This is a genomic window from Actinosynnema sp. NPDC037264 (genome assembly GCF_055603705.1).
Genome location: NZ_JBVJVK010000064.1, coordinates 1 through 42,569, shown reverse-complemented (window position 1 = coordinate 42,569; position 42,569 = coordinate 1). Strand labels below are relative to the sequence as shown.

Annotated in this window: 35 protein-coding genes, 2 pseudogenes and 1 riboswitch; of the genes and pseudogenes, 14 read left to right on the top strand and 23 right to left on the bottom strand. The window is 72.4% G+C overall.

Going from position 1 to position 42,569, the window contains the following annotated elements; genetic code table 11:
- Nucleotides 1-152: 152 nt before the first annotated feature.
- The 3 genes from ACZ7GX_RS38625 to ACZ7GX_RS38615 all read right to left on the bottom strand — a co-directional run bounded on the left by ACZ7GX_RS38625 (nt 153) and on the right by ACZ7GX_RS38615 (nt 2,991).
- A complete protein-coding gene (locus ACZ7GX_RS38625; protein WP_498784484.1) occupies nt 153-1,643 on the bottom strand; it encodes an FAD-dependent monooxygenase in 1,491 nt (496 codons plus the stop codon).
- A gap of 85 nt (nt 1,644-1,728) precedes the next feature.
- Nucleotides 1,729-2,331: a TetR/AcrR family transcriptional regulator gene (locus tag ACZ7GX_RS38620; protein ID WP_498784482.1), complete on the bottom strand. Its 603-nt coding sequence runs from the start codon at nt 2,329-2,331 to the stop codon at nt 1,729-1,731.
- Between the two features lie 75 nt (nt 2,332-2,406).
- The gene (locus ACZ7GX_RS38615; protein ID WP_498784490.1) at nt 2,407-2,991 is read right to left on the bottom strand and encodes a TetR/AcrR family transcriptional regulator; all 585 of its coding nucleotides are present in this window, start codon (nt 2,989-2,991) and stop codon (nt 2,407-2,409) included.
- Between the two features lie 85 nt (nt 2,992-3,076).
- On the opposite strand from ACZ7GX_RS38615, the gene ACZ7GX_RS38610 reads away from it, so the two are divergent.
- Complete coding sequence (locus tag ACZ7GX_RS38610) at nt 3,077-3,403, top strand: rhodanese-like domain-containing protein (protein WP_498784480.1); 327 nt, start codon at nt 3,077-3,079, stop codon at nt 3,401-3,403.
- A 57-nt stretch (nt 3,404-3,460) separates the two neighbouring features.
- On the opposite strand, the gene ACZ7GX_RS38605 is transcribed toward ACZ7GX_RS38610, so the two are convergent.
- The 6 genes from ACZ7GX_RS38605 to ald all read right to left on the bottom strand — a co-directional run bounded on the left by ACZ7GX_RS38605 (nt 3,461) and on the right by ald (nt 11,458).
- Entirely contained in the window at nt 3,461-7,222 is a 3,762-nt protein-coding gene (locus tag ACZ7GX_RS38605) for an ABC transporter ATP-binding protein (RefSeq protein ID WP_498784478.1), read from the bottom strand.
- 94 nt (nt 7,223-7,316) lie between these two features.
- Entirely contained in the window at nt 7,317-8,189 is an 873-nt protein-coding gene (locus ACZ7GX_RS38600; protein ID WP_498784476.1) for an ABC-2 transporter permease, read from the bottom strand.
- The gene (locus ACZ7GX_RS38595) at nt 8,189-9,397 is read right to left on the bottom strand and encodes an ABC transporter ATP-binding protein (protein WP_498784474.1); all 1,209 of its coding nucleotides are present in this window, start codon (nt 9,395-9,397) and stop codon (nt 8,189-8,191) included. Before ACZ7GX_RS38595 ends, ACZ7GX_RS38600 begins: the two co-directional genes overlap by 1 nt.
- Nucleotides 9,398-9,445: 48 nt before the next feature.
- The gene (locus tag ACZ7GX_RS38590; protein WP_498784472.1) at nt 9,446-9,820 is read right to left on the bottom strand and encodes a hypothetical protein; all 375 of its coding nucleotides are present in this window, start codon (nt 9,818-9,820) and stop codon (nt 9,446-9,448) included.
- Nucleotides 9,821-9,825: 5 nt separating this feature from the next.
- The gene (locus ACZ7GX_RS38585) at nt 9,826-10,008 is read right to left on the bottom strand and encodes a hypothetical protein (RefSeq protein ID WP_123745591.1); all 183 of its coding nucleotides are present in this window, start codon (nt 10,006-10,008) and stop codon (nt 9,826-9,828) included.
- Nucleotides 10,009-10,351: 343 nt separating this feature from the next.
- Nucleotides 10,352-11,458, bottom strand: coding sequence for an alanine dehydrogenase (ald, locus tag ACZ7GX_RS38580; protein WP_498784470.1), 1,107 nt, complete (start codon nt 11,456-11,458; stop codon nt 10,352-10,354).
- A 195-nt stretch (nt 11,459-11,653) separates the two neighbouring features.
- Nucleotides 11,654-11,748: riboswitch (glycine riboswitch) on the top strand.
- Between the two features lie 125 nt (nt 11,749-11,873).
- Here ald and gcvH point away from each other — a divergent pair.
- Nucleotides 11,874-12,254: a glycine cleavage system protein GcvH gene (gene gcvH / locus ACZ7GX_RS38575; protein WP_498784468.1), complete on the top strand. Its 381-nt coding sequence runs from the start codon at nt 11,874-11,876 to the stop codon at nt 12,252-12,254.
- A gap of 4 nt (nt 12,255-12,258) precedes the next feature.
- Nucleotides 12,259-13,623 (top strand): L-serine ammonia-lyase, encoded by a 1,365-nt coding sequence (locus ACZ7GX_RS38570; protein ID WP_498784466.1) that lies wholly within the window; start codon nt 12,259-12,261, stop codon nt 13,621-13,623.
- A 365-nt stretch (nt 13,624-13,988) separates the two neighbouring features.
- Here ACZ7GX_RS38570 and ACZ7GX_RS38565 read toward each other — a convergent pair whose 3' ends face one another.
- The 6 genes from ACZ7GX_RS38565 to ACZ7GX_RS38540 form a co-directional block, all read right to left on the bottom strand.
- Nucleotides 13,989-14,420: a hypothetical protein gene (locus ACZ7GX_RS38565; RefSeq protein ID WP_498784464.1), complete on the bottom strand. Its 432-nt coding sequence runs from the start codon at nt 14,418-14,420 to the stop codon at nt 13,989-13,991.
- Entirely contained in the window at nt 14,417-14,902 is a 486-nt protein-coding gene (locus ACZ7GX_RS38560) for a glutathione peroxidase (protein ID WP_498784462.1), read from the bottom strand. The genes ACZ7GX_RS38565 and ACZ7GX_RS38560 overlap by 4 nt, the downstream gene beginning before the upstream one ends.
- Nucleotides 14,899-15,213 carry a transcriptional regulator gene (locus tag ACZ7GX_RS38555; protein WP_498784460.1) on the bottom strand — a complete coding sequence of 105 codons (315 nt, stop codon included), beginning with the start codon at nt 15,211-15,213 and terminating at the stop codon, nt 14,899-14,901. Before ACZ7GX_RS38555 ends, ACZ7GX_RS38560 begins: the two co-directional genes overlap by 4 nt.
- Nucleotides 15,206-15,967, bottom strand: coding sequence for a hypothetical protein (locus ACZ7GX_RS38550; RefSeq protein ID WP_498784458.1), 762 nt, complete (start codon nt 15,965-15,967; stop codon nt 15,206-15,208). Before ACZ7GX_RS38550 ends, ACZ7GX_RS38555 begins: the two co-directional genes overlap by 8 nt.
- Before the next feature lie 31 nt (nt 15,968-15,998).
- The gene (locus ACZ7GX_RS38545) at nt 15,999-17,912 is read right to left on the bottom strand and encodes an ABC1 kinase family protein (protein WP_498784456.1); all 1,914 of its coding nucleotides are present in this window, start codon (nt 17,910-17,912) and stop codon (nt 15,999-16,001) included.
- Nucleotides 17,913-18,203: 291 nt separating this feature from the next.
- Entirely contained in the window at nt 18,204-18,557 is a 354-nt protein-coding gene (locus ACZ7GX_RS38540; protein WP_498784454.1) for an SSI family serine proteinase inhibitor, read from the bottom strand.
- 180 nt (nt 18,558-18,737) lie between these two features.
- On the opposite strand from ACZ7GX_RS38540, the gene ACZ7GX_RS38535 reads away from it, so the two are divergent.
- Nucleotides 18,738-20,009, top strand: coding sequence for an MFS transporter (locus ACZ7GX_RS38535; protein WP_498784452.1), 1,272 nt, complete (start codon nt 18,738-18,740; stop codon nt 20,007-20,009).
- A 56-nt stretch (nt 20,010-20,065) separates the two neighbouring features.
- On the opposite strand, the gene rdmE is transcribed toward ACZ7GX_RS38535, so the two are convergent.
- The 4 genes from rdmE to ACZ7GX_RS38515 form a co-directional block, all read right to left on the bottom strand.
- Nucleotides 20,066-21,607, bottom strand: a complete 1,542-nt coding sequence (rdmE, locus tag ACZ7GX_RS38530) for an aklavinone 12-hydroxylase RdmE (RefSeq protein WP_498784450.1) — start codon at nt 21,605-21,607, stop codon at nt 20,066-20,068.
- A 43-nt stretch (nt 21,608-21,650) separates the two neighbouring features.
- Nucleotides 21,651-22,667 (bottom strand): Gfo/Idh/MocA family protein, encoded by a 1,017-nt coding sequence (locus ACZ7GX_RS38525; protein ID WP_498784448.1) that lies wholly within the window; start codon nt 22,665-22,667, stop codon nt 21,651-21,653.
- A 202-nt stretch (nt 22,668-22,869) separates the two neighbouring features.
- The gene (locus tag ACZ7GX_RS38520; protein ID WP_498784446.1) at nt 22,870-24,429 is read right to left on the bottom strand and encodes a cellulose binding domain-containing protein; all 1,560 of its coding nucleotides are present in this window, start codon (nt 24,427-24,429) and stop codon (nt 22,870-22,872) included.
- 131 nt (nt 24,430-24,560) lie between these two features.
- Nucleotides 24,561-25,061, bottom strand: a complete 501-nt coding sequence (locus ACZ7GX_RS38515) for a hypothetical protein (protein WP_498784444.1) — start codon at nt 25,059-25,061, stop codon at nt 24,561-24,563.
- Nucleotides 25,062-25,289: 228 nt separating this feature from the next.
- On the opposite strand from ACZ7GX_RS38515, the gene ACZ7GX_RS38510 reads away from it, so the two are divergent.
- From ACZ7GX_RS38510 to ACZ7GX_RS38495, 4 genes and pseudogenes are all read left to right on the top strand, one after another.
- Nucleotides 25,290-26,405: a sensor histidine kinase gene (locus ACZ7GX_RS38510; protein WP_498784442.1), complete on the top strand. Its 1,116-nt coding sequence runs from the start codon at nt 25,290-25,292 to the stop codon at nt 26,403-26,405.
- Nucleotides 26,402-27,049: a response regulator transcription factor gene (locus ACZ7GX_RS38505; protein ID WP_498784440.1), complete on the top strand. Its 648-nt coding sequence runs from the start codon at nt 26,402-26,404 to the stop codon at nt 27,047-27,049. The genes ACZ7GX_RS38510 and ACZ7GX_RS38505 overlap by 4 nt, the downstream gene beginning before the upstream one ends.
- A gap of 63 nt (nt 27,050-27,112) precedes the next feature.
- A complete protein-coding gene (locus ACZ7GX_RS38500; RefSeq protein ID WP_498784438.1) occupies nt 27,113-27,787 on the top strand; it encodes an alpha/beta hydrolase in 675 nt (224 codons plus the stop codon).
- Nucleotides 27,784-28,632: pseudogene (locus tag ACZ7GX_RS38495) on the top strand (acyltransferase family protein); the annotation flags it as partial. The gene ACZ7GX_RS38500 and the pseudogene ACZ7GX_RS38495, both read left to right, overlap by 4 nt.
- 15 nt (nt 28,633-28,647) lie before the next feature.
- On the opposite strand, the gene ACZ7GX_RS38490 reads toward ACZ7GX_RS38495, so the two are convergent.
- Together ACZ7GX_RS38490 and ACZ7GX_RS38485 are read right to left on the bottom strand one after the other, a co-directional pair.
- Nucleotides 28,648-30,798, bottom strand: coding sequence for a phospholipase A2 (locus tag ACZ7GX_RS38490; protein WP_498784436.1), 2,151 nt, complete (start codon nt 30,796-30,798; stop codon nt 28,648-28,650).
- Nucleotides 30,799-30,950: 152 nt separating this feature from the next.
- On the bottom strand, nt 30,951-31,535 hold the full coding sequence (locus ACZ7GX_RS38485) for an SACE_7040 family transcriptional regulator (RefSeq protein WP_498784434.1): 585 nt from the start codon (nt 31,533-31,535) through the stop codon (nt 30,951-30,953).
- A gap of 191 nt (nt 31,536-31,726) precedes the next feature.
- On the opposite strand from ACZ7GX_RS38485, the gene ACZ7GX_RS38480 reads away from it, so the two are divergent.
- The 4 genes from ACZ7GX_RS38480 (at nt 31,727) to ACZ7GX_RS38465 (ending at nt 37,341) form a co-directional block, all read left to right on the top strand.
- A complete protein-coding gene (locus tag ACZ7GX_RS38480; RefSeq protein WP_498784432.1) occupies nt 31,727-32,515 on the top strand; it encodes an SGNH/GDSL hydrolase family protein in 789 nt (262 codons plus the stop codon).
- Nucleotides 32,516-32,632: 117 nt separating this feature from the next.
- Complete coding sequence (locus ACZ7GX_RS38475) at nt 32,633-34,237, top strand: carboxyl transferase domain-containing protein (protein ID WP_498784430.1); 1,605 nt, start codon at nt 32,633-32,635, stop codon at nt 34,235-34,237.
- A gap of 20 nt (nt 34,238-34,257) precedes the next feature.
- Complete coding sequence (locus tag ACZ7GX_RS38470) at nt 34,258-36,174, top strand: acetyl/propionyl/methylcrotonyl-CoA carboxylase subunit alpha (RefSeq protein ID WP_498784488.1); 1,917 nt, start codon at nt 34,258-34,260, stop codon at nt 36,172-36,174.
- 3 nt (nt 36,175-36,177) lie between these two features.
- A complete protein-coding gene (locus ACZ7GX_RS38465) occupies nt 36,178-37,341 on the top strand; it encodes an acyl-CoA dehydrogenase family protein (protein WP_498784428.1) in 1,164 nt (387 codons plus the stop codon).
- A 61-nt stretch (nt 37,342-37,402) separates the two neighbouring features.
- Here the strand turns inward: ACZ7GX_RS38465 and ACZ7GX_RS38460 are convergent, their stop codons facing one another.
- Both ACZ7GX_RS38460 and ACZ7GX_RS38455 read right to left on the bottom strand, forming a co-directional pair.
- A complete protein-coding gene (locus ACZ7GX_RS38460; protein WP_498784426.1) occupies nt 37,403-38,158 on the bottom strand; it encodes a crotonase/enoyl-CoA hydratase family protein in 756 nt (251 codons plus the stop codon).
- Complete coding sequence (locus ACZ7GX_RS38455) at nt 38,155-39,747, bottom strand: acyl-CoA dehydrogenase family protein (protein WP_498784423.1); 1,593 nt, start codon at nt 39,745-39,747, stop codon at nt 38,155-38,157. Before ACZ7GX_RS38455 ends, ACZ7GX_RS38460 begins: the two co-directional genes overlap by 4 nt.
- 88 nt (nt 39,748-39,835) lie before the next feature.
- Between ACZ7GX_RS38455 and ACZ7GX_RS38450 the strand changes: the two are divergent.
- Together ACZ7GX_RS38450 and ACZ7GX_RS38445 are read left to right on the top strand one after the other, a co-directional pair.
- Nucleotides 39,836-41,215, top strand: a pseudogene (locus ACZ7GX_RS38450) (FAD-binding oxidoreductase); the annotation flags it as partial.
- Nucleotides 41,216-41,233: 18 nt separating this feature from the next.
- Nucleotides 41,234-42,469, top strand: coding sequence for a class I SAM-dependent methyltransferase (locus ACZ7GX_RS38445; RefSeq protein WP_498784486.1), 1,236 nt, complete (start codon nt 41,234-41,236; stop codon nt 42,467-42,469).
- Nucleotides 42,470-42,569 lie beyond the last annotated feature (100 nt).

The following is a 42,569-nucleotide window of genomic DNA, read 5'->3' as shown; positions in this document are numbered from 1 at the left end:
AGCCATCCAACGGCAGAGGACTGATTGCCACACCCCACCAACCCGGGCGTCCGGAACATCGTGTCCCGGACGATCAAGAGCTTATGGAGGGCTGAGCGACCGCTCTTCGCCCCGCAGGCCGCACGGGCTGCGGGGCGGCCTCGTGCCCGCGGTCAGCCGAACCAGCGCGCGGCGACCTGCCGGAGCTCGTCCTGGTCCGGGTGTGCGTCGTCCGACGCCCACGCCACGTAGGAGTCGGGGCGGAGCAGCAGGGCGGTGACGTCGGTGTCCGCCTCGGCGCGGACGACCTCGACGCCGTCGGCGCGCAGGTCGCCGTTCCCCGTGAGGTCGATCAGCAGCGGCCGCGCCGTCCTGACCAGCTCGGCGAGCCGCACCGTGCCGGCCGACGTGCGCAGGTCCAGGTCGGGGGCGGGCAGGCCGGCCAGCGGGTGGGCGTCCTCGCCGACCGGGTAGCGGACGTCCGCGCCGGCGACCAGGTCGGCCACCACCCGCACGACACCCGGCTGGGCGAGCAGCTCGCCGAACAGCCGGCGCAGCCCGGTCACGTCCTCGCCCGGTGACAGCAGGGCGGACTGCGCCTGCGAGTAGGTGATGGTCCGGTCGGCGACCGGTCGGCGCTCGGCCTCGTAGGTGTCGAGGACGTCGGCGGCGCCGTTGACCGCCGCGGCGAGCTTCCAGCCCAGGTTCACCGCGTCCTGGAGGCCGACGTTGAGGCCGGTGCCGCCGGCGGCGAACACGTGGGCGGCGTCGCCGACCAGGAACACCCGACCGTCGCGGTACCGCTCGGCGACCCTGGTGTTGCCGCCGTTGAGCCTGCGCAGCACGTGCGGGCCGGCGCCGGGCGGTGCGCCGAGCGGCACGTCGACGCCCAGCACGCGGGCGACGCTGGCGCGCATCTCGTCCAAGCTCATCGGAGCGGTCGCTGCCGGCTCGTCCCACTCCGTGGTGGCGACGAGCGGTGGGCGGCCGGGCAGCGGCGCGTAGGAGAAGCCGCCGCGGGCGGTCCGGACGGGCAGGAACGGCAGGACGGGGCCGTGGCCGGGCACGTCCAGCGCGCCGGTCGCGGGGTCGAGCCGGTCCGGCGGCACGGTCACGTGCGCGGTGCGGGTGGTGGACCGGTCGTAGGTGACGCCCGGGAAACCGATGCCGGCGGCCTTGCGGACCGGGCTGTGCGCGCTGTCGGCGCCGACGACGTACCGGGTGCGCAGCTCGTAGGGCCCGTCCGGGCCGTCGACGGTGAGCGTGACGCCGTCGGCGTCCTGGACGAGCCCGGTGAACTCGTGGCCGCGGCGGAGCTCGACGCCCAGCTCGGTCGCGCGTTCTTCGAGGACCCGGACGGTGGCCGCCTCGGGCACCGGGAGGTTGTAGATCGGGCTGTCGGCGAGGAGGCCGAGGTCGAGCGGCATCGCGGCGAACATGAAGTAGCTGCCGTTGGGCGCCGGCGGGCCGGGCTGCCCGCTGAGCCGCTCGACCAGGCCGCGGCGGTCGACCAGGCGGACGACCTGGCCGACCAGGCCGTTCGACCGGGGTTCCGCGGCGGGTTCGAGGAGGCGTTCCAGCACGACCGGCCGGACGCCTCCCAGGGCGAGCTCGCACGCGAGCATGAGCCCGTTCGGGCCACCGCCGACGATGACCACGTCCATGGCGTCACTCCTCTGCTTCGGGTGTTTTCGGGCATGCCGGGGGAGCCCGTCGGGCGGGCGTCGGTCTGCGGGGCGGACGGCGAGGTCAGCGCGGGGCGGGCAACCCGGCGCGGATCTGGTCGAAGACCTCGCGCAGCAGTGGTGCGATCGACCCGGTGGGGTTCCGGGTCCACCGGGTGAGCGCGGCGCCCAGACCCGCGCTGACCACGGCGGCCACGATCCCCGGGTACAGGTCGCCGGGGTCGGTGCCGGTGCGGTCGGCGATGGCGGCGGTCAGCTCGTCCTGCGCGGCGGTGTGGGCGCGGAACACCTCGTACTGCACGGCCGGCTCGGCGAGCAGCTGCTGCAGCGCGTCGGGGTAACCGGACGGCGCCGGGGCGCTGCCCGGCGGTGGCTCGAACTGCCCGGCGACGGCGTCGACGAGCGCGTCCCAGAGCGGTTCGTCGGCCGGGCGGTCGCGGAGGGCCTCGGCGATGCGCCGGCCCCGCTCGACGTGGGTGGCGACGATCGCCTCGGCCTTGTTGGCGAAGTAGTTGCGGAAGGTCCGCTCGGACACGTTCGCCGCGGCGGCGATGTCCTCCACCGAGACGTTGTCCCACCCGCGTTCCAGGGTGAGCCGGATGGCGGCCTGGCTCAACGCGAACCGCGTCTCCCGCTTCTTGCGCTCACGCAGCCCTTCCGTCGCCATGCGGATCAGCCTAGCGAAACTTTCCGGATCTGCAAACTTGCCGATCCGGAAAGTTTTGTCGGTGAGGCTCGGGTCTCACGAACCGTCGGGTCGCATCGCCGAGCGGGCGAGGCGGGCGAGGCCGGCGCGCATCCGCCGTTCGCCGAGTTCGGGCAGGAGCGAGGCCACGTGTTCCGCGGCCAGTGCGGCGAGCAGGGCGTGGGCGGTGTGGTCGGGGTCGGGTGTGGTGTCGAGCAGGATCGCCGCGTGGCGGTGCCAGAACCGGTAGGCCCCGATCCGGTACCGGGCGCCGGGCACCGCGGTCTCCGACATCCGGACCAGGGCCAGGTGTTCCAGCAGGTAGTCGAGGTAGGCGTCGATGAACGCGACGAGGCGTTCGACGGGCGGCGCGCCGGGGCCGAGCGGCGGTGGTCCGTGCAGGATCGCCTCTTGGAGCACGCGTTCCCGGGTGTCCAGCAGGGCGGCGGCCAGTCCGGACTTGTCGCCGAAGCGGCGGAACAGGGTGCCCTTGCCGACGCCGGCGGCGGTCGCCACCTGGTCCATGGACACCGCTTCGACGCCGTGCTCGGCGAAGAGCCGGGCGGCGGCCTCCAGGACGGCGACGCGGTTGCGCGCCGCGTCCGTTCGCTCCTTGGGTGGCGGGGTGCGCAGCAGTTCCAGGGGGATTGCAGAACCGGACTGCGGTCCGCTATCGTCGTGAGGCACAAGCGGACTATAGTCCGATTCTCTTCCGGAAGGCAGTGGGATGACCGCACTCATCACCCGCGACGAGCTGAAGGCAGCGATCGACGCGGGCACCGTGACCGTCCTCGACGCGCTGGGCGGCGACTACTACGCCAAGCAGCACCTGCCCGGCGCGCTCGCGCTGGTCCTGGCCGACGTCGACACCCTGGCGCCGGCCCTGCTCCCCGACCGCGACGCCGCGATCGTCACCTACTGCTCGAACCCGGCGTGCCCCAACAGCGGGCAGGTCGCCGACCGGCTGACCGCGCTCGGCTACACCGACGTCCGCAAGTACCGCGAGGGCATCGAGGACTGGACGGAGGCCGGCCTGCCCACCGAATCCGCCTGAGGGTCCACGCGGACGAGGACTCCGGGGGCCGTGGTCCGGCCGCGGCGCCCGGACGGGTCAGTGGCTCGGGGTGAGCTCGCCGGCGTCCGGCGCGACGTCGGCGCCGTGGGACCAGAGCCGGGCGTAGTGGCCGTTGGCCTCGAGCAGCTCGGCGTGGGTGCCCTGCTCCACGATCCGGCCCTCGGACAGGACCACGATCCGGTCGGCGCGGGCGGCGGTGGCCAGGCGGTGGGCGACGACGAACGTGGTCCGGGCCCCGGCCAGGTGGTCGCTGGCTTCCAGGACCGCGGACTCGGTGGCGGGGTCGAGGGCTGCGGTGGCCTCGTCCAGCAGCAGGATCGTCGGCTGGACCAGCTCGGCGCGGGCCAGCGCGACCAGTTGGCGCTGGCCGGCGGACAGGCCCTGGCCGCGCTCGCCCACCTGCTGGTGGAACGCGTTGGGCAGGGCGGCCACCACGGGCATGGCGCCGACGGCCCGGACCGCCGCCTCGATCTCGGCCCTGGTCGCGTCGGGCTTGCCGTAGGCGACGTTCTCCGCGATGTCGCCGCCGAACAGGTGCGCCTCCTGCGGGACGATGCCGAGCCGTTGGCGCAGCGCCGCCAGGTCGTAGGAGCGCAGGTCCACGCCGTCGACCAGCACCGCGCCCTCGGTGGCGTCGTAGAACCTCGCCACCAGCTTGACCAGGGTCGACTTGCCCGCACCGGTCGCGCCCACGAAGGCGACGGTCTCGCCCGGCGAGACGTGCAGCGAGATGTCCTCCACCGCGGGACGGGTGGTGCCCTGGTAGGCGAACGTGACGTTGCGCAGCTCCACCTCGCCGCGCAGGTGGGGCACCGGCACGGGGTCGTCGGCCGGCGGGACGGTGGTCGGGGTGCGCAGCAGGTCGCCGATGCGGCTCAGGCCCACCCTGGCCTGCTGGTAGCCGTCGAACACGCCCGAGAGCTGGTACAGCGGCGAGAAGAACAGGCCCAGGTACAGCACGAACGCCAGGAGCACGCCGGGGGACAGGGTGCCCTCCGCCACGCGGTACGAGCCGACCACGAGGATCCCCGCCTGCGCGACGCCGGAGAGCAGCGACAGGAACGGGAAGTAGGTGGCGATGTACCGCTGCGCCCGGATGCGGGAGCGGCGGTAGGCGTCGCTGCGCTCGGCGAACGCCTCGGCCGACCGCGCCTCCCGCGTGTACGCCTGCGACACGCGCAGCCCCGAGACGTTCTCCTGGAGGTCGGCGTTGACCGCGCTGACGCGTTCGCGCGCCTCCGCGTAGGCCGCCGACGAGAGGCGCTGGAAGACCACCGTCGCGATCAGCAGGATCGGCAGCACGCTCAGCGCCACCAGCGCCAGGCCCGGATCGGTGACGACCAGGGCCACCGCGATGCCCACGACGGTCAGCACGCTGATCACGAACGTGGTCAGGCCGGTCTGCAGGAAGCTGGACAGGGCGTCCACGTCGGTGGTCATCCGGGTCATGATCCGGCCGGCCATCTCGCGCTCGTAGTAGTCCAGCCCGAGTCGTTGCAGGTGGGCGTAGCTGCGCACGCGCAACAGGTACAGCAGGCGCTCGCCGAGCCGGGAGGTCACGACGGTGCCCGCCGCCGCCGACACCCAGCCCAGCACGACCAGCGTGAAGCTGATCGCGGCGGCGGTCCAGAGCCAGCCGACCTGGCCGCCGACGACGCCCTTGTCGATGCCCAGGCGCACCAGGTTCGGCGAGGCGACGGCCAGCGCGGTGTCGATCAGGAGGAGACCGCCCACGCCCAGCATCGTCCAGCGGACGGGCCGCAGCAGGGTGCGCAGGCGGAAGCCCGGGTCGGGGGCGCGCGGGTCCTCGCCGTTCAGGGTCGGCACGTCGTCGGCGGGCGGCAGGGAGTGGACGCGGGCCATCAGCTCCGGGGTGGGCGGGGTGCCGCCCAGCAGCGCCGACGTGCCACCGCCGCCCCGGGAGACCTTGGCCGCGCCGACGGCCCGGTTCGCCGCGCGCACGGCCAGGTCGTCGTCGTCGTCGTCGCTCTCGGGCCAGAGGTCCGGGGTCGTGCCGTCCGGGCCCGGTTCCAGCCTGGCGTCGGCACGGGGGTCGACGTGCTCGATCGCCTCGCCCGGTCCGGCGAGGAGCTCGCGGTAGAGGCGGCAGCGCTCCCGCAGCTCGGCGTCGGTGCCGACGTCGACCACCCGGCCCGCGTCCAGCACGGCGATGCGGTCGGCCAGCGCGAGCGACGACCGCCGGTGCGCGATCAGGAGCGTCGTGCGCTCGGCGGTCACGGCGGCCAGCGTGCGGTGGATCGCCGCCTCGGTGGCGTTGTCCACGGCCGAGGTCGCGTCGTCCAGGACCAGGACGCGCGGGTCGGAGAGCAGGGCGCGGGCCAGGGCGACGCGCTGGCGCTGACCACCGGAGAGGGTCAGGCCGCGCTCGCCGACCACGGTGTCGTAGCCGTCCGGCAGGGCTTGGACGAACTCGTGCGCCTCGGCCGCCCGCGCCGCCGCCTCCACCTGCTCGTCGGAGGCGTCCGGCAGGCCGTAGGCGATGTTCGCGCGGACGGTGTCGGAGAAGAGGAACGCCTCCTCGAACACCGTGCCCACGGTCCGGCGCAGGGAGGACAGCCGCAGGTCCCGGACGTCCACCCCGCCCACCGACACCGCGCCCTCGTGCACGTCGTAGAACCGGGGCAGCAGGAGCGAGACGGTCGACTTGCCGGAGCCCGCGGTGCCGACGACCGCGAGGGTCTCGCCCGGTTCCACGCGCAGGGACACGCCCGAGAGCACCGGTTCGCTGCGCGTGTAGCCGAACGTCACGTCCCGCAGCTCGACGGCCACCGGACCGGCGGGCACGTCGCGGTCGCCGTCCACGACCGTCGGCTGCGAGTCGACCAGCTCGTACACGCGCTCCACGCCGGCCCGCGCCAGCTGCGCCGTCACCATCAGGCTCGCCAGCAGGCGGGTCGGGCCGACGAGGGTGGCCACGTAGGTCGCGAACGCCAGGAACGTGCCGAGGGTGACCTCCCCGCGCAGCGCCATCCAGCCGCCGAGCGCCAGGACCGCCACCTGGCCGAGGTAGGGCAGGGCGTTCAGCGTCGCGGACGGGCGGGCGGTCAGGCGGGCCGCGCGCATCCGCTCGGCGAACAGGAGCTTGGCGCGGGACTCCAGCCGGGAGACCTCGCGGGCCTCCTGGCCGAACCCCTTCACCACGCGCACGCCGGTGACGGTCTCCTCCACGTGCTGCGCCACGTCGGCCGCGCGCTGCTGGGCCGACCAGGTGGCCGGGAAGAGCGTCAGCCTGCTGCGCGCCGCGACCACCCCGACGGCGGGGGTGATCACCAGCGCGATCACGGTCAGCAGCGGCGACAGCCAGAACATCGCCACGATCGCCGCGACCGCGAACACGACCGTGCCGAACGCCAGCGGCGTCATCGACAGCAGGCTGTTGACCAGCTGGAGGTCGGTGATCGAGCGGGACACCACCTGGCCCGTGCGCAACGCGTCCTGCTTGGGCCCGTCCAACCGCTGCACCGCGCCGAACACGGCCTGCCGCAGGTCGTGCTGCACGTCGACGGCCAGCCGGCCGCCGAGGAACCGGCGCACGAACGCGGTGCCGAAGGTCAGCAGCTCCAAGCCGACCAGGACGATCGCGAGCCAGGTCAGGCGGTCCGTGCGGCCGGCCATCGCGTCGTCGACGGCGACCTTGATCAACAATGGACCGACGGCCTGCAACCCGACGCCGACGACGGCGGCGAGCACCGAGAGCACCACGAGGGCGCGGTGCTGCCAGCACGCCTTGGCGAGCCTGCGGATCCAGCCGTCGGGAGAAGTCACGAGGTCCAACATAGGTCGGACCACCGACGGTGTCGGCCCCCCTGGAGGTGACGAAGGCCGCCCCGAACCTTCGGGCGGCCTCCGTCAGCCGATCAATAACACGCGATCAGGTGATGTCCTTGCGCTGAGTGGCCGCCCAGCCGCCGAGGAAGAACAACGCCGTCCAGACGAGGAAGACCAGGCCGCTCAACCACCAGTCGAACGCGCCCAGCGCGCCCGCGATCGCCCGCAGGAACTCGACCATGTCCTCCGGCACGACGCCGGCGTTCGACAGGAACAGCGACGACGCCACCGAGCCGGTCATGCCGTTCACCGCGCCGTTGGGCAGGAAGCCGATGATCTCCGGCAGGCCCTGCGACGCCAGCACGAGCTGGATGCCGTTCTCCACGATCAGCATGTAGAGCAGCAGCACCACGGTGGTGCCGACGACGCTGGTCATCAGCGCGCCGACGCCGACGCCGAACATGGTCATCAGGATCGACGACAGCACGCCGACACCGGCCAGCGCGAGCCAGCCGCCGGCGTCGGGCAACGAGCCCGAGTTCGAGGTCAGTGCGATGCCGATGCTCACCGACGCGACGATGGCGATGCCGAAGATCGCGCCCCACAGGATGTAGACGATCATCTTCGCGGCCAGCGCGGAGACCCGGTTGGGCGAGGTCAGGAACGTCGTGGTGATCGTCTTGCGGTTGATCTCGTTCGCGATCGCCAGGCCGCCGAAGATCATCGGGAAGATCGTCGCCACGTTGATGCTGCGGGCGATCCCGAACACCGACATCTGCCACTGCGACGGGTCCACGTTGAGCAGCGCGGTGAGCTCCGCCGCCTCGTCGTTGTTCATGATGTCCGAGACGGTCTTGAAGATGGCCCCGGTGCCGAGCGCCCAGCCGAACGCGAGCAGCACGGTCGGGATCATCAGGCCCCACCACAGGCCCGTGGTGGTCGTCTTGCGGAACTCCGACTTGATCAGGTTGCCCATCACGCACCGCCCCCGAGGCCGCCCTGACCGTGTTGCTGTCCGTACGGGTTGTCCTGCGGCGGCGGCTGGGACCCCGGTGGTGGCGCCTCGTAGCCCTGCGGGGGCTGTTGGTACTGCTGCTGGTACTGCTGCTCGTAACCGGGCGGCTGCTGGTACGGCTGCTGGTAGCCCGGCGGCGGCTGCTGCTGGTAGCCCTGCGGCGGTGTCTGGTACGGCTGCTGGTAGCCGGCCGGTAGCTGCTGCTGGTACCCGGCGGGCGGCTGCTGCTGGTAGCCGCCGGGTTGGGCGTACTGGCCCGGCGCCGCGTACTGGCCGTTGGTGAGCTGGAAGAACAGCCGCTCCAGGTCGACCTTCTCCTCCTGGATGCCGTAGACCGACACACCCGCCTTCAACGCGGTGTCGGCGACCTGCCTGGCCTCCACGCCGGTCACCGCGATGCGGCCGTCCGGCAGCTGCTCGATCGCGCTGATCCCGTCCTCGCGCAACGCCGCGACCAGCGCGCCGGTGTCCGACGGCTGCACGAGCACGCGGCCCTGCTGCTGGTCGCGCAGCTGGTCGAGCGAGCCGTAGTACATGGTCTGACCGCGGCTGATGACGACCACCTGGTCGACGGTCTGCTCGACCTCCGCCAGCAGGTGGCTGGAGATCAGCACGGTCCGCCCGCTGCGCGCGTAGGACTGCAGGAACGTCCGCAGCCACGCGATGCCCTCCGGGTCGAGCCCGTTGGCCGGCTCGTCGAGCACCAGGATCTGCGGGTCGCCGAGCAGCGCGGTGGCCAGGGCCAGCCGCTGCTTCATGCCCAGCGAGAACCCGCCCGCCTTGCGGTCGCCGGCCGCGCCGAGGCCCACCAGCTGGAGCACCTGGTCGGCGCGCGAGTCCGGCACGCCGATCGCGGCCGCGTAGACCCGCAGGTGGTTGCGCGCCGTGCGCTTGGGGTGGAAGCCCTGCGCCTCCAGCACCGCGCCGACCACCCGCGCCGGGTTGCCGAGCTGGGCGAACGGCCTGCCGTTGATCAGTCCGGTGCCCGCGGTCGGGGTCACCAGGCCGAGCAGCATGCGCAGCGTCGTCGTCTTGCCGGCCCCGTTGGGGCCGAGGAAGCCGGTCACCGAACCGGGTTCCACCGTGAAGCTGAGATTCTGCACCGCTGCGACCGGACCGAACTGCTTGGTCAAGTTCTGCACCACGATGCGGCCACTGCCGTCGTGCACGCGTCCCTCCCGAGTACTCCTACCGGGCGTCATCCTGCCCTAGGAGGGTCACTCGGGGAGGGCATGCCGCGGTTTCGACGCGACCCTGGGTATCTCGGCCGTCGTCTCGACCTCCTTCGAATGTCGCAGCGTGCGCAGCGGACGGCGGCGTTCGCGGTGCGGCAGGCCGTCGCCGATGAGGTGCTGGTGGGCCATCGTCCACACCTGGCACGGCCACTTCTTGTGCCGCAGGATGCCGGGGCACGCGCCGCAGCGGCCGTCCGGATCCGGTTGGTGCACGGTCAGCAGCAGCCGCCAGCCGTCGGCCAGGCGGTGGATCTCGGACCGCGCGAGCGGCACGAGGGCGTCCGCCTCGCCGGTCTCGGCGGCCTCGTCCAGCAGCGCCAGCCGGCGCATCACGGCGGCCCGCAGCGCTTCGTCCACGGCCGTCACATCCTGTCGGCGACTTGGTCGAGCAGGCGGTGCAGCCTGCGCGTCTGCGTGACGGACATCACGGCGGACTCGCCGGGCGGCGCGACCAGCAGAACTCGGTCGTCCTCGACGAGCACGGTCATCGACCGGTCCCGCCCGAACGGGTCGTGGCAGTCGATCCAGCCCTCGGGTTCAGCCATCTGCGCTCCGATCGGAGGTGGCGCGGCAGAGCGCCGCGCGAGCGGACGACCCCGCCGGGTAGCCGCGGGGTTCCCGCCCTGTGCATCGGTCGCGGGGCCGTCGTGACTTACCCGTTATCACCCAAGTTCACTCGATTGCTTGAGTTTGGGCACAGCGCGTCGCCACCGCCGGGTGGGAATCTCGGCCGGATCGGTGGGGTCACTGGGCAGCGACCCCCGTTCCCGGCTAAGATTGGCGACGCGGCCCGCTCCCAGTGACCCCCAGGCTGGTTGAGCGGGCCGTCTTTCTTTCGCCGAAGGGCCCCGCTCACAGCACGTGAGCGGGGCCCTTCGCGGTGGGTCCTCAGAAGTCGAGCGGCGTGTGGGTCATCCCGTGCGCCTGCGCGACCGGCAGGTTGGTCAGCAGGCCCTCGTGCGCGTTCAGGCCGAGCGCCAGCGACGCGTCCGCCCGCAGCGCCGCCTCCCAGCCCTGGTCGGCCAGCGCGACGGCGTACGGCAGCGTCACGTTGGTCAGCGCGTAGGTCGACGTCCGCGGCACGGCGCCGGGCATGTTCGCCACGCAGTAGAAGACGGTGTCGTGCACCTGGTAGGTCGGGTCGGCGTGCGTGGTCGGGCGCGAGTCGGCGAAGCAGCCGCCCTGGTCGATCGCGATGTCCACCAGGACGGAGCCGGGCTTCATGTCGGCGACCAGCTCGTTGCTCACCAGCTTCGGCGCCTTCGCGCCGGGCACCAGCACCGCGCCGATGACCAGGTCGGCCTCGCGGACGGCCTGCTCGACGGAGTACCGGTTGGACGTCACGGTGCGCAGGCGGCCCTGGTAGAGGGCGTCGATGTGGCGCAGCCGGTCCACGTTGGTGTCCAGGATCTGCACGTCCGCGCCCATGCCGACGGCGATCGCCGCTGCGTTCAGGCCCGCCACGCCGCCGCCGATCACGACCACCCGCGCCGGGTGCACGCCGGGCACGCCGCCGGGCAGCACGCCGCGCCCGCCGGACGGCTTCATCAGCGAGAACGCGCCCACCTGCGGCGCGAGCCTGCCCGCCACCTCGGACATCGGCGCCAGCAGCGGCAGCGCGCCGTTCGCGGTCTGCACGGTCTCGTAGGCGACGGCGGTGGTGCCCGAGTCCAGCAGCGCCTGCGTCAGCGGCCGGTCGGCGGCCAGGTGCAGGTACGTGAACAGGACCTGGCCCTTGCGCAGCCGCGGGTACTCCTCGGCGATCGGCTCCTTGACCTTGAGCACCAGGTCGCCCTCGGCCCACACGTCGTCCGCGCCCGCCAGCACCTTCGCGCCCGCGGCCAGGTACTCCTCGTCGGTGATGGCCGAACCGAGGCCCGCGCCGGCCTCGACCACCACGTCGTGGCCGCGCTGCGTCAGCTCGTGCGCGCCCGCCGGGGTCAGCGCGACGCGGTACTCGTGGTTCTTGATCTCGCGGGGGACGGCGATCCGCACGGTGGGCTCCTTCGGCCGTTGTTACACCAAAGGTCCGGTAACGGGTATTCGGTGTCATCGTGCGGCCGGCACCAACGCACCCCTGCGCCACTGTGCTGATCGAACAAGCCCGGCGGTGCGTTGACACCCGTCGGGCCCGGCACCTAGCGTGCGGGCCAACCAACTGAACATCGGCCGCGGCGCGCCAGGAGCGCCGGAACCCGCGCGGGAGAGACCTCGGTGAACGTGCCGGGGCGCCGAAGGAGCAAGTACCCCGCACACTCTCAGGCAGCGAGAACCGCTCGGGTGAGGCGACTCTGGAAAGCGCGCAAGTCCGCGCACCCACGGTGCAAGCCGCCGCTCCGGCGTCGGTGAAGCTCTCAGGTCCCAGGACAGAGTGGGGCTCTGGTGGACCTTGCCGTGAGGGAGCGCTGTCGTGACTTTTCCGGACAACCTGCTGTACACGCCCGAGCACGAGTGGGTGGACTGGGCGCCGGGTACCCAGGACCCCGTGGCGGTCGGCATCACGTCGTACGCGGCGGAGTCGTTGGGTGACATCGTGTTCGTGGAGCTGCCCGAGGTCGGCGCCGTGGTGAAGTCGGGCGATGTGTGCGGCGAGCTGGAGTCGACCAAGTCGGTCAGCGACCTGTACGCGCCGATCAGCGGCGAGGTGGTCGAGGTCAACCGGGCCGCGGTCGACGACCCGTCGTTGATCAACAACGACCCGTACGGGGCCGGGTGGCTGTTCAAGGTGGCCGTGACGGACGCGTCCGGGTTGCTGACCGCGGCGAAGTACGCGGAACTGACCGGGGACTGACGTCATGGCGATCAGCGTGTTCGACCTGTTCTCCGTGGGCATCGGACCGTCGAGCTCGCACACGGTGGGCCCGATGCGCGCGGCGATGATGTTCGCGCAACGGCTGCGGCCCTCGTTGGCCTCGGTCGACCGGGTGCACGTGGAGCTGTTCGGGTCGCTCGGCGCGACCGGGCACGGGCACGGCAGCCCGAAGGCGGTGGTGCTGGGCCTGGAGGGCAGCCGGCCGGAGGAGGTCGACCCGGAGGAGGCCGAGCGGCGGCTGGCGGAGATCCGGGCGACCGGGCGGCTGCGGCTGGCCGGGGTGCGGGAGATCGCGTTCACCGAGGACGCCGACCTGGTGATGCACCGGCGGAAGTCGTTGCCGCTGCACCCCAACGGCATGAGCTTCACCGCCCACTCGGGTGACGTCGTGGTCGACTCGGCGGTGTACTACTCCGTCGGCGGCGGGTTCGTGGTGGACGACACGGCCACCGGGGCGGACCGGATCAAGCCCGACGAGACGCCGGTCGCGCACCCGTTCCGGACCGGTGACGAGCTGCTGGCGCGGTGCCGGGAGACCGGGCTGTCGATCAGCGAGGTGATGCTGGCCAACGAGCGGTCGTGGCGCGACGAGGAGTCGGTGCGCTCGGGGCTGCTGCGCATCTGGGACGTGATGCAGGAGTGCGTCGAGCGCGGCTGCACGCGGACCGGGGTGCTGCCCGGCGGCTTGAAGGTGCGGCGGCGGGCGGCCGAGATGCGGCAGCGGATGGCCGCCGAGCACTACGCCACGGACCCGTTGCGGGTGATGGACTGGGTGACCCTGTTCGCGCTGGCGGTGAACGAGGAGAACGCCGCGGGTGGCCGCGTGGTGACCGCGCCGACCAACGGCGCGGCCGGCATCGTGCCCGCGGTGCTGCACTACTACACCCGCTTCGTGCCGGGCGCGTCCGACGACGGCGTGGTGCGGTTCCTGCTGACGGCGGGTGCGGTCGGCGTGCTGTTCAAGGAGAACGCGTCGATCTCCGGAGCCGAGGTCGGGTGCCAGGGCGAGGTCGGCTCGGCGTGCTCGATGGCGGCCGGCGGGCTGGCCGAGGTGCTGGGTGGCACGCCGGAGCAGGTGGAGAACGCGGCCGAGATCGCCATGGAGCACAACCTGGGGCTGACGTGCGACCCGATCGGGGGACTGGTGCAGATCCCGTGCATCGAGCGCAACGCGTTGGCGTCGATCAAGGCGATCACGGCGGCGCGGATGGCGTTGCGCGGCGACGGCTCCCACTTCGTGTCGCTGGACAAGGTCATCAAGACCATGCGTGAGACGGGCAAGGACATGAAGGTCAAGTACAAGGAGACGGCCCGCGGCGGCCTCGCCGTGAACGTCATCGAGTGCTGATCTATAGCCCCTGACCAGCGCAGACGTCTTGCATCGGTGCTCGATGGTTCTCGCCACTGCCTGACGTCCCACGGCCTGGAGGCGGCCTGATTGAGCCGCACCTGACGGGCTCCACCTTGTAACGCGGGGTGGAGCCCGTTCGCGCGTCTTCGGCCTGAACCTCGATGCCGCACAACACTTCTCGACCACGCGATCGTCCCGACTGCTGCTGCTGCCAGCTGTCGCGCCCTCAGGTCGGCGCGCCTTGATCCAGCACAGCAGAATTCAGCAGCGGCTACGGGAGGAGGTTCACGCCGTCGTGAGCGCGAGTGTGCAATTCGGACCGAGGCCGGGGCTGCCCTTGCGGAGGGCGGTCCCGGCCTCGGTCACCCCGACCAGCCCGGCATGGTCAGCTCGTCGTCGTGGACCGCCCACGCGGGCGGGCCTTCGGGTGCGGCGAGGACGTCGACGCCGTACGGGAGGTAGTCGTTCGTCGTGTGCCGGGCGGTGAAGCCGGCGGCGGTCAGGATGGTGATGACGGCGTCGGCCATGGCCTGCGACACGGCTCCCTGCTGGTGCAGGGCCGGGTGGTCCAGGTGCTTGTGGCGCAGGGCGTCGACCGCCACCCGGCTGAGCCGGGGGCTGGGCCGCCAGTCCGCGTGCACCACGCCGTCGTCCGGCTCCCACATGGTCACCCGGACCGTGACGCCGCACTGCAGGTCCGGCGCCAGCCCTTCGTGCGACAGGGGCAGGCCGGCGGCGGCCAGTTCGTCGCGCGCCTGCCGGGCCAGGCGCTCCAACTCCGCCCGCGCGGTCAAGGCAGCACCGACTCGATGGCCTTGACGACCGCCTCGTCCTCCGGCTCGGTCCGCGGCCGGAACCGGGCGACGACTTCGCCGGACGGGGCGAGCAGGAACTTCTCGAAGTTCCACTGCACGTCGCCGGCCGCGCCGTCGAGGTCCGCGAACGACGTCAGCTCGGCGTACAGCGGGTGCCGGGACGGGCCGTTCACCTCGACCTTCTCGAACAGCGGGAACGTCACGCCGTACGTGGTGGAGCAGAACGTGGCGATCTCCTCCGCCGTGCCCGGCTCCTGCCCGGCGAACTGGTTGCACGGGAACCCGACCACGGAGAACCCCTGCCCCGCGAACCGCTCCTGCAACCGCTCCAAGCCCTGGTACTGCGGCGTCAGCCCGCACTTCGAGGCGACGTTCACCACCAGCAAGGCCTTGCCCTCCAACGCGCCCAGGCTCGACGGCTCACCGGACAGCGTGCGCAGCGGGATGTCGTGGATGCTCATGGCTGCGAGGCTACGTGCCGCTCGACGAGCGCCCGCAGGGCCGTCATCTCCGCCGCCAGCGCGGCCCGCCCCGCCGCCGTCACGCCGACCCACGTCCGCGGCCGCTTGCCGTCGTACCCCTTCTCCACGGCCACCAGCCCGGCCTCCTCCAGCACGGCGATGTGCCGCGACAGGTTGCCCGCCGTCAGCTCCAAAGTGGACCGCAGGTAGCCGAACTCGACCCGCTTCGCCTCCGCCGCCACGGTGAGGATGCCCAGCCGGTGCCTCTGGTGCACCACGTCGTCCAGCGACGCGGTGGGGTGCTCAGCCACGCCGCAAGCCCACCACACCGCCCACGAGGAGCACCAACCCGGGCAGCACGACCACGCTGCCCAACGACCACGTGCCGGGGTCGACCGCGGCCGGCGGCGTGAAGCCGGCCGACACGCACAGCGCGACCAGGTACCCCGCCGTGATGGTGGTGAACCGGGTGCTGCGCTCCACCGCCGCCAGCACCACCAGGCCGAGGCCGATCGCGATGAACTGCCCGATCGGGCCCTGGTCGTACTGGAGCACCGCCGTGCCGAGCACCGCCGCGGCCGCCGTCGGCACCAGCGGCGCGCGGCGGCGCCACAGCACGGTGGCCACGGCCAGCACGATCAGCCCGATCGCCGTGCCCGACCACGGCCAGGAGGCGCCGACGCGGTGACCCGGCAGGACGACCGCCAGCACCACGCCGACCACCGGCGCGCTCAACCCGATCGCCAACGCGCCGAGGTAGCCCGCCGTGGACGTCTCGATGCCGACCCTCGCGCCGCGCCTGCGGTACCACCACGCCGTGGCGAGCCCGCCCACCACCAGCACGAGCAGCCAGTACAGGCCGAGCAGCGTCGGGTGCCGCACCTCGGGGTGCGCGCCGAGCACCGTCAACGGGCTCCACGCCGCCGCGGCCCCCGGTGACGGCGCGTACAGGGGCACGGCCAAGAACGACGCGACGCCGAAGAACAGCAGCGGGAACGGGTAGGCGTGCCGGTCCTCCCGCGCCCGACGGCGCAGTTCGGCCAGGTCACCCAGCAGGTCTGCCACCCGGTCAGGTTTGCACCGCAAACCAACCGCGTCAACCGCGTGGCCGGAAGATCGTCACCACCACCCGCAGCCCGAGCAGCACGCTGATGACCAGCAGGTTGTAGCCGAACACCTGGAACAGCGAGAGGTCCGGCCCGACGTGCGGCCCGCCGTCCGCGCCCAGCAGCAGCACGGCCATCACGCCCGCCGTCGCGCCCAGCACGGTCAGCATCACCTGGTGCAGCAGCGAGACGATGAACTGCCGATCGCGCTCGTCGGCGAACAGCCGCATGCTCAGCCCCAGCCGACCCTGCTCCAACGCGCTGGAGATCCGGTCCGCCCGTCGTGGCAGGCGCCGCAGCATGGGCATCAGCGCGTGCAGCTCCTCGGTCACGGTGCGCTTCAGCGACTCCGGCGTGAGGTGCGCGCTGAACTGCTTGTCCGCGAACGACCGCGACTCGACCACGATGTTGAACCCCGGCGACAGCGCGGCCAGCGTGCCCTCCACCGTGGCCAGCGCCCGGAACACCGCCGCGATCTCCGGCGGGATGCTCAGCCCGTACCGGTAGACCAGCTTGAACAGGTCGCCGAACATCTCCACGTCCGGCCGCATCCCGGTGCTGAGGTGCCGTGCCATGAACTGCCCGAGCGCGCGCTCCAGCTGCTGCTCGTCGATCTCGTCCGGCCGGGCCACCAGCTCCAGCAGCGCGTCGCGCAGGCCGGCCGGGTCGCCGTGGTCGATGGCCAGCAGCAGCTTGCCCAGCGCCGCGCGCAGCTGCGCGTCGATCCGGCCGACGGAGCCGAAGTCCAGCATGCCGAGCCGGCCGTCACCCAGCAGCATGATGTTGCCGGGGTGCGGGTCGGCGTGGAAGACGCCGTTGAGCATCACCTGGCGCAGCAGCGCGTCCAGCAGCGTGCGGGCCAGCGCGTCCCGGTCCACCGACTCCAGGGACGCCGACCGCACGGGCGCGCCGTCCAGCCGCTGCATGACCAGCACGCGTGCCGTGCAGAGGTCCTCGTGCACGGCGGGCAGCACCACGTCGTTGCCGTCGGACGCCGCCCGGACGGCCGCCAGGTTGCGCGCCTCGACCCGGAAGTCCAGCTCCTCGCGCAACGCGGCGGAGAACCCGGCGGCCAGGTCGCGCACGCCGATCGCTCTGCCCCACCGGGTCTTGTCGTGCAACGTCGACGCGAGCCGGTTCACGATGTCCAGGTCGCCCTCGGCGACCCGCCGCACGCCCGGCCGCTGCACCTTCACCACCACGTCCTCGCCGGACTTCAGCCGCGCCCGGTGCACCTGCGCGACCGACGCGGCGGCGATCGGCCGCTCGTCGAACTCGGCGAACACCTCCTCCGGCGGCAGGCCCAGCTCGGCCACCAGCACCTCGCGCACCGCCGGCCACGGCGCGGCGGGCACCTTGTCCTGCAACAGGGCCAGCTCGTCGACCACGTCCGGCGGCAGCAGGTCCGGCCGCGTGGACAGCACCTGGCCGAGCTTGACGAACGTGACGCCGCCCTCCTCCAGCGCCAGCCGCAGCGACCGGGCCAGCCGGGTGTCGGTGCGCTCCCGGCCGCGCAGGTACGGCCCCAGGCCGTGGCGGAACGCGATCGCGGTGATCCGGGAGTAGCGGCGGGTGCGCGAGACCCGCCCGCGCAGCGCGCGCCACCACTCGGTCGGCGGCGGGATCGAGCCGGTCGGCACGACGATCTCGGCGAACGTGAGCAGCGCGATCATCATCAGCAGCGCGACGCCGATCTGCACGGTCGCCAGCGCGGGCGTGGTCTCCGGGCCCGGCATCGCGTTCAGCGCCGCCTCGCTCGCCGACAGGCCGACCATGCACGCGAGCGTCGTGCGGATGAGCCCGACGTGGAGCCCGAGGATGCGGCGCGCGGCCAGGGCCATGCCGAGCACCAAGGACAGGAACGTCACCGGAACGGCGATCGTGTACAGCAGGAAATCACCCATACGTCTTCCCCCAAGCGGTTCGCGCGGAGGATAGAACGGTCTGCCTGAGACGGTGCGCACCCAGAACCAGAGATCCGATCACTCGGATGGCTCAAGGAGGTGTTCACCCGGTAATGGTCTGGGCAGAGGGGTGCGGCGACCTCGTTTCACGAATGTGAAGAAGGTTGACGATCAGGTCCTCGGGTCCCTACGGTCGCCTGAGAGGTCCGAGGACCTTCGCAGGACCCCGTGGAGGGGCCACGACTTCGGCGGCGGTGTCGCGGGCCCTCCACGGGTTGCGCCCCTGCCGGGTCAGAAGTCGAACACCGGACCGGTCTGCGCGCGCATCACGCACGGGTTCGGGAACTCCGCCTCGAACGACCGCGTCTCGCCGCGCCACGTGCCGGACGCCGTGACGCGCACCGGGTCGTGCTCCAGCGTGCACAGGCCCTGGTCGGTCGACAGGCCGTCGATCTGTCCGTCCACACCGGACAAGGCGAGGCACGCCTCGTCCGCCCTGGGGTGCAGGCCGCCGGCGGGTTCGCAGGTCAGGTTCGACAACAGGAGCGATTCGCCGCGCTGCACGCTGAGCACGAAACTCGACTCCGGGTTGGTGAACGAGGGGATGAGCGCGGCGATCGCCGCGAACAGCGGGAGTGGTGCCATGCTCCACAGGGTGGCGGCCGATTACCGCTCAACTCCAGGCATCTCACCGGATCGTGTGGTTTCCGGCAAGATCGAACCGGTTCGGCGGGCCGGGGTTGCGGTACCCGTCGGTAGCGGCGGGTGTGTGACGTGGCTCACGGTCGAGGTGGGTCGCGCGCCCGTGCGGGCCAGGGTGGGTGGATGGCTTCCGAAGTGCGCCGGGTGGCGTTCGCCAGCTCCGCCGGGAACGCGGTCGAGCTGTACGACTTCCTGCTCTACGGCACCGCGTCCGCGCTGGTGTTCGACAAGCTGTTCTTCCCCTCCTTCGACCCCCGGATCGGCACGCTGCTGGCGTTCGCCACGTTCGGCGCGGGTTTCCTGGCCCGGCCGCTGGGCGGGGTGGTGATCGGTCACTTCGGCGACCGCATCGGGCGGCGGTCGATGCTGGTGCTGACGTTGACCGCGACCGGCTTGTGCACGGCGGCGATCGGGTTGCTGCCGACGTACTCCTCGATCGGGCTGGCCGCGCCGTTGCTGCTGGTCCTGCTGCGGGTGGTGCAGGGTTTCTTCCTGGGCGGCGAGCAGGGCGGCGCGACGTTGATGGCGGTCGAGCACGCGCCGGTCGGGCGCACGGGGTGGTACGGCAGCTGGACGTTCCTCGGGTCGCCGGTCGGGTTGCTGCTGGCCAACGGCGCGATGGCGGCGTCGACCGCGGTGTCCGGCGACGCGTTCCTGAGCTGGGGCTGGCGGTTGCCGTTCCTGGCGAGCCTGGTGCTGGTGGGTGTCGGGCTGTACGTGCGGCTGTCGGTCGAGGAGAGCCCGGTGTTCCGCGAGGCGCGGGAGAAGGCGGGCGCGGTGCGGCTGCCGGTGGCCGTGGTGCTGCGCGAGTCGTGGCGGAAGGTGCTCCTCGGCGCGGGGGTGAACCTCGGGTTCAACATGTTCATCTTCGTGGTGGCGACGTTCGCGGTGTCGTACGGGACGCGTCAGCTGGGGATGGCGCGGGGGACGCTGTTGACCGCCGGGCTGATCGGCGCGTTCGCGCAGGCGTTGGCGATCCTGGTGTTCGCGCGGCTGTCGGACCGGGTGGGTCGGTTGCCCGTGATGCTCGGTGGGGCGGCGTTCCTGGGCGTGTTCGCGTTCCCGTTGTTCTGGCTGTTGGAGACGCGGTCGCCGGGGCTGGTGGTGCTGGCGATGGTGGTGGCGTTCGCCGGTTCGGCGGCGGTGTTCGGGCCGATGCCCGCCTACTACGCCGAGCTGTTCGGCACGCGGGTGCGGTACAGCGGGGTGTCGTTGAGCTACCAGCTGGGCGCCGTGCTGGGTGGTGGCCTGTCGCCCGTGATCGCGACGTGGCTCCTGGGCGTGACCCCGACCCACGACTCGTGGCCGATCTCCCTGTACCTGATCGTGGGGGCCCTGATCAGCGCCCTCTCCCTGCTCGCCATCGGCGAGACCCTCCGCCGCACCGCCTCCTGACCCGCGCGTGCCCTGCGTTCGGAACGCGGGACGCGAACGCAGGACACGCGCGGGGGTCAGAGGGATTTCAGGGTGCGGAGGGTGGTGGAGAGGTCCGGAGCGGGGGAGGTGGGGGGATTGGTGGTGTGCCAGGCGATGACGCCGTCGGGGCGGATCAGGGCGGCGCCCGCGGGGCCGATGCGGTAGCGCGTGGCCAGGGTGTCGGTGTGGTCGGTGATGGTGGGGACGTGCAGGGACGGCACGGCGGTATCGCGCCACTCGGGGTTCAGCGTGACGAGGGTCCAGGTGGTGAACAGGTCCAGAGTGGACACCTGGCGGCCGTGGTGGGTCACCACGACGTGCGGTGCGCGGAAGCCGGGGCGGGCGGACGGGGTCGCCGGGTCCTCCACCGGCGCCGGGTCGGTGTCCTCGATCAGCACGGCGTTCGAACGGCAGCGGTAGCCCAGGGTCAGGTGCAGGTGGTCGACCTCCGCCGGCACGTCCGGGCCCGCCAGGTGCGGCGCGAACCGCTGCACGTAGTTCGCGTACGACCCGTCCACCACCAGCTTCGCGTACGGCCGCCGTTCGGCCTCGTAGCTGTCCAGCAGCCCTTCACCGGCCTCGCCGTCGAGCACCTCCGCCAGCTTCCACGCGATGTCGTACCCGTCGCCGATCGCCGTGTTGCCGCCGAGCCCGCCGGTCGGCGGCGTCACCTTCGCCGCGTCACCGACCAGGAACACCCGCCCGACCCGGAACCGGTCGCTCAGCCACGCCGCCATCTCCCACGCCGTGACCTCGAGGATCTCCGGCTCCAGGTCGGGCGCGTCCGTGGCGATCCGCAGCAGCTCGACGCACCGCCGCACGGGGTAGTCCGCCGCCGACTCGCGCGCCGGGTCGTACTCGATCGTGAACACGTTGCGCCGCGCGGTGTTCGTGCCGACGAACGCACCGGTGAACGCCGGGTTCCGCAGGTAGTACAACGTCAACTTGTCGGCCGCGATGTGCGAGGTCAGGTCCGCGTCGAACACCACGCCGACGTGGCTCGACAGCTCACCGGGGCCCTGCCGCCCGATGCCCGCCGCCGAGCGCACCACCCCGCGGTGCCCGTCGGCCCCGATCACGTAGTCCGCCCGGACGGTGTACTCGCCCCCGGCCGAGCGGACCCGCGCCGACACCCCGTCGTCGTCCTGCGCCAACGACACCAGCTCGGTCTCGAACAGCACCTCGGCGCCCAGTTCGCGCGCCCGCCGCAACAACACCAGCTCCACGTGGTCCTGGCTCGCCATGCCGGAGCGCTCGGGGCTGAGCGGGGTCTCCCACGTGTCGTCCTCGTGCACGATCGTGTGAAACACCCGCCCGCGCAGGCTCTCCGCGACCTTGATCACGAGCCCGCCGTCGAGCCCCGCGCCACCCGCCAGCACCTCGTCCGCGACGCCGGCCCGCCGCAGCACCTCCATCGTGCGGTGGGTCTGCCCCGTCGCCTTCGGGTGCGGCGACGTGCCCCGGTGCTTCGAGATCCCCAGCACCGAAACGCCCCGCTGCGCCAGGAACAACGCCGCGGTCAACCCGCTGAGCCCCGCGCCGACCACCAGCACCTGCACACGCCTGTCGTCTCTCATGACAAAGAATCTTAGTCACTGAGAGATTCGGCCGGCAAGACACCTAGGGCAGTGGGACGACCTCACCCGAACGCGCCGACGCGAACGCCGCCTCGACGACCTCCAGCCCGGTGACCGCGTCCGCCACCGGAACAGGGGCCTGACCAGCGGCGACGGCCGCGTAGAAGTCCTGGTACGCCCCCGGCTCCGTGCGCACCGGCTCCGTGCCGAGCACGCCCCACCGCTCCACCGCGTCCTCGCCCCACCCCTCCCCGCCGGGCACCTCGCCCGCCTTCAACGCCTCCTCCTGCGGGTCCATCCCGTGCTTCACGTACGCCGACCGGTCGCCCAGGACGCGGAACCGCGGCCCCGGCGACGCCGCCAACGCCGACGCCCACAGGTGCGACACGGCGCCGGACGAGTGGGTCAGCGCCAGGAACGCGTCGTCGTGCGCGCGGGCGCCGGCCCGCAACGTCCGCACCTCCGCGTACACGCTCGTCGGACGCCCGAACAGCGCCACCGCCTGGTCCACCAGGTGCGTGCCCAGGTCGAACACGATGCTGCCGAGGTCGGCCGGGTCGCCGGACTCCTTCCAGCTCCCCTTCACCTCCGGCCGCCACCGCTCGAACCGCGACTCGAACCGGTGCACCCGCCCCAACGCGCCCTCGCCGACCAGCCGCGCCACGGTGCGGAAGTCGCCGTCCCAGCGCCGGTTGTGGAACGGCGCCAGCAGCAACCCGCGTGCCGCCGCCAGGTCCGCCAGCTCCCGCGCCTCGCCGGCCGACGGCGCGAACGGCTTGTCCACCACGACGTTCAGCCCGTGCTCCAACGCGGCACGGGCGTGCGCGGCGTGCAACCGGTTCGGCGTGGTCACCACGACGAGGTCGAACTCGTCGGCCCGCCGCCACACCTCGTCCACCGACGAGATCAGCTCGGCCTCCGGGTAGCGGGACGACACCTCCGCCTGCCGTTCCGGGTTCCCGGTGACGACGGCGCCCAGCGCCAAGCCGGGCGTGGTGGACAGGAACGGTGCGTGGAAGGCGGCTCCGCCGAGCCCGTAACCGATCAGTGCGGTGCGCATGACCCGAACCCTAAGCGGCCCAAGACCGGGACGCCCTGTCGCGCGCGGTGTCTTCGGAGCGCCCGAAACCCCGTGCCCGACAGGCGCCCTCCGAGGTCGCCGACGCCGTCTCCGGCGCCGTCGACCAGCGCGTGGCGACCTCACGGCCGCGACGCGTTCCTCATGGAGTTCGGCCAGGTGTCGAAACCGGTCGGCGAACCGCTCAGAACCCGGCCGTGATCCGGGTGAACTCCCAGTCCGCCTGCGGGATGCCGCTGCAGTTCGACGCGACCTGGCCGTCGCACCCGCCGCGGTCGCGGTTGACGGCCCAGAACGCGAACCGGGCCAGGCCGTTGGACTTCGACCAGTCGCGCAGCTGCGTCCACGTCTGGGTGGTCGTCACCTCGCGCTGGTCGGACAGGCCGTTCATGCCCGAGATGCCGACGTGCCGGAACGCCTCCGCGTCCGACCACCCGAACGTGGCCTTCAGCTTGTCCTTGAGCCCGGTGGCGGCGTTGACGGTGTCGGCGCCGATGTTCGAGCTGCCGAAGTCGAACGGCATGATCGTGAACACGTCGACGCCCGCCCCGATCGCCGCCGCCCGCTCGACCAGCCGGTTGCCCCAGGAGTTCGGGCCGGTGGTCGTGGTGCCGAACGTGACGATGGTCTGGATGCCCGGGTTGTTCGCCTTGACGATCTTGAGCGCCTCCAGGATCCGGTCCTGCACGGCGGCGTTCTCGAACTCGTCGGTGTTCTCGATGTCGATGTCGATGGCCTTGAGCCCGTAGGCGTTGATGACCTGCTGGTACGCGCCGGCCAGCGCCTGCGGGGTCGAGCAGTTGGGGCCGAGCTTGTTGCCGCTCCACCCGCCGAACGACGGCACGACGTCGCCACCGGCCGCCCGGATCTGCTGGATCGCCTGCGCGTCGATGCCGCCGGTCAGCGGCCGGTTGCCGTCCCACGCCGGGTTGCAGCCGCCCGACGACAGCACGAACGCCATGGTGAACCACTTGACGCCGGTCGTGCTCATGATCGTGGCCGGCGCGGGCGGGTTGCCCCAGCCCAGGAACAGGTACGGCGCGCCCCGGCCGCCGGTCGGGTTCGTGCCCGGCTGGGTGGTCGCGGAGACCTGGTCGGACGGGCCCGAGGTGTTCCCCGCGGCGTCGCGCGCCCGCACCGTGAACGTGTACGAGGTGGACGCGTTCAGGCCGGTCACGGTGGCCGTCGTGCCGCTGACCGCGGTGGCGACCGAGGTGCCGCGGTACACGTCGTACGCGGTCACGCCGACGTTGTCGGTCGACGCGGTCCACGCGAGCGAGACCGAGTTGCTGGTCGTGCCGGTGACGCGCAGGGAGCCGGGCGCGCTGGGCGCGGCCGTGTCACCGCCGCCGCCACCGGTGCAGGGAGCCCCGTTGACGGTGCAGTTGAGCGGCGCGCCGGAACCGGTGCCGACGAAGCCGAAGCTCGTCGACGCGCCGACACCCACGTTGCCGTTGTACTCGCGGTTGGTCGCCACGTAATGATCACCCGATCGGGTGACAAGTGCGTCCCAGTACGACCCGAGCGCGGTGCCCGCGGGCAGGTCGAACTCGATGCGCCACGAGGTGATGGCGGACGGTCCGCCGTTGGCGACGGTGAACCGGGCCTCGAAGCCGCTGCCCCAGTCCTGGGTCTTGGCGAAGGTGGCGGTGACGCCCGGCGCCGCTTGCGCGGCCGGACCCACGACCAGTGAACCTATGGCCAGCGCGCTCGCTGCGAGCAGCGCGCTCGTTCGTCGTGACATGAAGAGTCCTCCTCGGCGGGATCGGCAGGGTGAATCGCGCCCACCTCGGAGAGTGGTCTAGACCAAATAAAAAGGCAAGGTTCTTTACGGTTCCGTCGGCGGAAGAGGGCGGCCGAACCGGGCGAACGGGACTATTCCTCCAGCGCGGTCGCGATCCAGGGCGACACGGGGAGGTCGCGCAGCCCGCACTCCACGGCCAGCTTCACCGTCCACCGCAGGGCCTGGAGCACCACCGTGGCCAGCTCCTGGGGCTGCCCGTTGGCCAGCGCGATCTCGATCTGCTCGGCCGCGGCCTCCTGGTCGCCGTGCACCTCGGCGAGCAGCGTGCGGATCGCGGTGCGGACCGGCGGGTCGGCGTCGTCGATCGGCACCTCCTGCCCGTCCTCGTCGAAGACCTGCATCTTCACCGGTGTCGCGCCGCCCGATCCGAGGGCGGCGACCATGGCGCTGCACTCGGAGAACAGCAGGAGGACCAGCTCCCGGATCTCCTCGTTGCCCTCGGGCGAGCCGCTGAGGTACCCGGTGACGAGGTCGACCGCGACCGCGTCCTCCCCGACCTTGGCCGCGGTCAGGGCTTCGCCGGCCACGGCCTGGAGCCGCGACCAGCGATCCGGATCTTGCTGCGGGTGCATTCAGCCATCTTCCAACACGGAGTAGGGGCGCACAGCTCTGCATATTGCCTACCCGGTGGTGTTCGCCCACCGCAACGGCTTGTCCGGTGCGCCGCCTGTCCGGTATGGGCGGCCTTCGGCGCGGGCGGTCCTCCCGTGCGTGCGCTCCCCGGTGTGGGCGGGTCGTACCCGGGTATGACAGACCGTGGTGGCATGTGTCGTCGCGGCCCGCCGCATAGCATCGGGGCCGTGATCCGCACTCTCCTCCAGGTCGTGCTGTTCCGCGACCGCTCGCGGGTCTTCGACGGCTTCCGCTTCCGCCACCCGCTGACGGCGTTGGTGCTGCTCCACGGCTTGATCATCGCGATCGGGGTGAGCTCCGACTACGTCACGCGGGAGGAACCGGACGGCTGGTGGCCGCTGCTGTTCGCGATCGTCGCCGGCAGCACCGCGCTGACCCTGCGCTCCACGCTCGTGGCGTGGCGGCTGGCCACGGCCGGTCTGGTGGTCATGCGGCTGCTGACGCCCTCGGAACCCGCGGCCCTGGGCGGCTGGCAGTGGTGGTGGTACGTGCCGGTGCTGCTGGCGGTCGCGACCGTGCACCGCGGCCGGGTCGTGCTGCTCGTGGCGTTGATCACGTCCGGCGTGGTGCTCTGGGTGGAGCGGTCGGGCGGGGCCCTGCCGACCATCGGCCTGCTGCTGCTGGTGCTCCTGCTCGGGTACGCGTTCGGCGCGCGCGGGCGGGCCGAGCGGCGGTTCCACGCCGAGCAGGACGAGAAGGCGGCGCTGGTCGAACGCGCCCGGATCGCCCGCGAGATGCACGACGTGGTCGCGCACCACATGTCGCTGGTCGTGGTCCGGTGCGAGACCGCGCCCTACCGGATCGCGGACCTGCCCGAGGCGGGCAGGCAGGAGTTCGCCGAGCTCGGCGCGGCGGCCAGGGCCGCGATCACGGACATGCAGCAGCTGCTCGGCGTGCTGCGCGAGTCCGACCGGCGGGCCGACCGGACGCCGCAGCCGGGGTTGGCCGACATCCGGTCGCTGCACGCGGACGCGTCCGTCACCGACGCCGAGGTGCCGGAGGCCGTCGGGCTGACCGCGTACCGGATCGTGCAGGAGGCGCTCACGAACGCCGGTCGGCACGCGCCGGGCGCGACCACGTCGGTCACCGTCGACCTGGTGGACGACGCGCTGCGGGTGGTCGTGCGGAACGCGGCGGGCGGGCCGTCGCTCGGCGGTGGCGGCGGGCACGGGCTCAGGGGCATGCGGGAACGGGTGGCGGTGCACGGCGGTTCGCTGACCGCCGGGCCGACCGCGGACGGGGGGTTCGAAGTGCGGGCGATCGTGCCGGTGGGGCAGCGGTGATCCGGGTGCTGGTCGCCGACGACCAGGAGATGGTGCGCGAGGGCTTCTCCGCGCTGCTGGACGCCCAGGCGGACATCAGCGTGGTGGGGTCGGCCGGCGACGGCGTCGCCGCCGTCGGCGAGGTCCGCAGGCTGCGGCCGGACGTGGTGCTGATGGACGTGCGGATGCCGGAGATGGACGGGCTGACCGCGACCAGGCTGCTGGCCGACGACCCGGTCAAGGTGCTCGTGCTGACCACGTTCGACCTGGACGACTACGTCTACGAGGCGTTGCGGGCCGGTGCGAGCGGGTTCCTGCTCAAGCACGCGCCCGCGAGCGAGCTGCTGGCCGCGGTGCGGGTGGTGGCGCGCGGCGACGCGTTGCTGGCCCCCTCGGTGACCAAGCGGCTCATCGAGGACTTCGTGAAGGCGCAGCCGGTGCGGGTGGTGAAGCCCGCCGCGCTGACCGCGTTGACCGAGCGGGAGACCGAGGTGCTGCGGCTGATCGCCCAGGGCCTGTCGAACGGCGAGATCGCCGCGCACCTGGTGCTGGCCGAGCAGACGGTGAAGACGCACGTGAGCCGGGTGTTGATGAAGCTCGGCCTGCGCGACCGGGCGCAGGCCGTGATCGCGGCCTACGAGTCCGGCCTCGTGGTACCCGGGTAGGGCCCGCGGAACGGCACCGCGGGGTGACGCCGCGAGGGGCGTGGCCTTCCTAGTTTCGGCGCCATGCCGAAGAAGATCGCGTTGGTGGCCGCGCTGCTGGTCCTGGCGGTGCCGGGTGGCGACCCGCCGCCGTTCACGCCCAGGGTCGAGGTGCACGGCGACCTCGCCCGGGCCGCGCACGTCGCGGTCGTCGTGCCGGGGTCCGATGTGGACGACCGGCGGTTCGACCGCACGGTCGGGCGGATGGCGCGCGACCTGCACGCCTCCGTCGGGCGGGACGACGTCGCGGTGGTCGCGTGGCTGGGGTACCGGACGCCGTCCGGGCTCGGGGTGGACGCGGCCGGCGGCCGGTTGGCGCGGGCGGGCGCGGTCGCGCTGGACGAGTACGTGCGCACGTTGCCGGGGCACGTGCACCTGATGTGCCACAGCTACGGGTCGGTGGTGTGCGGGTTGGCCCGGCCACGCGTCGACGACGTGGTGCTCCTCGGCTCACCCGGCGTGCGGGTGGACTCCGTGACGTCCGGCGCGCGGGTGTGGGCGGCGCGCGGCGGCCGGGACTGGACGCGGTGGGTGCCCTCGGTGCGGCTGGGCGACCTGGGGCACGGCCCCGACCCGGTCGACCCGGCGTTCGGCGCGCGGGTGTTCGACGCGGGCGACATCGGCCACGACGAGTACTTCCGGGAGGGCACGCCGTCGCTGCGCGCCCTGTCCCGGATCGCGGTGGGGGAGACGCCGTGACGCAACGGGACCCGGTGATCGACGCGACGCGCGCGATCGCCGTCGTCGGGGTGGTGCTGGGGCACTGGCTGGTGACGGCCGTGGTGCTCACCGGTGACGGGCTGGTGGTGGACAGCCCGTTGCGGTGGATGCCGGAGCTGGCGCCGCTGACCTGGGTGCTCCAGGTGTTGGGGCTGTTCTTCTTCGCCGGCGGGTTCGGCGCGGTGCGGTCGGGCGTGCCGTGGTGGTCGCGGGCGCGCAAGCTCGTGCCGCCGGTGGTGGTGCTGCTGGGCGCGTGGGCCGCGGTCCTGTTCGGACTGTCGATGCGCGGGTTGCCGCAGCAGACCGTGATGACCGTCGGGTACCTCGTCGTGACGCCGTTGTGGTTCCTGGTCGTGTACGTCGTGCTGTCGGCGTTCACGCCGTTGCTGCGCCGGCTGGGCTGGTGGGGCGTGGTGGTCCCGGTCGCGCTGGTGGCGGTGGACGTCGGCTGGGTGAACGTGGTCGCGGTGTGGTGGGCGCCGTGGCAGGTGGGCGTGCTCGTGGCCCAGCGGGGGCACCACCGCTCGTGGGGTGCGGTGCTGTTCGCGGCCGGCGGGGTGGCGTTCGCGCTGCTGCTGGCCGCCGGGTACCCGGCCAGTGCGGTCGGCGTGCCGGGCGCGGCGGAGTCGAACCTGTCGCCGCCGTCGGCCGCGGCGCTGGCGTTGGCGCTGGCGCAGGTGGGGTTGGTGCTGCTGGTCCGGCCGTCGTTCCCGGCGCGGCGGCTGAACGCGCGGGCGTTGCCGATCTTCCTGGTGCACCAGAGCGCGTTGCTGGTGGTGACGTTGGCGGGATCGGTGTTCGGCTCGTTGCGCGGCCTGCACACGCCGCCGTCGGACGCGCTATGGGTGCTGGAACGCGGGACGTGGCTGCCGGTGTTCACCTGCGTGTGCCTGGTCCTGCTTCGGTATGGCCGCCGCCAGGGCGACGACGATCGTCGCGCCGTGCAGGACGACCACCGCGCCGGTGGGCTCCAGCACCAGCAGCGGCGGCACGCAGGCCAAGGCGGTGAGCAGCCAGGGGCGGCGGCCGTGGCACGTGCCGGCGTGCGCGGTGTGCAGCAGGTACCAGCCCAGCAGCAGGTGGATCAGGTTCTGCAGCGGGTCGACCTTGAGCACGACCAGCGTGCCCGCCGCGCCCGCGAACCCGGTCACCACGAACCCGAGGACGCCGAGCACCCCGTAGCCGGCGCCGAGCGTGACGGCGAGCCGGGTGCGGTGGGTCTCGCGGGTGCGGCAGGGGCTGAGCGCGGCGTTCCGCTCGAAGCGGTGGAACACGGCCAGGACGGGCAGGAGCAGCAGCACCAGCACGGCCAGCCAGCGCGGCTTGGTGGCGACCCAGTCGAACGCGGCCGGCGAGTCGAGCAGGCCGAGCACGCCGATCACGGCGGCCAGCACGGTCAGGTAGCCGAGGTAGACCGTCATGGGCGCGGTCCGGGCGAACTCCACGACCCGCCACGGCCCGCTGCCCGCGAGCCACGCCGTGACGCGGGGCTTGAGCAGCAGCACCACGCTGATCTGGGCGAGGCCGAGCACGAGCAGGCACACGGTGGGCGGGCTGAGGTTCGAGCCGCCCTCGCCGGGCAGCGGCATCATCGTGCGCGGGTAGCCGCCGAACGTGATCAGCGCGAGTAGCGCGGGCACGGCGGCGAGCGCGAGGGCGCCGAGCACCTTGCGCGAGACGCGCTGCAGGCTGCCGTCGGCGTAGTGGAAGCCGAGCTGTTGCAGCAGCAGCGCGCCCAGCACCAGGTTGAGGTAGCCGCCGGTGCGCCAGGCGAAGCCGATGCGGGCCAGGTCGACCACGATCATGGCGGCGACGAGCGCGACCGGCGTGGCCAGGCGGGCGTTGCGGTGCAGCCAGGCCATGACCGGGGTGGCGGCGACCGCGACCAGGTACAGGCCGAGGAACCACAGCGGGTGCGCGATGAGCCGGCCGAACATCTCCACCCGCGACTTGTCCACGTCGAGCAGTTCCAGCGGCAGCGGCAGGACCAGCCAGGCCAGCACGAACGCGAGCACGGGCCGCAGCAGCCAGGAGATCCGCGCGGCGAGGTAGCGGCCGTAGCCGCCGTGGTCGGCCTGCACGGCGTGCCAGCCGACGAGGTTGGCGTGGCCGCCCGCGAAGTAGAAGACGGGGATGGCCTGGAGCGCCCAGGTGAGCAGCCACAGCCAGGTCGCGCTCACGCCCGCCCAGTGCAGGACGGTGATCACGGACTGGCCGATCACCACCAGGGCGAGCGCGCTCAGCCGCAGGAACGTGGCGTAGCGGTCGTGGGTGGCCCGTGGCCGGGGCGCGTCGACGGGTTCGTCGGGTCCTCGCTTGCGCGGCAGGCGGGCGAGCAGCAGGAACACCACGACGGCGCTGCCGAAGCCCCAGGCGAGGACGGGTTCGTGGCCGGGCGGTCCCCAGCGCTGCCGCCACGAGTTGAACTCCAGGCCCGCCGCGTAGAGCTGGGCGGTCGCGTGGCACCGCGTGGCGTGGCCGCGCGGGTTCACGTCGCACTGGGCGTGCATGTCGGCCGCGAGGCGGGCGTCGAGGGACTTGCGGGCTTCCTGGCCCAGCGGGCGGCCCTTGTGCTCGGCGTAGCGGAGCAGGTCGTAGCCCAGGTCGTGCGCCTTGCAGCCGGTGCCGAAGTCCCACTCGGTGTCGCCCGCCGGGCCGGAGCACCCGCCGTTCGGGTCGACGGCCCGGGTGGACCCGTCGGGCCCGGGGACCACCACCGGCTCGCGGTTGGTCACCTCGCCGAAGTCGGCCGGGAACCCGAGGAGCGGGTTCGCCCCGCTGGGGTTGGCCATCGCCTCGACGGCCCGCGCCGCCACCGCGACGTCACCCTCCAGTGGCGAGGTGTCGGTCGCGCCCGCCGGCCTGGACGCGATCACGCCGCAGACGAACACGGCCAGCGCCACCAGCACGAACCTGAACCAGGCGGGCAGGCGGGCGAGCAACCGGAGCCCCGGCCACCCCCCGGTGGTCTTCACCGCCACGTCACCCATTGGCAGCCCAGCGTACGCGAAACTCCCCAACCCACCCCGCCGCGTGTCCTGCGCTCAGGACCACCGCGTGCTACGTCAAGGCCCCGCATGTCCGACGTCCAGCACCCCCGAGTCGAACGCTCGGGACCCGCGACCTGCGCCTTCCCCGCGCGTCAGGGGTGCACGGGCAACGCGCCCGACAACGACGCCAGCGCCATCTGCGAGAGCAGCGCGGCCATCTGGTCGCGGTCCAGGTGCGCGCTGTGGGGCGTGGAGTTGATCAGGCCGAACACGGCGTGCGCCGCCGCACGGGCGGTCGGCTCGTCCACCTCCGGCGACGTCTTGCGGATCGTCTCCACCCACACCTCGACGTAACGCCGCTGGAGCGCTCTCACCCGCCGCCGGTCCGGGTCGGTCAGGTTCGCCAGGTTGCGGATCTGCACGGTGATCAGCGCCGGGTCGTCCAACGCGAAGTCGACGTGCCACCGGATCAATTCCCGAAGCGCGTGCGCCGGGTCGCCCGACGCGGCCACCCGGTTCTGCCCGCCGTCGAGCAACCGCTCGCTGATGGACGTCAGCATCTCGCCCAGCATCGCGTCCTTGCTGCGGAAGTGCCGGTACAACGCCGGCCCGGAAATCCCCACCGCGGCACCGATGTCGTCGATGCCGACGCCGTGGAAGCCGTGCCGGGCGAACAGTTCGGCGGCGGCGGCCAGGATCTGGTCACGGCGGGTCTGCTTCGCTGGCTCGGCTGGCACGGCGCCCATCTTAAACGGCCGGCCCGGTCCACGTAAACGGGCGTTAACCTGGCCGTCGGCAAACGATCACCGCCCCGCGGCCGAAACGCGTAGTTAACTCTTGACCCACTCTTTTTATATAGGACTACTTACTGGTAACCCTTGTTGTGCTCCGCATCACACCCTGCGTTGTTTCCCTCCGGGAGGCTCCGATGCGCCTTGTCCGAACCCTGTCCAGCGCGGCGCTGGCAATCGTCGCCGCGCTGGCACTCGTCGTGCCGGCCGAAGCGGCCGCCGCCAACTACGTCGCACTCGGCGACTCCTACTCGTCCGGAACGGGCACCGGCTCGTACTACAGCGACTCCGGCAGCTGCAAGCGCAGCCAGTACAGCTACCCGGCGCTCTGGGCGGCGTCCCACGCGCCCGCGTCGTTCAAGTTCGTGGCCTGCTCCGGCGCCAAGACCGGCGACGTGCTCGCCAACCAGGTCAGCGCCCTGACGGCCTCGACCTCCCTGGTCAGCATCTCGATCGGTGGGAACGACGCCGGCTTCACCGACGTGATCACCACGTGCACCTTCGGCTCCGACTCGACCTGCGTCAACCGGGTCAACCAGGCCAAGGCCTACGCCACCGGCACGCTGCCCGGCCTGCTGGACAACGTCTACGCGCAGATCCGCACCCGCGCGCCGTCCGCCACGGTCGTCGTGCTCGGCTACCCGCGCCTGTACAAGGTGCCGGGCAGCTGCTCGGTCGGCCTGAGCGACACCAAGCGCGCGGCGATCAACTCCGCCGCCGACACCCTGCACCAGGTCATCTCCGCCCGGGCGGGCGCGAAGTCGTTCGCCTACCGCGACCTGCGCACCGCGTTCACCGGGCACGAGATCTGCTCGTCGGACTGGTGGCTCAACAGCCTGTCGTGGCCGGTGGAGGAGTCCTACCACCCCAACCGCAACGGCCAGCGCCTCGGCTACCTGCCCCAGCTCACCGCCGTCACCGGCTGACCTGGACCCGCACCACCCCGGAGGGGGCCGCACCCGCGGCCCCCTCCGGCTTGTGAACAGGAGTTAACAAGCGCTAACATCTCCTCAGGTTAACGACGGCTAACCGCGAGGAGTTCGATGGACGCCCCGGTGTTGCGCAGCACGGCCGACAAGTCGGCCGAGGCCTTCCGGCGCTACCACGACGAGCACGCGCGACTCGTGCAGGACCTGCGCGCCAAGCTCGGCCGAGCCGCCCTGGGCGGCCCGGAGAAGGCACGGACCCGGCACGTGGCGCGCGGCAAGCTGCTGCCGCGCGACCGGGTCGACACGCTGCTCGACCCCGGTTCGCCGTTCCTCGAACTGTCGCCGCTGGCCGCGGACGGCCTGTACGGCGACGAGGCGCCCGCCGCGGGCGTCATCACGGGCGTCGGCCGCGTGTCCGGCCGCGAGGTCGTGGTCGTCGCCAACGACGCCACCGTCAAGGGCGGCACCTACTACCCGCTGACGGTGAAGAAGCACCTGCGCGCCCAGGAGGTGGCGCTGCAGAACCACCTGCCGTGCGTCTACCTGGTGGACTCCGGGGGCGCGTTCCTGCCGAAGCAGGACGAGGTGTTCCCGGACCGCGAGCACTTCGGCCGGATCTTCTTCAACCAGGCCACCATGTCCGCCCGCGGCATACCGCAGATCGCCGCCGTGCTCGGCTCGTGCACGGCGGGCGGCGCGTACGTGCCCGCGATGTCGGACGAGGCGGTGATCGTGCGCGGCCAGGGCACGATCTTCCTCGGCGGCCCGCCGCTGGTGAAGGCCGCGACCGGCGAGGTCGTCACGGCCGAGGAGCTGGGCGGCGGCGAACTGCACTCGCGCACGTCCGGCGTCACCGACCACCTGGCGGAGGACGACGCGCACGCGTTGCGGATCGTGCGCTCGATCGTCAGCACGCTGGGTCCGCGCGCGCCGCGCCCGTGGCAGGTCGAGCCGACCGTGGAGCCCGCGGTCGACCCCGCCGAGCTGTACGGCGTCGTGCCGACGGACAGCCGCACGCCCTACGACGTGCGCGAGGTGATCGCCCGCGTCGTGGACGGCAGCCGGTTCCACGAGTTCAAGAAGGAGTACGGCGCGACGCTGGTCACCGGGTTCGCCCGGATCCACGGCCACCCGGTCGGCATCGTGGCCAACAACGGCGTGCTGTTCGGCGAGTCGGCGTTGAAGGGCGCGCACTTCATCCAGCTGTGCGACCAGCGCGGCGTGCCGCTGGTGTTCCTGCAGAACATCAGCGGGTTCATGGTCGGCCGCGAGTACGAGGCGGCGGGCATCGCCAAGCACGGCGCGAAGATGGTGACGGCGGTGGCGTGCGCGCGGGTGCCGAAGTTCACCGTGGTCATCGGCGGGTCGTTCGGCGCGGGCAACTACTCCATGTGCGGCCGGGCCTACTCGCCCCGGTTCCTGTGGATGTGGCCCAACGCCCGGATCTCGGTGATGGGCGGCGAGCAGGCGGCCTCGGTGCTGGCGACGGTGCGGCGCGACCAGCTCGGCGACGAGTGGTCGGCCGAGGACGAGGAGGCGTTCAAGGCGCCGATCCGGCAGCAGTACGAGGACCAGGGCAACCCGTACTACTCCACGGCCCGGCTCTGGGACGACGGCGTGATCGACCCGCTCGACACGCGCACGGTGCTCGGCCTGGCCCTGTCCACGGCGGCGAACGCCCCGATCGAGCCGGTTTCCCACGGCGTCTTCCGGATGTGAGGGCGATGTCTCGGCAGGAGATGTTCGACAGCGTTCTGGTGGCCAACCGCGGCGAGATCGCGGTGCGGGTGATCCGCGCGTTGCGGCGGTTCGGGATCCGCTCGGTGGCCGTGCACAGCGACGCGGACGCCGACGCGCTGCACGTGCGGATGGCGGACGTGGCGGTGCGCATCGGGCCCGCGTCGGCGCGGGAGAGCTACCTGTCAGTCGAGCGGATCGTCGAGGCGGCGCTCTCGACCGGCGCGCAGGCCGTGCACCCCGGGTACGGGTTCCTCGCCGAGAACGCGGAGTTCGCGCGGGCGTGCGAGAAGGCCGGGCTGGTGTTCATCGGGCCGCCCGCGGACGCGATCGAGGCGATGGGCGACAAGATCCGCGCCAAGCTGACCGTCGCGGCGGCGGGCGTGCCGGTGGTGCCGGGGCGGACCGAGGTCGGGATGACCGACGACGACCTGGTCGAGGCGGCGGGCGAGATCGGCTTCCCGGTGCTGCTCAAGCCGTCGGCGGGCGGTGGCGGCAAGGGCATGCGGCTGGTGGAGTCCGGTGCCGGCCTGCGGGACGCCATCGAGTCGGCGCGGCGCGAGGCGCGCGGGTCGTTCGGCGACGACGCGCTGCTGATCGAGCGGTTCATCGGCAACCCGCGGCACATCGAGATCCAGGTGCTGGCCGACGCGCACGGCGGGGTCGTGCACCTCGGCGAGCGCGAGTGCAGCCTGCAGCGGCGGCACCAGAAGATCATCGAGGAGGCGCCGTCGCCGATGGTCTCGCCGGAGCTGCGGGAGGCCATGGGCACGGCGGCGGTCGAGGCGGCGAAGGCCGTCGGGTACGTCGGCGCGGGCACGGTCGAGTTCATCGTGGACGGCGCGTCCGGCGACTACTTCTTCATGGAGATGAACACCCGGCTCCAGGTCGAGCACCCGGTGACCGAGCTGGTGACCGGCGTCGACCTGGTCGAGTGGCAGTTGCGGGTGGCCGCGGGCGAGCCGCTGGGCTTCACGTCGGTGGACCTGGCCGGGCACGCCGTCGAGGCCCGCGTCTACGCCGAGGACCCGGCGCGCGGGTTCCTGCCGACCGGGGGGACGGTGCTCGCGCTGGACGAGCCCTCCGACGTGCGGGTGGACTCGGCGTTGCGGGTGGGGCTGACCGTCAGCAGCGACTACGACCCGATGCTGGCCAAGGTGATCGCGCACGGTGCGACGCGGGAGGAGGCGCTGCGCCGGCTGGACGCCGCGTTGGGGCGGTTCGTGCTGCTGGGCGTGACGACGAACATCCCGTTCCTGCGCGCGTTGCTGCGCGACCCGGACGTGCGCGCGGGTGCGCTGGACACCGGGTTGGTCGAGCGCGGGCTGGAGTCGTTGACGCGCCACGACGTGCCGGACGAGGTGCTGGCGGCGGCGGCGCTGGAGCGGCAGCTCGCGGTGCGCGGCGACGACCCGTGGGAGCGGACCGGCGGGTGGCGGGTCGGCGAGCACGCGTGGACGAAGTGGCTGATCGACGGCGTCGAGGTCCGGGTGCGCGGCGACGAGGTGTCCGTCGACGGCCGGGAACCGGTGCGGCTCGCGGCCCACGTCGAGGACGCGTGGCTGGTGGTCGGCGGTCGGCGGTACGCGATGGCCCGTGCGGGCGACGTGCTGTGGCTTGGCCGGGACGGTCACGCGTGGGCGTTGACCGAGACCCTGCCGTCGGAGGTCGCCGCGTCGTCGGCGGCGGGCAGCGGTGGGCCGGTGACCAGCCCGATGCCGGGCACGGTGCTCGTGGCGCGGGTCGCCCAGGGCGAGCACGTGACGGCCGGCCAGGCGTTGTTCGTGGTCGAAGCGATGAAGATGGAGCACACCGTCACGTCACCCGTGGCGGGTGTGCTCGCCGAAGTGCACGTCCAGGCGGGCCAACAGGTCGCGCTGGACGAAACCCTTGCCGTCGTCGTGCCCCACGAGGAGTGAACGATGTTGGACTTCCGCCTTGACGAGGAATACGAGGCGTTGCGCAAGACCGTCGAGGAGTTCGCCCGCGAGGAGGTCGCGCCGGTCATCGGCGGGTTCTACGAGCGCGAGGAGTTCCCCTACGAGGTCGTCGCCAAGATGGGGCGGATGGGGCTGTTCGGGCTGCCGTTCCCGGAGGAGTTCGGCGGCATGGGCGGCGACTACTTCGCGTTGTGCCTGGCGTTGGAGGAGCTGGCCCGGGTCGACTCGTCGGTGGCGATCACGCTGGAGGCGGGCGTCTCGCTGGGGACGATGCCGGTGTTCCGGTTCGGCTCGGCCGAGCAGAAGGCGACCTGGCTGCCCCGGTTGTGCCGCGGCGAGGTGCTCGGCTCGTTCGGGCTCACCGAGCCCGGCAGCGGGTCGGACGCGGGCGCGCTGCGGACCACCGCGCGGGTCGACGGCGACGAGTGGGTGATCAACGGCGCCAAGGCGTTCATCACCAACTCGGGCACGGACATCACCGGGTTGGTGACGGTGGCGGCGGTGACCGGGCGGCGGGAGGACGGCAGGCCGGAGATCTCCACGATCATCGTGCCGTCGGGCACGCCGGGGTTCTCGGTGTCGCGCAAGTACTCCAAGGTCGGGTGGAACGCGTCGGACACGCGTGAGCTGTCGTTCCAGGACTGCCGCGTGCCGCTGGGGAACCTGGTCGGCGAGCGCGGGCGCGGGTACGCGCAGTTCCTGCAGACGTTGGACGAGGGCCGGGTGGCGATCGCGGCGATCGGCGTCGGCCTGGCGCAGGGGTGCGTGGACGAGTCGCTGAAGTACGCGGGGCAGCGCGAGGCGTTCGGGCACCGGATCGGCGAGTACCAGGCCATCCAGTTCAAGATCGCCGAGATGGAGGCGCGCACGCACACCGCGCGGCTGGCGTACTACCAGGCGGCGGCGAAGATGCTGCGCGGCGAGCCGTTCAAGCGCGAGGCGGCGATCGCGAAGCTGGTGTCGTCGGAGGCGGCGATGGACAACGCGCGTGAGGCGACGCAGATCTTCGGCGGGTACGGGTTCATGAACGAGTACCCGGTGGGCCGCTTCTACCGCGACGCGAAGATCCTGGAGATCGGCGAGGGCACGAGCGAGGTGCAGAAGATGCTGATCGCCCGCGAACTGGGCCTCCCGCCGGCCGCCTGACCCAGCCCGCGCGTGTCCGACGTTCGCGTCGGACACGCGGGCTGGAGGTAGGACACGCGGGTCAGGGGCGGTGGTGGCGGCCTTGGGTCGAGTGGAACCGGCGGAGGCCCTGTTCCACCTCGGTCAGGGAGAGTTCGCCGTGGGCCAGCTCGTTGGCCAGGGCGTCCGCTTCGGGGAGGGACTCCTGTTCCAGGACGGAGAGGCGGTCCTGGCGCAGGCACAGCTGGGGGAGCGCGGCCAGCTCCAGGGCCAGGGCCTCCGCCGCCGAACGGGACGTGCCCGGCGGCACGACGCGGTTGACCAGGCCGATGGCCAGCGCCTCGTCGGCGGGGACCGGGCGGCCGGTCAGGATCAGGTCCATGGCGCGGGACGTGCCGATCAGCCGCGGCAGGCGCACCGTCCCGCCGTCGATCAACGGCACGCCCCACCGGCGGCAGAACACCCCGAAGACCGCGTCCTCCTCCGCCACCCGCAGGTCGCACCACAGGGCCAGCTCCAAGCCACCCGCCACCGCGTGCCCGGCGACGGCGGCGATCACCGGCTTCGACAGCCGCAACCGCGTCGGACCCATCGGGCCGGACGGTGACGCGGGGTCGTTGCCCCGGGCAGTGCCCAACGCCTTCAGGTCGGCCCCCGAGCAGAACGTGCCGCCTTCACCGTGCAGCACGGCCACCGACGCGGTCGGGTCCTCGTCGAACTCGCGGAACACCTCGGTCAACGTGTGCGCGGTCGGCCCGTCCACCGCGTTGCGCACGGCCGGCCGGTCCAGCAGGACGGTGAACACCGGTCCCGACCGCTCAACCCGGACGGCGCTCACGGCTTCGGCAACCCCCGCTCCACGATCGCCCCGAAGTCGACGCCGCGCGGCAGCGTGCCGAACGCCACGCCCCAGTCACCGGACAGCCGCGACGCGCAGAACGCGTCCGCCACCGCCGGGTGCCCGTACCGCACCAGCAACGCGCCCTGCAACGCCAACGCCATCCGCTCCACCAGCCGCCGCGCCCGCACCTCCAGGTCGGCCACGTCGGTCAGCTCGTCCTTCAGCCCGTCGACCGCCGCGTCCAACCGCCGGTCGGCCCCGCGCGCCGCGTCCAGCTCGCCGAAGAACTCCGCCACCGCCTCCGGCGAACGCCCGAGCGCGCGCAGCGCGTCCAACGCCGCCACGTTCCCCGAACCCTCCCAGATGGACATCAGCGGCGACTCGCGGAACAGCCGCGGCATCCCCGAGTCCTCGATGTACCCGTTGCCGCCCAGGCACTCCAACGCCTCGGCGGCGTGCGCCGGGGCCCGCTTGCACACCCAGTACTTGCTCACCGCGAGCCCCAGCCTGCTCCGGTTGCCGGCCAGCCACAACGCCACCGTGGTCGCCGCCTCCGACTCCACCGCCAGGTCCGCCAGCACGTTGCGCATCGCGGGCTGGTCGACCAGGTACGCGCCGAACGCCTTGCGGTGCGCCGCGTGGTGCGTGGCCTGCGTCAACCCCAGCCGCATCCCGGACGCCGACCCGAGCACGCAGTCCAGCCGGGTCATGTTGACCATCTCGATGATGGTCCGCACGCCCCGGCCCTCCTCGCCGACGAGCCAGCCGACCGCGCCGTCGTACTCCAGCTCCGCCGAGGCGTTCGACTTGTTGCCGAGCTTGTCCTTGAGCCGCTGCAGGAACATCGCGTTGCGCGTCCCGTCCGGCAGCACGCGCGGCAGCACGAAGCACGACAGGCCGCCCGGCGCCTGCGCCAGGGTCAGGAACAGGTCCGACATCGGCGCGGACGTGAACCACTTGTGCCCGGTCAGCAGGTAGTGGTCGCCGACGGGCACGGCACGCGTGGTGTTCGCCCGCACGTCCGAGCCGCCCTGCTTCTCCGTCATCGACATGCCCGCGATGAGGCCCCGCTTGGACGACGGCGGGCGCAAGCCGAAGTCGTACTCCCGCGACGCCAGCAGCGGCTCGAACCGCTCGGCCAGCGCGGGCGTCGCGCGCAGCGCGGGCACGGCCGCGTAGGTCATCGAGATCGGGCAACCGTGGCCCGCCTCGGCCTGGCTCCACACGTAGAACTTGGCCGCGCGGGCGACGTGCGCGCCCGGCCGCTCGTCCCGCCACGGCGCCGCGTGCAGGCCGTTGGCGACCGCCGTTCCCATGAGCTCGTGCCAGGCGGGGTGGAACTCGACCTCGTCGACCCGGTGCCCGTACCGGTCGTGGGTGTGCAGCACGGGCGGGTGCGCGTTGGCCAGCCGCCCCAGGTCCTGGACGTGCGGCGTGCCCGCGAGCACGCCGAGCGCGCGGACCTCGGGTTCGGCCCACTCCGCGCCGCCGCGCCGCAGGCCGTCCAGCAGCGCCGGGTCGGCGGAGACGTCGTGCCCTTCCAGCGGCGGGACCTGGTTGGTCACCTCATGAGTGGCGTGCGTCATAACCGCCTAGCGTACTACCCGTCGGTAACTTGGAGGGGTGTGAAATTTGGGGGTGCTGATCAAGCTCCGGCGGCCTAACGTCGGTGCCGTGACGGATCACCGGCAGGGGCAGGAGACCGACCACGAGCGGGCCGTGGCCGCGTTGCGCGGCCAGTACGCGGCGATCCCGGCGGGCGCGCCGGTGCGCCTGGCCAAGTCCACGTCGAACCTCTTCCGGTTCCGCGCCGACCAGTCCGGCGGCCTCGACGTGGCCCGGTTCAACCGGGTCCTGTCGGTAAACGCCGCCGCGCGGACCGCGCAGGTCCAGGGCATGACGACCTACGAGCACCTGGTCGACGCCACCCTGCCGCACGGCCTCATGCCGCTGGTCGTGCCGCAGCTCAAGACGATCACGCTGGGCGGCGCCGTGGCGGGTCTGGGCATCGAGTCCAGCTCGTTCCGCAACGGCCTGCCGCACGAGTCCGTGCGCGAGCTGGAAGTGATGACGGGCGACGGCGAGGTCGTCACCACGCACCCCCGGGACGATGTCCACGGCGGCCTCTTCCACGGGTTCCCGAACTCCTACGGCACGCTCGGCTACACCCTGCGGCTGGAGATCGAGCTGGAGCCGGTGAAGCCGTACGTGCGGCTGCGGCACGTGCCGTTCGCCGACGCGGGCGAGTGCGCCCGGATGCTCGCCGAGGTCTGCGCCGACGGCTCCTACCAGGGCGAACCGGTCGACTTCGTCGACGGGACGGTGTTCTCCGGCACCGAGCAGTACGTGACGCTGGCGAACTGGTCCGCCACCGCGCCGTTCACCTCGGACTACACCGGCAACCAGATCTACTACCGGTCCATCCAGCGGCGCGACGTCGACTACCTGACCGTGCGCGACTACCTGTGGCGGTGGGACACCGACTGGTTCTGGTGCTCACGCGCGTTCGGCGTGCAGCACCCGGTCGTGCGGCGGCTGGTGCCCAAGCGGTACCTGCGGTCGGACGTGTACCGCAAGGTGGTCGCGTGGGACCGGCGGCACAAGCTGTCCGACCGGCTGAGCAAGGCGGTGCAGGAGCCGGTGATCCAGGACGTGGAGATCCCGGTGGACCGGCTCGCCGAGTTCCTGGACTTCTTCCACCGGGAGATCGGCATCAGCCCGGTGTGGCTGTGCCCGGTGCGGCTGAGGGCCCGGTCGGACGGGAGCCGGACGGTCTGGCCGCTGTACCCGATGGACCCGGACGTGCTGTACGTCAACGTCGGCTTCTGGTCGACGGTGCCGTTGCGGCCCGACGAGGAGCTGGGCAGCCGGAACCGGCTGATCGAGGACAAGGTCACCGAGCTGGGCGGGCACAAGTCCCTGTACTCCGACTCCTACTACGGCGAGGAGGAGTTCTGGGACAACTACAACGGCCCGACGTACCAGGACCTGAAGAAGCGGTACGACCCGGCGGGCCGGCTGCCCGATTTGTACGCCAAGTGTGTTCTCCGTAGGCGAAGGGAGCCGGGGCCAATGCGGTTGGCGGAGGTGTTCCAGCGGGCGGTCGGAGGTGGCGCGTCCGTGCGGTTCAGCGCGTACGACGGCAGCCACGCGGGGCCGGCCGACGCGGGTGTGAGCATCGAGGTGCGCACACCGGAGGCGTTGTCGTACCTGGCGTCGGCGCCGGGTGAGCTGGGTCTGGCGCGCGCGTACGTGACCGGGCACCTGGAGATCATCGGTGACGTGTACGGGGCGTTGAAGCAGCTGTCCGAGATCTCGCTGCGCGAGGTGCCGTGGGGCGAGCGGGTGGAGCTGCTGGCGACGCTCGGGCGGACCCGGCTGGGCACGAGGATCGAGGTGCCGCCGCAGGAGCGCCGGTTGCGCGGCCTGCGGCACTCCAAGGCGCGCGACCGCGAGGCGATCGCCCACCACTACGACGTGTCGAACACGTTCTACGAGTGGGTCCTCGGACCGTCCATGGCGTACACGTGCGCCGTGTACCCGACCGCGGGGTCCACCTTGGAGGAGGCGCAGTTCGCCAAGCACGACCTGGTGGCGCGCAAGCTCGGGCTGAAGCCGGGCATGCGGCTGCTGGACGTCGGCTGCGGCTGGGGCGGGATGGTCATGCACGCCGCGCGCGAGTACGGCGTGAAGGCGCTCGGCGTGACGTTGTCGCGCAACCAGGCGGAGTGGGCGCAGAAGGCCATCGTGGAGGCCGGGCTGTCCGACCTGGCCGAGGTGCGCTACCTCGACTACCGCGACGTGCGGGAGACCGGGTTCGACGCGGTCAGCTCGATCGGCCTGACCGAGCACATCGGCAAGGCCAAGCTCCCCGCGTACTTCCGGTCGCTGTACGGCAAGCTCAAGCCGGGCGGGCGGCTGCTCAACCACTGCATCACCCGGCCGGACAACAGGCAGCCGGCGCGGACCGGCGGGTTCATCAACCGGTACGTGTTCCCCGACGGCGAGCTGGTCGGGCCGGGCCACCTGGTGTCGTTGATGCACGACACCGGGTTCGAGGTGCGGCACGAGGAGAACCTGCGCGAGCACTACGCCATGACGCTGGCGGCGTGGTGCGACAACCTGGAGAAGCACTGGGACGACGCGGTGACCGAGGTGGGTCTCGGCCGGGCGCGGGTGTGGCGGCTGTACCTGGCCGCGTCCCGGCTGGGCTTCGAGCGCAACAACATCCAGCTGCACCAGGTGCTGGGCGTGAAGCTGGACGGCACCACCTCGCACATGCCGCTGCGCCCGGAGTGGCTCGGCTGACGCGGCCGGGGGGGGGGGGGGGGCCCCCCCCCCGCCCCCCCCCCCCCCCCCCTCCTCCCCCCCCCCTGCAAAGCCCCCCCCCCCGCTTTTCGGGGTGCCC

What these genes read in the sequence shown, in the direction of transcription:
- ACZ7GX_RS38625 (WP_498784484.1), bottom strand. Translation starts at nt 1,643, where the DNA reads ATGGACGTGGTCATCGTCGGCGGTGGCCCGAACGGGCTCATGCTCGCG.
- ACZ7GX_RS38620 (WP_498784482.1), bottom strand. Translation starts at nt 2,331, where the DNA reads ATGGCGACGGAAGGGCTGCGTGAGCGCAAGAAGCGGGAGACGCGGTTC.
- ACZ7GX_RS38610 (WP_498784480.1), top strand. Translation starts at nt 3,077, where the DNA reads ATGACCGCACTCATCACCCGCGACGAGCTGAAGGCAGCGATCGACGCG.
- ACZ7GX_RS38605 (WP_498784478.1), bottom strand. Translation starts at nt 7,222, where the DNA reads ATGTTGGACCTCGTGACTTCTCCCGACGGCTGGATCCGCAGGCTCGCC.
- ACZ7GX_RS38600 (WP_498784476.1), bottom strand. Translation starts at nt 8,189, where the DNA reads ATGGGCAACCTGATCAAGTCGGAGTTCCGCAAGACGACCACCACGGGC.
- ACZ7GX_RS38585 (WP_123745591.1), bottom strand. Translation starts at nt 10,008, where the DNA reads ATGGCTGAACCCGAGGGCTGGATCGACTGCCACGACCCGTTCGGGCGG.
- ACZ7GX_RS38570 (WP_498784466.1), top strand. Translation starts at nt 12,259, where the DNA reads ATGGCGATCAGCGTGTTCGACCTGTTCTCCGTGGGCATCGGACCGTCG.
- ACZ7GX_RS38560 (WP_498784462.1), bottom strand. Translation starts at nt 14,902, where the DNA reads ATGAGCATCCACGACATCCCGCTGCGCACGCTGTCCGGTGAGCCGTCG.
- ACZ7GX_RS38545 (WP_498784456.1), bottom strand. Translation starts at nt 17,912, where the DNA reads ATGGGTGATTTCCTGCTGTACACGATCGCCGTTCCGGTGACGTTCCTG.
- ACZ7GX_RS38540 (WP_498784454.1), bottom strand. Translation starts at nt 18,557, where the DNA reads ATGGCACCACTCCCGCTGTTCGCGGCGATCGCCGCGCTCATCCCCTCG.
- ACZ7GX_RS38535 (WP_498784452.1), top strand. Translation starts at nt 18,738, where the DNA reads ATGGCTTCCGAAGTGCGCCGGGTGGCGTTCGCCAGCTCCGCCGGGAAC.
- rdmE (WP_498784450.1), bottom strand. Translation starts at nt 21,607, where the DNA reads ATGAGAGACGACAGGCGTGTGCAGGTGCTGGTGGTCGGCGCGGGGCTC.
- ACZ7GX_RS38525 (WP_498784448.1), bottom strand. Translation starts at nt 22,667, where the DNA reads ATGCGCACCGCACTGATCGGTTACGGGCTCGGCGGAGCCGCCTTCCAC.
- ACZ7GX_RS38520 (WP_498784446.1), bottom strand. Translation starts at nt 24,429, where the DNA reads ATGTCACGACGAACGAGCGCGCTGCTCGCAGCGAGCGCGCTGGCCATA.
- ACZ7GX_RS38515 (WP_498784444.1), bottom strand. Translation starts at nt 25,061, where the DNA reads ATGCACCCGCAGCAAGATCCGGATCGCTGGTCGCGGCTCCAGGCCGTG.
- ACZ7GX_RS38500 (WP_498784438.1), top strand. Translation starts at nt 27,113, where the DNA reads ATGCCGAAGAAGATCGCGTTGGTGGCCGCGCTGCTGGTCCTGGCGGTG.
- ACZ7GX_RS38490 (WP_498784436.1), bottom strand. Translation starts at nt 30,798, where the DNA reads ATGGGTGACGTGGCGGTGAAGACCACCGGGGGGTGGCCGGGGCTCCGG.
- ACZ7GX_RS38480 (WP_498784432.1), top strand. Translation starts at nt 31,727, where the DNA reads ATGCGCCTTGTCCGAACCCTGTCCAGCGCGGCGCTGGCAATCGTCGCC.
- ACZ7GX_RS38475 (WP_498784430.1), top strand. Translation starts at nt 32,633, where the DNA reads ATGGACGCCCCGGTGTTGCGCAGCACGGCCGACAAGTCGGCCGAGGCC.
- ACZ7GX_RS38470 (WP_498784488.1), top strand. Translation starts at nt 34,258, where the DNA reads ATGTTCGACAGCGTTCTGGTGGCCAACCGCGGCGAGATCGCGGTGCGG.
- ACZ7GX_RS38465 (WP_498784428.1), top strand. Translation starts at nt 36,178, where the DNA reads ATGTTGGACTTCCGCCTTGACGAGGAATACGAGGCGTTGCGCAAGACC.
- ACZ7GX_RS38455 (WP_498784423.1), bottom strand. Translation starts at nt 39,747, where the DNA reads ATGACGCACGCCACTCATGAGGTGACCAACCAGGTCCCGCCGCTGGAA.
- ACZ7GX_RS38445 (WP_498784486.1), top strand. Translation starts at nt 41,234, where the DNA reads ATGCGGTTGGCGGAGGTGTTCCAGCGGGCGGTCGGAGGTGGCGCGTCC.